The sequence below is a fragment of the Pedobacter agri genome, from assembly GCF_032678665.1.
GTDB classification, from domain to species: Bacteria; Bacteroidota; Bacteroidia; order Sphingobacteriales; family Sphingobacteriaceae; genus Pedobacter; species Pedobacter agri_A.
Genome location: NZ_JAVTSH010000010.1, coordinates 57672 through 115342, shown reverse-complemented (window position 1 = coordinate 115342; position 57671 = coordinate 57672). Strand labels below are relative to the sequence as shown.

General features: G+C 39.3%; 35 protein-coding genes (2 of these 35 cut by a window edge). 23 read left to right on the top strand and 12 right to left on the bottom strand.

Features of this window, described 5'->3' with window-relative positions:
- A protein-coding gene (locus R2Q70_RS19215) for a RagB/SusD family nutrient uptake outer membrane protein (protein WP_316809171.1) crosses the window boundary here: on the top strand, positions 1-26 show its 3' end. 1618 nt of this gene lie to the left of the window's left edge; only the last 26 of its 1644 coding nucleotides appear in the window; its start codon lies beyond the left edge, outside the window; the stop codon is at positions 24-26.
- 1176 nt (positions 27-1202) lie between these two features.
- On the opposite strand, the gene R2Q70_RS19210 is transcribed toward R2Q70_RS19215, so the two are convergent.
- The gene (locus tag R2Q70_RS19210) at positions 1203-3350 is read right to left on the bottom strand and encodes an alpha-galactosidase (RefSeq protein ID WP_316809170.1); all 2148 of its coding nucleotides are present in this window, start codon (positions 3348-3350) and stop codon (positions 1203-1205) included.
- Positions 3351-3543: 193 nt separating this feature from the next.
- Between R2Q70_RS19210 and R2Q70_RS19205 the strand changes: the two genes are divergently transcribed.
- The 5 genes from R2Q70_RS19205 (at position 3544) to R2Q70_RS19185 (ending at position 13358) form a co-directional block, all read left to right on the top strand.
- The gene (locus R2Q70_RS19205) at positions 3544-4839 is read left to right on the top strand and encodes a hypothetical protein (protein WP_316809169.1); all 1296 of its coding nucleotides are present in this window, start codon (positions 3544-3546) and stop codon (positions 4837-4839) included.
- A gap of 720 nt (positions 4840-5559) precedes the next feature.
- The gene (locus tag R2Q70_RS19200; RefSeq protein WP_316809168.1) at positions 5560-8673 is read left to right on the top strand and encodes a TonB-dependent receptor; all 3114 of its coding nucleotides are present in this window, start codon (positions 5560-5562) and stop codon (positions 8671-8673) included.
- Positions 8674-8682: 9 nt separating this feature from the next.
- Positions 8683-10497, top strand: a complete 1815-nt coding sequence (locus tag R2Q70_RS19195) for a RagB/SusD family nutrient uptake outer membrane protein (protein WP_316809167.1) — start codon at positions 8683-8685, stop codon at positions 10495-10497.
- 17 nt (positions 10498-10514) lie between these two features.
- Positions 10515-11492 (top strand): discoidin domain-containing protein, encoded by a 978-nt coding sequence (locus R2Q70_RS19190; protein WP_316809166.1) that lies wholly within the window; start codon positions 10515-10517, stop codon positions 11490-11492.
- 285 nt (positions 11493-11777) lie between these two features.
- Positions 11778-13358, top strand: coding sequence for a discoidin domain-containing protein (locus R2Q70_RS19185; protein WP_316809165.1), 1581 nt, complete (start codon positions 11778-11780; stop codon positions 13356-13358).
- An 837-nt stretch (positions 13359-14195) separates the two neighbouring features.
- On the opposite strand, the gene R2Q70_RS19180 is transcribed toward R2Q70_RS19185, so the two are convergent.
- The 4 genes from R2Q70_RS19180 to R2Q70_RS19165 form a co-directional block, all read right to left on the bottom strand.
- Positions 14196-14954, bottom strand: a complete 759-nt coding sequence (locus R2Q70_RS19180; protein ID WP_316809164.1) for an SDR family oxidoreductase — start codon at positions 14952-14954, stop codon at positions 14196-14198.
- Positions 14955-14995: 41 nt separating this feature from the next.
- Positions 14996-15814, bottom strand: coding sequence for a heparin lyase I family protein (locus R2Q70_RS19175; RefSeq protein WP_316809163.1), 819 nt, complete (start codon positions 15812-15814; stop codon positions 14996-14998).
- Positions 15815-15921: 107 nt separating this feature from the next.
- Positions 15922-17901, bottom strand: coding sequence for a heparin-sulfate lyase HepC (hepC, locus tag R2Q70_RS19170; protein ID WP_316809162.1), 1980 nt, complete (start codon positions 17899-17901; stop codon positions 15922-15924).
- 6 nt (positions 17902-17907) lie between these two features.
- Entirely contained in the window at positions 17908-19110 is a 1203-nt protein-coding gene (locus tag R2Q70_RS19165) for a glycoside hydrolase family 88 protein (protein WP_316809161.1), read from the bottom strand.
- Between the two features lie 325 nt (positions 19111-19435).
- Between R2Q70_RS19165 and R2Q70_RS19160 the strand changes: the two genes are divergently transcribed.
- The 14 genes from R2Q70_RS19160 (at position 19436) to R2Q70_RS19095 (ending at position 44960) form a co-directional block, all read left to right on the top strand.
- Positions 19436-20389 carry an ROK family protein gene (locus R2Q70_RS19160; RefSeq protein WP_316809160.1) on the top strand — a complete coding sequence of 318 codons (954 nt, stop codon included), beginning with the start codon at positions 19436-19438 and terminating at the stop codon, positions 20387-20389.
- A 178-nt stretch (positions 20390-20567) separates the two neighbouring features.
- Positions 20568-23735, top strand: coding sequence for a TonB-dependent receptor (locus R2Q70_RS19155; RefSeq protein ID WP_316809159.1), 3168 nt, complete (start codon positions 20568-20570; stop codon positions 23733-23735).
- Positions 23736-23746: 11 nt separating this feature from the next.
- Entirely contained in the window at positions 23747-25612 is a 1866-nt protein-coding gene (locus R2Q70_RS19150) for a RagB/SusD family nutrient uptake outer membrane protein (RefSeq protein WP_316809158.1), read from the top strand.
- 468 nt (positions 25613-26080) lie between these two features.
- Positions 26081-26656, top strand: coding sequence for an alpha-L-fucosidase (locus tag R2Q70_RS19145; protein WP_316809157.1), 576 nt, complete (start codon positions 26081-26083; stop codon positions 26654-26656).
- Positions 26625-27491: an alpha-L-fucosidase gene (locus R2Q70_RS19140; RefSeq protein ID WP_316809156.1), complete on the top strand. Its 867-nt coding sequence runs from the start codon at positions 26625-26627 to the stop codon at positions 27489-27491. Before R2Q70_RS19145 ends, R2Q70_RS19140 begins: the two co-directional genes overlap by 32 nt.
- On the top strand, positions 27472-28857 hold the full coding sequence (locus R2Q70_RS19135; RefSeq protein WP_316809155.1) for a sulfatase: 1386 nt from the start codon (positions 27472-27474) through the stop codon (positions 28855-28857). Before R2Q70_RS19140 ends, R2Q70_RS19135 begins: the two co-directional genes overlap by 20 nt.
- 22 nt (positions 28858-28879) lie before the next feature.
- The gene (locus R2Q70_RS19130; RefSeq protein WP_316809154.1) at positions 28880-31558 is read left to right on the top strand and encodes a DUF4962 domain-containing protein; all 2679 of its coding nucleotides are present in this window, start codon (positions 28880-28882) and stop codon (positions 31556-31558) included.
- A gap of 150 nt (positions 31559-31708) precedes the next feature.
- Entirely contained in the window at positions 31709-35812 is a 4104-nt protein-coding gene (locus tag R2Q70_RS19125; protein WP_316809153.1) for a two-component regulator propeller domain-containing protein, read from the top strand.
- 27 nt (positions 35813-35839) lie between these two features.
- Positions 35840-36637, top strand: coding sequence for a hypothetical protein (locus R2Q70_RS19120; RefSeq protein ID WP_316809152.1), 798 nt, complete (start codon positions 35840-35842; stop codon positions 36635-36637).
- 280 nt (positions 36638-36917) lie between these two features.
- Positions 36918-37844 (top strand): formylglycine-generating enzyme family protein, encoded by a 927-nt coding sequence (locus tag R2Q70_RS19115; RefSeq protein WP_316809151.1) that lies wholly within the window; start codon positions 36918-36920, stop codon positions 37842-37844.
- Between the two features lie 840 nt (positions 37845-38684).
- Positions 38685-39077, top strand: a complete 393-nt coding sequence (locus R2Q70_RS19110) for a hypothetical protein (protein WP_316809150.1) — start codon at positions 38685-38687, stop codon at positions 39075-39077.
- 111 nt (positions 39078-39188) lie between these two features.
- On the top strand, positions 39189-40307 hold the full coding sequence (locus tag R2Q70_RS19105) for an efflux RND transporter periplasmic adaptor subunit (RefSeq protein WP_316809149.1): 1119 nt from the start codon (positions 39189-39191) through the stop codon (positions 40305-40307).
- 71 nt (positions 40308-40378) lie between these two features.
- Positions 40379-43519, top strand: coding sequence for an efflux RND transporter permease subunit (locus tag R2Q70_RS19100; RefSeq protein ID WP_316809148.1), 3141 nt, complete (start codon positions 40379-40381; stop codon positions 43517-43519).
- Positions 43520-43523: 4 nt separating this feature from the next.
- Positions 43524-44960, top strand: coding sequence for an efflux transporter outer membrane subunit (locus R2Q70_RS19095; RefSeq protein WP_316809147.1), 1437 nt, complete (start codon positions 43524-43526; stop codon positions 44958-44960).
- Between the two features lie 806 nt (positions 44961-45766).
- Here R2Q70_RS19095 and R2Q70_RS19090 read toward each other — a convergent pair.
- The 4 genes from R2Q70_RS19090 to R2Q70_RS19075 form a co-directional block, all read right to left on the bottom strand.
- Complete coding sequence (locus tag R2Q70_RS19090) at positions 45767-47485, bottom strand: CocE/NonD family hydrolase (protein ID WP_316809146.1); 1719 nt, start codon at positions 47483-47485, stop codon at positions 45767-45769.
- Positions 47486-47564: 79 nt separating this feature from the next.
- On the bottom strand, positions 47565-48164 hold the full coding sequence (locus R2Q70_RS19085; RefSeq protein ID WP_316809145.1) for a hypothetical protein: 600 nt from the start codon (positions 48162-48164) through the stop codon (positions 47565-47567).
- A 2-nt stretch (positions 48165-48166) separates the two neighbouring features.
- A complete protein-coding gene (locus R2Q70_RS19080; protein WP_316809144.1) occupies positions 48167-48634 on the bottom strand; it encodes a sigma-70 family RNA polymerase sigma factor in 468 nt (155 codons plus the stop codon).
- 1000 nt (positions 48635-49634) lie between these two features.
- A complete protein-coding gene (locus R2Q70_RS19075; RefSeq protein WP_316809143.1) occupies positions 49635-51509 on the bottom strand; it encodes an ATP-binding protein in 1875 nt (624 codons plus the stop codon).
- A gap of 181 nt (positions 51510-51690) precedes the next feature.
- Here R2Q70_RS19075 and R2Q70_RS19070 point away from each other — a divergent pair, with 181 nt between their 5' ends.
- The gene (locus R2Q70_RS19070; RefSeq protein ID WP_316809142.1) at positions 51691-52776 is read left to right on the top strand and encodes a PAS domain-containing sensor histidine kinase; all 1086 of its coding nucleotides are present in this window, start codon (positions 51691-51693) and stop codon (positions 52774-52776) included.
- 57 nt (positions 52777-52833) lie between these two features.
- Here R2Q70_RS19070 and R2Q70_RS19065 read toward each other — a convergent pair whose 3' ends face one another.
- Positions 52834-54318 (bottom strand): alpha-amylase, encoded by a 1485-nt coding sequence (locus R2Q70_RS19065; RefSeq protein ID WP_316809141.1) that lies wholly within the window; start codon positions 54316-54318, stop codon positions 52834-52836.
- Between the two features lie 183 nt (positions 54319-54501).
- Between R2Q70_RS19065 and R2Q70_RS19060 the strand changes: the two genes are divergently transcribed.
- Both R2Q70_RS19060 and R2Q70_RS19055 read left to right on the top strand, forming a co-directional pair.
- A complete protein-coding gene (locus R2Q70_RS19060) occupies positions 54502-56247 on the top strand; it encodes an FAD/NAD(P)-binding protein (RefSeq protein ID WP_316809140.1) in 1746 nt (581 codons plus the stop codon).
- Complete coding sequence (locus R2Q70_RS19055; RefSeq protein ID WP_316809139.1) at positions 56244-56936, top strand: DUF421 domain-containing protein; 693 nt, start codon at positions 56244-56246, stop codon at positions 56934-56936. Before R2Q70_RS19060 ends, R2Q70_RS19055 begins: the two co-directional genes overlap by 4 nt.
- A gap of 44 nt (positions 56937-56980) precedes the next feature.
- Here R2Q70_RS19055 and R2Q70_RS19050 read toward each other — a convergent pair whose 3' ends face one another.
- Positions 56981-57340 (bottom strand): response regulator, encoded by a 360-nt coding sequence (locus tag R2Q70_RS19050; protein WP_316809138.1) that lies wholly within the window; start codon positions 57338-57340, stop codon positions 56981-56983.
- Positions 57333-57671 carry the final stretch of a PAS domain-containing protein gene (locus R2Q70_RS19045; RefSeq protein ID WP_316809137.1) on the bottom strand. Its footprint extends 1215 nt past the window's final position, so 339 of the gene's 1554 nt are visible here — the last part of the coding sequence; the start codon falls outside the window, past its right edge; its stop codon occupies positions 57333-57335. Before R2Q70_RS19045 ends, R2Q70_RS19050 begins: the two co-directional genes overlap by 8 nt.

The following is a 57671-nucleotide window of genomic DNA, read 5'->3' as shown; positions in this document are numbered from 1 at the left end:
CAGGGCTTGTTCAGAATCCGCTTTAGGTTTCAACTCGACTATCGAAATAATGTTCAATTAGCCATATCATTCAAGTGGTATGGCTTAATTCAGACTTTTGGTATGCAAAATTACTGCCTAGCTAATGATATGATTATTCACTACTCTACCACAGGATCTCAATTTTGTTTTTGTTTTGTGCTGCCAGTGCTTTTTCGACAAAGTGATATTGATTATCTTCATACCTCAAAATAATTCCATGTTTTTTATCAATCCTCTTCAATCTAACTGATTAAGATGTTTTCCATAGTATTTTGTTGACAGGGTAGGTAGAAATTTCACCGTAGCATACGAACAGTAAGACCGTATTGGACTGGAATGGAATTATGCCAGCGAGTAATATATTTTTGTCGCTGAAATCATTTATATTTAGGAAGGTCGCAATTGCAGCAAAATACCGTTTAAGCGCAACAGGGTGTGCGAGCGGATTGGTAATGCATTCAGATGAAAAAATTTATTATCTGTGGCTAGTAGGCGGTGGTGCTATTTATACCGTCGTACTCCACTTTCTACTTCTGAAGGTTGTTGGTTAGGCTCTCGCATCAGGTTTCAAACCGTTGGAAGTTAATTAAAAATACAACACCTGCCCCGTCTAACCTTAAATATGAAGACTATATGAGCTGCCAATCCTGTTTCCATACAATAAGAAGGCTTTTCTCCACGTTTTATTTGAGTACCATCATCAAGGATGAACATTGTAAAAAAAAATGTTTTGATATTTGGTATTGTTCCGGATGGGAGAGATCATCTGTTCTACGGTTGCAGATTTGAGCCGCTGCAACTAATTTTCCATTCCATCGACATGATGGTGTACCATAACCAATAGGATCAAAATTTTGATAAACACGTTGGCTATTATGATTAGGAAAACATAAATCATGGTTGAAATAAATGTATGGATATTGCCTATCAAAAAAATAACACATTTTATTTTACGACTTTTAATAGGCTAGGTCGATGTCATACGGTAATTAACAAATTTATCTTCAAGTACGTAAGTTTTTTTTAATCACTGCTTCAAAGATATCTGATATCAATGAAAAAAACAAAGAATTGTGCCCTGCAGTTTTATTTCTTCCTAATACCCCTGAGCCAAACTTTGCCTCTAAATCAAAATATCCAAATTTTGTCAGTATACTAATTTAATCATAGCAGCAGCAGTTTTATATTTGCTTTATCCTCAATACTACGCTGGATCTTTTAGCACTCACTTCCGGATTAAATCCAACTTCCATCAAAAAATTTCCGCTATATATCTGATCACTGCTGATAGGTGATTTTGCACCAGGATACAAATTGATTTCTTCAATCCTGTATTTTTTATGACTGCTCAATCCCTTAAGTCTAATTGGTAAATTAACATTTGTAGCAGAAGTGGTTGCCATGTAATAATTAAACACAATAGCTTCTTCCTGATTTGGATTTACATAGGCTATGGATGCAATTTTATGATGATATGGATCCTGCAGCCGATATTGCTGACCATGCCAGATAATATTCTTAAAGCTATCGTACTGCTTGATTGCATTTTGCGTAAATTTTAGCTCAGCCGCATCCATTTCTTTGACACGAATATCATAACCCAGCTTACCCATCATAGCCACATCTGTTTTGAATTTTAAACTTTGTTTGCCCATATCGGTTACATGATTGTCCATTGCGATAGCAGGAAAATAATAGGAGTATTCCCACTGAATGAATATCCTGTCGAAGGGATTGGTATTATCGCTTGGCCAAAATTCAGTGAAACTTTCCAATGCATTGTAATCCACTCTGGAACCTCCTCCTGCACATAGCATCATGGGTGTATTGGGATGTTTAGCCTTTACTTTTTTAAGTATGTTATTTAACCCTCTGACGTACTCAATGTAAAAATGATCTTGGTTCTTTAAAGTTGTTGAATGTGCATTGTATATCAATGAATTGCAATCCCATTTGATGAAAGCCAAATCTGGTACTTGCTTATAAATATTTTCAATAATCTGAAATATGAAGTCCTGAACTTTCGGATTAGTCAGATCAAGTACCAGTTGATTCCGCATGTAATATTCTTTCCTTCCAGGTTGTCGGATGATCCAGTCCGGGTGATTTTCATATAACTCACTTTTGGGGTTCACCATTTCCGGTTCAATCCATATGCCGAATTTTACACCATTTTTGGTTGCTTCCTGTCCGATTGAGCTGATTCCGTTTTTAAGCTTTTTTTTGTTATAATCCCAGTCCCCCAGCCCCGATGTTGAGCCGTTTCGTGGGTATTTGTTACCGAACCAGCCGTCATCAAGTAAAAAGACATCTACACCTAACTTCTTGGTGTCCATGGTTAATTCTTTTAACTTATCCTCATCAAAATCAAAATAAGTTGTCTCCCAATTGTTCAATAAGGTTGAACGCTCGCCACGACCGTTTGCCAACTTGTAATGTCGCGCCCAATTTTGCAGGTTTCTGCTGGCTTGCCCTTTCCCATTCGATGAATAGGTGTAGATAAAGGACGGTGTGGTAAACGTTTCCCCTGGTTTAAGCGTGTAATTTGAAGAGAAATTGTTGATGCCGGCAGTGATGCGTAAATAATATTCGTCAAAATTTTCGAAGTCCAGTCTGAAATTTCCTGACCAGGCTAAGGATCCTGCAATTACTTCCCCCTTATCCTCTGTTGCAGGTTGATTGACAGAAAGCATAAAAGAGGAGGAATTTAACAAATTTGCTCTTGTACCAAGTTTGGAATCTATTGTTTTAATGCCATGCAGCAGTTGTTGTTCCTCAGATCTCATTTCTCTAAGTCCCGCGCTATAATGATTTTTCAAAAAAAATGCATTTCCAGGAATGGTAATGTTTGCAGAAGCGTATTTGTTTAAGGTTACGGCCTTTTTCTGCTGATGCACGTACTCTGTCCACTGTTCAATTACATCTTCATTGAAATAGCTGAGGTATTTTAATACAACTTTAAATTTATATTGCCCGTCCTCTAGTGCAATCGTGGTCAACGTTCGGTTATTGTCTAATTTGTCCTGTTTTACAGAAGAAAATGTCAGCACTGTGGACTTATTTCCGTTGGCATGGGTAACGGATAAAGCTGGCTCTAAAAGGTTTAATGATCCCGAAGCAACATAAGCCTCGTGTTTGTTAAAAAGGTCATCAGAACCAGGTTTGTATTTGTCCAGATTTGGGATAATAGGATACTCATTTTCGTTTTCAAGTTTCTTTCCCAGATAGGAAGCTATTAAGCTTTTATCTGCATCAACTGTGAATGTTAAGGCGGTGTTTTTTGTGGTTACTATGATATTCTGCTGCGCATACCCGTTAACTATGGTCATGAGCAGACTGCATAATATAAAATTCTTTTTTTTTGTCATTTGCTTAACTTAAAATGTAATTTTAGGTTTATTAACTTTGCTTTGGAAATGTAAATATATTGGGACTTTGGATTATTCTTAATTTTTTATAACGACAAAGTTATAGCAATGTTATGAAGCCTTAAGTTGTTAAAAATTAGATATATATATATAAATGAGCTCTAATTCTGTTCATGTTGATAAGCAGGTTTTGTTTGACGCTTTGGATGATTGTTGTCAGAAGATTATCGTCAAAATGGGTGGAAAACCAATAAACGAATGGCGCAAGGATGACTATAATGCACTAAGTAGCAGACTTGGCAAACAGACCAAAGTTTACCTCAGCGATACCACCCTTAAGCGCATTTTCGGTCGCATAAAAACTCCACAAAGGTATTTTCCTCAAAAAGCAACCAGAGATGCTCTTGCTCAGTTTGTTGGTTTCAAAAGTTGGTATGAATTTGAATTGGTGTTTTTATCATTGAAAAAAGAAGAAACAGTTTCACCCCCGACGCCTCCACTGCCTCCCGTCTTGGCGCAGAATAGCAAACAATCGACCAAGCGAATCGTATTCTCCGTAATAGCTTTTTTTCTAGCGGTATTTGTCCTCCTTAGTTATCGTCTTTCCCAGGAAAACAGTCCACAAGTGACATTAATCTGCGAAAATCCTTATGGTACCGTGCCTCATAGTGCTGTATTCACAGTGAAGTCCAATCATTCAATTGATAATTCGCAAGGATATTATATCGATTCCAAAGAAGAGGCATTACCCGCACCAATTAGTTCAGGGAAAACAGTGACCCGTTTTTTCAAAAATCCAGGCGTAGTTTACGTTACACTTTTTAAAAAAAATATTCCGATTGACACCGTATCTGTCTGTCTACAAACCAAAGGCTGGGTGGCCAACTCTGGTAATGACACTTCTAGGGCTTTTCCTATTGCTAAGTTAAAGCCCATCGATCCGGCAAATATTTATGTTCCAGAAACACAACTGGACTCTGCCGGTTTGGATCTTAAAAAACCCTTTTTACTTGGCTTTAGTAACATCCACCGGTCAAATGTTAATGGCGATAATTTTATTTTCTCAACCAAAGTCTTTGTTGAACAGAGTCGTCCAGGGGTACAGTGTGTAGAGACAACATTAATTATTCTTGGAGAAAAGGATAGGCACCTTATAACACTTTTTAGAAAAAGCTGTGTTGCACTATCCCGGTACAGTTTTTCTGAAGCTAAAGCTACAGGTACGGACCAGGTCTTGGACAAACTTGCATTTGATCCGGAAAATGGAGGGGATGTTAAACTCGAAGTGCGAAATAAAAGGGTTTGGTTAACTCTTAACGGAAAGAGAATATTCATAACCAGCTATCAAAAGTCCATAGGAAAAATTCTTGGAATCAAAATTGTCTATAGTGGCATAGGGAAAGCTGTTAACCCAAAAATCGTGGACCTCACTACCGGTAAATTATTTTAATTCTCATTTTTTATTTATAGTATCCTGCTATTTGGATTGGATTTTTGTTCAATCCTAATTTTTGTTGTTTATAATTATCTGTTAAATAGATAGTTATGCGTTCATTATTTTGCGTTTGTTTTGGTAACATCCCTTTAGCTTTTATTTTTTGTACTGAGGTAATTTAGTGTCAGGCTTTTGGACTAAAAAAATTTTTATTCCAAGATTTAAGGATAGCTGACTTAATCGTACTTGAATCAATAGCCAACAACCAAGTATAATGTAACATAACAAACTATTGACTGAATGAACAATTCATCTTCCTCGACGGTCAAGGAAACCAGGCGTTTTCGATTGGCCACTTACAGCTGTACCATTTACTGTCCTCCGTACCCAACAATGGGTTTATTGCCACCTGACACCATTGATACAGGAGTTTTACCATTTAGCAAAAACACGTTCCCAAATTTATCTAGCATTCAATGGCCAATAGAGACAATTGGGAATGCTGATAATGGGTGCCAAAAGTAAGTGCAATCAACAATGGGCTATTACAAATAAAGTAGGAAAATTTGCATAGGAAAAAATGCAGTTGGGAACTTGGTAATCGAATTCATGGTAACTGGTGGATGAGGTTTTCAATCACATATTCTTACCACGCATAACCTATCATAAATGATAGATGGTTTAATTAATGAACCATTTAAGTAAAACAAACAATCAACTAATCAAAAACAAACTATGAGAATTTATTACTTACTACTTGGCATTATCATGCTTATCGGGCATGGAGATATTTATGCCCATGATTTAAGCTCCTGTAAAGGGCCGACATCGTTTATTAAACTCACTCCCATATTACTTAAGGTCTCAGGATATGTCAGAGACGAGCTTGGGAGTGCCATGCCAGGCGTGTCCGTAAAGATTAAAGGTACAAGTAAGGGGGTTGTTACTGATGAAAAAGGGCGATATTCAATCGACGTTCAGCCATCAGACGAACTGGAATTTATTTTTGTGGGATATAAAATATTTACTACATCGGTAATAAATAAGATAGATATCGACGTTACCCTTGAGCCTGAAGAGGGCAACCTCAATGAAGTGGCCGTGGTAGGATATGGAAAGCAAAAAAAAGCAAGCTTGGTAGGATCTCAAGCAACAATAAAATCAGAGGAGCTAAAACTGCCGGTCCGAGATCTGACTAATGCTATAGCAGGAAGACTTGCTGGCGTTGTGGCTTACCAAAGGGGTGGTGCACCTGGAAGCGATGGTTCGGACATATTTATTAGAGGAATAGCAACTTTCGGTTCTAGTCCTAGAACACCGCTCTTAGTTGTTGATGGGGTGCCTGATAGAAGTATTAACAATATTGACCCTGAAGATGTAGAGAGCTTTACCGTTCTGAAAGACGCTTCTGCCACAGCAGTTTATGGTACTCGTGGAGCTAATGGGGTTATTATAATTATTACTAAAAAAGGTAAAGCAGGAAAACCAACTGTGAATGCTGAGTTTAATCAAGCAATAAATAGATTTACCGCACTGCCTGAGTTCATTGATGGGCCGACGTTTATGAATTTATATAACGAAGGGCTTACCATGAGAGGAAGGTCTCCAATTTATACTCCAGATGCTATTAATAAAACCGCAAACGGAATCGACCCCGATTTGAATCCTAATACAAATTGGTATAAGGAGCTTTTTAATGATTATGGTCAGAATCGACGTTTAACCCTTAATGTGAATGGTGGATCTGAAAATGCTACCTATTACCTTTCAGCTGGATATTTTGGTGAAAAAGGCATCTTCAAAACAGATGATGTTCAGTCCTTCAACTCAACTTTAAAACTTGATCGCTTTAATTTCACGAGTAACCTTAATTTGAATGTTACCAGAACTACCAAATTGGATTTTGGAGTGAATGGTTATATTACTAATTACAACGCTCCCAATTATGGGGTTAATGAGATTTTTAATCTCGCAACTTCAACACCGCCCCATACAATTCCTATACAGTACAGCAATGGACAGTTTCCCCAATTAATAGGCTCCGGAATAAGTCCTTATATGGCACTAACCCAATCCGGTGTCAACACTTCATTTAATAATGTGATCCGATCAAATATAAAGGTTACACAAGACCTAAATGCGCTGACCGAAGGCCTGAATGTTACTGCTATGTTTGCCTACGATGTAAATAGTTCAACCAATAACAGCAGAGGCAGAACGTTACAGACATATTATGCAACTGGTCGGGATGCGCAGGGAAACTTGCTTACTCAAATCACCACTCCTGGAACCAATGACTTGTCTTTCGGTATTACGCGGTTCGGCGACAGACGCTTCTACATTGAAAGTGCACTAAATTATTCAAGAAAGTTCGGCAAAAGCGATCTCGGTGGTTTAATTCTCTTCAACCAGTCCGACTTCAGCGATGCACAATCTAGGGTCGATGCAGCAGGTTACAAGGGTGCAATTCCTTATAGACAAAGAAATTTTGTGGGGCGGGCAACTTATGGTTACAATGATCGGTATTTCTTTGAGGGAAATTTTTCTTACTCAGGGTCAGACAACTTCGTAGCCAATAAACGTTATGGCTTTTTTCCATCAATTGGCGCTGGTTGGATTGTCTCGAATGAAAAGTTTTTTGAGCCATTGAAGAGGATTATAAGCCATTTCAAGGTCCGGTACACATACGGAATATCTGGCAATGCTGCCTTACTGGATCCAAGTTTGAGGTTTTTATACCTTACTACGATAGGAGCGGGTGGCAGCTATTCGTTTGGTGAAAATCCCGGGTCGGGTTCTGTACTGGGCTATAGCGAAACTAGGATTGGCGGAAATGTTCAATGGGAAAGCTCATACCGTCAGAATTTAGGTTTGGAAATGAACTTTCTGAACAATGACTTGGAATTAATCGTGGAACTCTTTAGCGAAAGAAGGAGGGATATTTTAGTTACCAATGCCTCTCTACCTTACAATTCAGGTTTCTTGTTTGCTAATCTACCTTATAATAATATTGGTCAGGTAGATAATAAAGGTCTGGATGCGACTTTAAATTATACCAAAAATTTTGGTGCCGGCGCCTTTGTAAGCTTTAGAGGGGTATTCAACTACAACATCAATAAAAATATTGTAGATGGATTCGCACCATGGAAATATTCCTATTTGGATCGGGTAGGCAAACCAATTGGCCAGCGTTTTGGATATATTGCCACAGGACTTTTTCAATCTCAAACAGAGATTGATAATGCACCTAATCAAGCGGGAGACATAAGGGTAGGAGACATTAGATATAAGGATCTGGATGGAAATGGTGTGATTAATGGAGATGATCAAACTGCGATCGGTTATGGTGCAGTCCCTAGAATTGTGTACGGCTTAAATTTTGGTGGCGGATATAAAGGATTTGACCTGGCCTTATTTTTTCAGGGCGCAGGGCAGGTAGATTTTAATTACTCTGGAGGCTTTGGGACAACTCCATTCTCAAACGGTGCCACCAGCGGCAATATGTATACACAAGTCCTTGATAGGTGGACACCGGAGAATACGAATCCACGCCCTTTTTATCCTCGATTGTCAACTAATCAAGATGTTACCACAAACTACCTTACTAGCACATGGTGGATTCAACGCGCAGACTATTTGCGACTTAAAAGCGCAGAATTTGGCTATACTTTCAGTCCAAAAGCATTCGAAAAGGTCGGTATCCGAAAAGTCAGAATATATACTAATGGAACTAACCTCCTGACCTTCTCGAAGTGGAAACTTTGGGACCCGGAATTGGGCGACGGGAGAGGAGCATCCTATCCAAATATCAGTACCTATAATATTGGCTTACGTGTTAATTTTCAATAAAATAAAATCATGAAATTCAACAAAATTATCATCTTAATAATGGGGATCGCTTTTGGGCTTTCTTCAGGTTGTAAAAAAGGATTCTTCGATACTATCCCTGATAATATTGTCACGATAGATGGAGTATTTACAAATAGAGGCCAATCTGAAAGATGGCTTGGCGGTCTGTATAGCTCCCTTTATGACCCTTGGGACATACGGACAGGTTTCCAATTTTCGGTTATGACCGATGAGCTTGACTTTAGTAATTGGGAAAATCCGGGAATGAATAGTGGCTCTTTGGCTGCAACATCTGTAAATATGGGCGCTCTGGGTTACTACGAGAAAATTAGACTCGCCACAATATTTCTGGAGAATATTGATAAGAATCAAGAAATATTAGCACTCAACAATGGAGGTGAAATTATTAAACAATATAAAGGTGAAGCCCAATTTTTAAGGGCATATTATTATTGGTTGCTTATGCGACAGTACGGTCCTGTAGAAATCATGCCACTCACTTCTGGAAAACCCGAAGATAATTACCAGATCCCACGCAGCTCATGGGACGAATGCGTCACTTTTGTACTAAAGGAGATTGCTGAGGCTAAGCAGAAACTGCCAGTGAATAATTTCACAGTCGGGACCTCAGATTTTGATCCTACTAAAACTGGTCGTATTAATCAAATGATAGCTAGCGCGGTGGAATCCCAGATTACACTCTACCACGCAAGCCCACTATTTAACGGGAACTTGGAGTTATCTGATTTTAAGAATCTAAATGGAAAGCAACTGTTCAATCAGAGCTACGATCCTGCTCGCTGGACAAAAGCTGCTACTGCTGCAAAACTTGCTATCGAATTAGCGGAAGCAAATGGTAAAGCGCTTTATAAGGTCGTAGACGCTGATCCCTTCCGTGCAGCATTTCTTTCCTGCCGAAATTTATATTGGGATGGGTGGAGGACCGAAGGAATTTGGATCAGAACAGCTAACAATTCAGGCATTTGGGAATATCATGCTGCTCCGCGAACGGTACAGGGTTCTCCATACAACGGGATGGCTGTTGTACAGTCATTGGTAGACGATTTTCGGATGAGCAATGGCGCTACCATTGGTTCATCTGGATACAATGAAAATACCTATACTTCCACGGGAAATTCTTATTACGCTGCAGGTACGAATATGATGTATGTCAATCGTGAACCTAGATTTTATGTTGATATCAGCTTCAATGGGGCTGTCATCCCCGGGGTACCCAAGGCAGGACAGAATCGAGTGGAATACTATTATACTGGGAATTCGGGCAAGGCAGGTGAAACCAGAAACTGGCCAAAAACTGGATATACTGCCAGAAAGAATATTCATCCAACATTTAGTTTTAGTCCCTATGTTTTCGTTCAGCGTCCCGCAATGCTTATTCGTCTAGCCGAATTGTATCTTAATTATGCCGAAGCATTAAACGAAAGCGATCCAGGCAATCCTGAGATATTGAAGTACCTGAACTTGGTTAGACTAAGAGGAGGTATTCCTGCGATCAGTGGTACCACTCAAGCAGAATTAAGAAGCCAGATTAGGCTGGAAAGAAGAGTGGAGCTTTGTTTTGAAAATGGTTCGAGGTATTTTGACGTCCGTAGATGGAAAGTCCCGGAGCAAATTGGTTTTAAACAAGGTGGACAAATGTTTGGTATGAATGTCGATGCCGGTTCATCACTTTCTGATCCGAATTTCCATAAAAGGACAGTTGCGTTTACACGAGCTCCATGGCAAAGAAAGTACTATTTTTATCCATATGGTCAAGATGAGATGGATAGGAACAAACAACTCGTTCAATTTCCAGGGTATTAATTTAACATAATATAATCATGATAGAAAAAATATTCAAGCTGAGCAATTATGTAGTCCTAATCGTAATTGCGCTCTCAGCATGTAAAAAAATAGAGACGCCCTATTCTCTTCAAACAGAGAGTAAGTCTGGCGCTAAAGTTTATATTGCACGATCTACTGGCAATATCCAGAATCTTACCATCTTTCCATACCAGGATGAAGCACGTACCTTTGAGTTCAACGCATCTTTCGGTGCCCTAGGGCTTCCTTCTAAAGCAATCAACGTGAAGTTAGCGATTGATGATAAAGCATTTGATAGCCTAAATGTTGTTAGAGTAGCACAGGGCCTAACCCCATACCAAAAGTTTCCCGTTGATGCTTTTTCGCTTAACACATTATCGGCAACGATCATGGCAGGACAACTGAACTCCGAACTCGTAAAGCTTAGTTATTTTCCTAAAAAGTTCAGTGATAAAATAGATTATGTGCTGCCAATAAGCATCACAAGCGCTGATGGATATCCCATTGGTGGTAACAAAACGATTTTTATCGTGGCCCCAAAACTTACAGAGGTTCAAGCAGTGAAAACAGGTTGGGTAGCCGCATCGAGCAGTCAGGAACTGGTTGGAGAGGGCTCTGGAAATGGTAAGGCGGATTTTGCCATTGACGGAAATAATACCACCTACTGGCATTCTAAATGGCAATCGCCCGCACCTGTATTTCCACATTGGCTTAGTGTTGACATGAAAAACGAAATTTTCGTGACCAAAGTCGAACTAATCCCAAGGCAAAATAACAATAACGGCTTTACTCTATTCAATCTAGAAGCCAGTAAAGATGGAAATACCTGGACAACCTTGGGCACAAATCTTCCATTCGATCCATCAATAAAAACGGGACAGTCTTACACGATTACACCCGCATACTGGCGATATATAAAGGTAACGGCAACTCAATCGGCAAGTGCCTCTATAACATCTACCCACTTAGCAGAAATAAACGTGTACAAATATTAACCACGGGGACATGAAATTTAAGTTGAATAACGTATGGGTTATTCTGCTTGGGTCTGAATTTCACCATTTTGATTATACTTTGATACCAATATATTGGACCGAATAGCGAAATATTCTGGTGCAAATGGAATAATAGATTATCCATTGTCCGGAAAAAATAAGGCGCTGGATAAAAGAAGTTTATACTTGAATCTCCTTAAAGCCTGGGAACAACTTATTGTATTGTATTAGTAAAAACAAGAGAATATTATACATACCAAATGATGTACTATTAATTTAACTAAAATGAAAAAGACAGTAAAATTATTTTTATTAATTACTATTATCACACTCCATGCCTTCTCCTGCAAAAAAGCGCCTGCTATAGGGGAACTAAAATTCGATCCGCTACAGAAAAATGTCAGTATAGCCTCGAACCCTGTTCAATCTAATAACCGAAATATGACGGTTGTTTATCTGATTCCCACAGATTTAGACACCATACCCAATTTTAGAAAACGATTTGACGGCGTACTGAAATGGGTGCAGGGATTCTACGCTCAGGAAATGGATAGAAACGGCTATGGTCCTAAAACTTTTGGTCTGGCAAAAGATCCAGCAACGCAGTTGGTTCAAGTCAATGTAATTAAGAGTTCGCAATCTAAAGCTAATTTCGATGGAAATCTGGGCGTAACCGAAGTGAATAATTTCTATGCTGCTAACCCATCCATGAAACAAAGTCAGCATGTCTTAATCATTATGCCATCATTTAGTGGGGGGAGCAATCCTGACAACAGCAATCCATTTTATGGGACAGGAAGATATTGTTATGTAATGGATTATATTGGATTCAACATCAGCAATATCGGAACCGACCCCTTTACAAAATGGCTTGGTGGTCTTGCTCATGAAATGGGCCATGCCTTCAACGCTGCCCATGATAAAGAATGGGTTACAGAAAAAAACATCCTTGGCACCGCGTTAATGGGTGGCGGAAATTATACGCTAGGGAAAACGCCAACCTTTATCGCAGCTGCTGATGCAGCAGTTTTTAACAACAACGAGGTTTTTAACAATAATACCAACACGTATTATAGTAATGTCGTGACAACTATTCCACGAATCTACGCAAGTTATTCTACTACACAAGATGCCATTATTTGCTCAGGTAAATTTACCTCAACTGGCAATGTAGCGAAAATCTTGTATTATAATGATCCTAATGTAAATAATGAAGGCACTGGTACAAATAAGGATTATAATGCAGTTACATGGGTAAGCCCTGTAATAGGTACCGATAGTTTTAACGTAGTCATGCCAGTCAATGAATTTTGGGAGAAATCAAATGGAATGCCGTATGAATTAAAAGTCAAGTTTGTGCACAATAATGGTACAATAACGCAGCACATTTATAATTATACGTTTCAAAATGGCGTTCCTGCAATTAAATTTGATTACCATGCAGAACTCAACAAAACCGGATGGACAATTCAAGGGTTCAGTTCCCAGGAAACCGGGGAAAACGGATTTGCAGCAAATGTGATAGATAATAGTACAGTTACCTTTTGGCATAGCAGATGGTCAACATCACCAACTGGAACGCTTCCACATTTTATAACAATAAATTTGGGTGGCAACAAAACAGCCAACGGTGTGGCACTTCAAAATCGTCAAGGATCAAATAGAGCGATAAAAGATTTCCAAATATTAACCAGCACAGATGGTATAAACTTTATCTCTCAAGGAAATTTTACTGCTGTAAAAACAGATGGAACGCAATATTTTAAATTTGCTAGCCCACAAACCATCAGATATTTTAAGCTCATCGCCAATACATCTTGGGATGGTACACAGAATGCTGCAATAGCTGAGTTAGGGCTTTATTAATTCTATTAAAGGTATTTTATTTATTGATTTTGAAAAATTAGATGAGTACAAAACACAATTATTGTTTGCGCAACACTCATAAGAAACTATCACAAGCCTTCTATAGATATTGCATAATTGTACTCATCTGATTGCAACCTGGACTCCTTTATAGCAAAAGCCAAGATTCCTCTGGAAAGCGAGTAATAGATTGTATTAGAGTGTATGCTGCAAAATTTCGCTTGGTGAAAATGTACGGGTTCAGAGAAGTCATTCTCGGAGCAAATGATAATGTAACGCATGGTTGCAATAGATTACAAATAGGTTCCTAAAGCGTTTAGCATTTCTGAGCGCTTTAGGAAGCTCGTTCGCTAAATAATTTTAATGATATTAGGCCGTCGCAGACTTTCAATTAGAAATTATGGGCCATCTCATACTTTTTGTTTTCAAAAAGAGGGTAGCTAACACACTGGTCAGGATCATAAGTGCTGATGAATTCTGATCAAGATAACAATCAATTAGTGAAGTGATAGTCACATTTGCTCCTGTTTGAATGCCATCCACCTTACAGCCTGAACCTAGTTCAAATGTTAACAATAGTTTATCTGGTTCAGAGGTTTTTAGGGTAAGCCGGCGGAATTTTTTATAGTATTACTCGCTATTGTTATACCCTACGAAGGGTCCTGATGAATAGAGAAATTCCTAAGCATTTGCTCCATATTAACCTGAAATAAATTATAATTGGATTTGACTATTGTAAGTTAGCTCTTATAGGTGCCCAGATATATAGATTGCCTTACGGGTAGTTCGAACCTTACTTTTGTTCAACGCTGATTGTAATGGGATTTAGATGGGAAGTTACCTGCCCATCCAACCTCCATCAACAACTAAAGTTGTTCCATGAACATAATCACTGGCTGGCGAGGCCAAAAAAAGAATCGGGCCTTTGAGGTCTTCGGGTTTTCCCCATCTTCCAATGGGGATTCTTTTTAAAATATCGCTATTCCGCTCTTCATCTTGTCTAATCGCATTAGTGTTGTCTGTAGCAATATAACCAGGTGCAATCGCATTGACATTTACTCCCTTTGCGGCCCATTCATTGGCAAACGCCTTCGTCAATGATGCAACTGCGCCTTTACTTGCGGCATAACTCGATACATTAATTCCACCTTGAAAGGATAGTAGAGAGGCAATAAAAATGATCTTTCCTTCGCCTCTTACAACCATTTTCTTGCCAAATTCCCTACTTAAAATAAACGGAGCAGTTTGGTTGATAGCAATGACCTCATCCCATATTTCATCTGAGTGTTCTGTGATAGCCTTTCTTAATATCGTTCCAGCGTTATTGACCAGGATGTCAACGCGATCATGGTTATTCTTGACCTTATTGATAATCTCATACATTTTATCACGATCCCCAAAATCACACTGATAGGGATAAAACTTTTTACCCAATCCATGGATTGCATTTTCAACCTCGCTACCAGCTAATTCCAAATTCGCTGATATGCCGATAACATCCGCACCGGCTTCCGCCAAAGCAATAGCCATCGCTTTTCCAATACCTCTGTTACAACCGGTAACTAATGCTGTTTTACCATAAAGGTTAATTTCCATTATATTTTTCCTATGGCTTTGTTAATTTCTTCTAGATTTTATTATAGTGGCAACTTGATAATTCTGAGGTTGTCATGGTAAGCAATACGAGTCAAGGGAGATTGAGTGACATATACTCCCCATTTGATATAGCCTACATTTCCAACACTGACATTTCCAGCAAACGTTCGAAAGTTCGTTTTCTCATCCACTAAAGTATAGCTTGATTGTCCGGGTAGTTTCATGTAGGTTTTCATGTAGCCAGTATTATCATCTGCCCATAGTACATCCACCCTGAAATTTAACCACTGGTTTATATATGGTCGTAAGTCTGAAAGAATATCTTTAAGGGTATTGGAGCCCTCATATCTCAGGCGCATTGCATTTCTGGCCGTTCGGAATTGCAATGGAACGCCAGATCCGGATGTAGAATTGCCTGATACTTTAAGTTGGTAGATGGTTGTTTCGTAGGTAGATCCGGAAACCCAAGGTGTCCAGTCTTTTAATAGAACACTGAATTCATAACGACGTTCGTCTCCAGGGAAAAACCTCGCACTTTGTATAGCAACTGCGTCACTTTCACTTCGTATGTTTCCATCAGAATTATATGCGGTATCGCCATATACGATTTTATGAGCTATAGCATAATTGCTGCCATTATTTGCGGGATTTACCATATAAGCGGCATCTGCAGCACTAGCATGCGTGGCTGTAACGCCTGAAATTCCTGAGTCAAAAGTTCCAGTTTCGTAATTTACATTAAGAATTGTATCACCATTATTAAATGTATCACTCACTTTCTCAATATTGTTTTTACTTCTGAAGGATAGTGTTGAAGCACTATCCTGACTTTTAATAGTATTTTCTTTACTGCATGACATCGCTATGAGTGTAATAAATATCAAAAGTTTGTGCGATATAAGATTTATGTTTTTCATTATTCCCTTCGGTTAAATTGTGTTTAACAATAGTATGAGACAAATATCCATCACTTATCAATGTTGGATTTAATATTTTGGCTTTTTCCGTTGATCATCAACTCGAAATCTATTTTACCTTGAACAGAGTCATTTCCAGTATTTTCTTTTATCGTAATCTCCGGAGCTTTTTTGCCTGTAAAAGGGTAAATTACGCTGATAAAATATGGTGTTCTTGCATCGGTCTTCTGTTTCTGGAAGGCTACTGCTGGTCGGGGCATTTCTTTTCTATATTCGTAAGAAACTTTACTTTGCTCTTCTAAGAGTGTTGTTTTATCGGGGTTAAGCAATTGTATCAATAAGTTGTTTCCATCGCCATAGGTTGTGTATAATAGGCGTTTTGATTCATCGTAGACAGGATTGGCATCCTCTTTTAAATGAAATCGGATATCTAGTTTTCCTGTTGCTGCTCCGATTGCTCGATCAATAATAACAAAGTATTTTTGATCAATGAAAAAAACAGTTCGCTGATGATCTAAGTTTTTATAACTCGGGTTGGTAAATGTTAATACATCCATCATTTTACCCGTTTTCCATTTATTTCGTTTAGCATTTGTGATCAACATATTCTGATCATCCAAGGTTAGTGTATTATGCATTTTGGTTTGTCGATATTGTTCACGAAGCTTATTAATTTCCGCATCGCCGCTATAAACAAAAGCTCCTGCATCAGGCATAAAATTTCTACCCCGCACATAAAGCTCAAACGTACCGTTGTCGGGTTGCGCATGGAATTCTCCTGGAGGGCTAGCCTTTAAAACCATCACTGTCGATTTGTCGTTCCAGCCGTTCCTGAAAGTATAAAAACCCGCGTTGCTAGATGCATGAGAGAGGTGATCTGGGAGTTCTCCTTCTTTACCTTCAGTTGCAAAGTATCGGATCACTTCATTTTCCGGAAAACTTTTGGCCCAATTTTGATATTGTTTGATTCTCCCTGATTTATCAGCAATCCATGAATCGCCGAACATCGGCGCATTATAATCAGGAAAGGAAAAATCAATGTTGGCCATGATCATATGTTCAATGGTTTTGCTAAAAGTTTCAGGAAATTCACTTTCCACACCAGCCATCTTAGCCGCATTGTAGCCTTTCAGAAAGATATCGATGGATGCGATATGATAAACAGGGGATAATTCATATTGAATCCCATCGGCGTAAACCTGCTTTGTAATTTCGGTATTTAATATATCTATTCCGCTCTTTCTCCAGAATGGCGATGCTTTAAATTCAGGAAAAAATGACCCTGCAAATAATACTCGCTGGGCTTCAAACAATAGATGGTTGCCCTCTTTAGAATAATGTTGTGGGATATAATCAGCCTGCTGATGGAAAGATTTTAAAAACTCCATTAAAAATGCTGGAGTAAAATGAGTTGAAGACAGAAATAAGTTGAAGGTTCCTGGCAAGCTTTGCACTCTTTCTGAAACTTCCAATGGCCTCCAGGCATAAGCATCGTTATCTGCAGAAAGGCCTAGTGGGTTTTTCTTCACCCAATCCCGGAACTGATAAACCCATTCCGCCGCATATCTTTCCGCTCCCGAGCTTCTATAGGCTAATCCCATAGATTGCCACCAATATACGCGATGAAGCTGCCACCTTACCTCATTATCTTTTACTGGCCAAAGCTGCCAGTTGATTTCTTTTCCGTAATCGAAAAATCCATAACCTTTATGTGGCTGGAATTTATGAAGCAATGCATTATCTGCTTTCTCTTGGTTTGCTGCCCCAATGGATTTTCCTTTGAAACGCTGCTCATCTCCTATATTAAATTCAGGATGGCGAATTTTTTTTCGATTACGATAATAAACTAATAGCTCTTGGGCAGCTTGATCGTACTTCGCTAATTGAAAACTTTGATTTACTTTTTCCAGTCCAGGATAGGTCAAATTAATATTGTCGAAGTCTTCCTTTGAAATCGGACTTTGCTGCGCTTTCAAACTTAGACTAGAAATTGCAAGGGCAATCAGGGATGTTAATACTTTTAATTTCATGTTGTATTAATTTTTTTTCATTGATTTTAAATCAATTTTTTTGATTTCATTATAACGTTTCAGGGCTTCCAGGTAGTAGTAATCTGCATAGTCAAGTGGAGTGTCAATTTCTGAATTATAAAGGAAAGCACCAACACTGTGTTTCAAAATAAAATATTTGTTATCACCAGGTTTCGCCAGATAATCATCAGATGAAAGGGATTTTAGAATATCTTCTGCATAGGTGAAATATTTCTTGCCATCCTTAACCTGTGTACTCAGTTTTAATAATGCTGATGCAATAACTGCTGCGGCTGAAGCATCTCTGGGCGCTCGCTCGGCTGTATCAAGGGCGTTATGAACATCAAAATCCCAGGCGGGTACTTTATCTTTTGGCATTTTGGAATGGTTCATAATGAAAGCCGCGATGTGTTCAGCCTGTTGTAAAAACCTCTCGTCTTCAGAATTGGCATAACACATGGCATATCCATAAAGTCCCCATGCCTGACCGCGGGCCCAGGCCGACTCATCAGTCAAACCTTGGTGTGTTGCTCTACGGATGACCTTGCCTGTTTTCGGATCGTAATCTACAACGTGATAAGAGCTGAAATCTTTTCTAAAATGGTTTTTGAGCGTTGTTAATGCATGAGCATTTGCAGCTTTGGCGTAGCTGGGCTGCTGTAGAAAGTTTGAAGCCCAATATAAATATTCCAGATTCATCATATTATCGATAATAACCGGATAGTTCCACCAGGCAAAGTCCCATGATCTGATCACTCCGATTTTTGGATCAAAACGGTTTAATAAATGCTTTGCCCCATCTTTCAGTGCTGGTAGATATTCATTGTTTCCAGTAATGCGGTAGGCATTTCCATAAGAACAGTAGAGCATAAAACCAACATCATGTGTATTGGTAATATATCTTGCCGAATCTAAGGCTAAAGTAAAGCGTTTAGCATCAGCAGCAAGGGTTTTATCCCCTGTAAGTTCATAGCCATACCATAATGAACCTGGAAAAAATCCAGTTGTCCAGTCTTTGTACGGTGCCAACCTGACTGTCCCATCAGGATTAACCGAACGCGGGTTTTTCCCCGGGCTATATGCGCTTGCGGCTCTCTTCAGTTGAAACGCTGCTACACGGGTTGCTTTGGTGAACCATTGCGTGTCTTGTTGTGCATAACTTTTAAATGTTAGAACGCTAATGAAGAATATGGTTAGGATGTTTTTCATTTGATAGCTTTATCTTTTTGCTGGTTGAATAATCTGCTGAATAAGCAATTGTGAAATTAAGTTGAACACTGCATTTTTAATTTTGATTTTAGTTAAAATGCTTTTGATTTTGATTAAGATTTTTCTTGATGGAAACCTTTTTTAAATGCCTTTCCACAGAATATTTGCCAGATATTCGAATGATTAGCATTAGCCAAAACTTAAATATTTTAGGCTAAAATTGAAAGTATAAGTTTAGATATGAGTGTACTTTAGGGTTTGATTAGGTTCCACATCCAAGCGGATCTTGATCTTAATTTATCTCAACCTAAATAACTGTTTTAATATGAACCAATTAAATGCAATAGGTATCGACGTTGGCGGATCTTCCATAAAATGTGGGGTTGTAGATCCGCGTGGTGAAATTCTGTACTCAACCAATATTTCTCTGAAAAACGTAAAGACGCATGGGGCCGTAATCGGCCATATGACTGAAGCCATTAATGATTGTACCAAAAGATATGCCGATTCGATTCTTGGTGTCGGTGTAGGATTTCCCGGCATCATTGAGAATAATATCGTAATTGCAGGTGGAATTAATTTGCCGGGGTTTAAAAATGTAGAGCTTGGCAATATTTTAAAATTGATTACCCGAAAAAATATCATTATTGATAATGATGCAAACCTGATGGGCCTGGGTGAGCTGACTTATGGTGCGGCCAAAAACTGTAGTGACGCAGTATTTCTAACTGTGGGTACTGGAATAGGTGGTGCGGTATTGATTGATGGTAAACTTTATGGCGGGTTCAAAAACAGGGGAACTGAATTGGGCCACATGATCATCAACCACAAAGGTAAGGCTTGTGCATGTGGCGCCCGGGGATGTTTGGAAGCCTATGCTTCGATCACGGCAATGGTCAACCACTATCAGTCTATCTGTATAGATGCTCCTGAGCACGTTGATGCACGATATATCGTCAATAGGTATATGTTAAGGGAGAGCGAGGCGATAGAGGTAATGGAATCTCATTTCGAGTATATGGCCACAGGTATTGTAAGTCTTATCAACCTGTTCAATCCACAAAGAGTAATTATTGGTGGAGGCATCAGTGAATCGGGCTCATTTTACATTAGGGAGATCGAAAAAAGAGTATTGGCATTAGCCGTACCCACTGGGCCAGGATATTCCCAAATTGTTGCCGCGGGATTGGGTAACAGAGCAGGATTATTGGGCTGTGCCGCAAACATATTTCAAAGATACGGTGCAATCGAACCTGTTAAACAAACGATGATCGTTTGACAGCAGTATTAATCAATATTGAGAATGATTTAATCAAATTTAAAACCCGGAATGAATTTTATAACATAGATTCGTTGTTGAAAATACCCAGATTTTTGCAATCAGGTTTTAGCAGATAAAATATCAAAATAAACTAACCAACATATTCTAGAAAAATTACCAAACTAACCAAACTGAAATGAAACAGATCGTATTTACATTATGTCTGCTATGCTTAGTCGCGGTATCACAAGCTCAAAATGTGATTACAATAAAAGGCGTGGTTCGAGATGGAACCAACCAACCAATCCCAGGCGCGACAATTCTCGAAAAAGGCACCAAGAATGCTGTAGTATCTTCCCAAAATGGATCCTATCAGATAAAAGTTCCTTCAAATGCAATACTCATTTACAGGTACGTGGGATCAAAAGTGACAGAAATCAGTGTGAATAACCGAACAACTATAGATGCTAAACTACAAGATGAATCCAATACACTTAATGAAGTGGTTGTTACAGGATATGGCCAAGAAACTACCCGTGGTAGTCTAACGGGGTCTGTCTCATCCATCAGTGGTACTGAAATAGCGAAAGTGCCTGTTCAAAACGTTGCCCAGGCATTGCAGGGAAGGATTGCCGGGATGCAGGTTACTGTGGGCAGCGGGGATCCAGGTGCTGAACCATCGATTAAAATTAGAGGTGGAACATCTATAACCCAAAGTAATGAACCTTTATATGTCGTGGATGGTGTACCACAAACCGAAGGGTTGGCTTTTTTAGATCCGATGGATATTGAATCTATTGATGTATTAAAAGACGCTTCTGCCACTGCTATTTATGGCGCTCGGGGTGCCAATGGAGTGGTTTTAGTAACCACCAAGAAAGTTAAAGGCGGAAAGACTACTATAAATTATGATGGATACGTAGGTGCCAGAATTACCAGCAAATATTTGCCTGTATTGAGCCCGCTTCAATATGCACAGTATGCTTACGAAAATTCCATTCGCGATGCCACAAGACTTCAGCGCTTCATTACTACTTATGGTTCTTTTGATTCTTTGCAGCTCAATTATGGTGACAGGCCGGGAATTAACTGGCAAGATGAAGTTTTAGGTAAAACAGTGATGAATCAATACCATAAAGTAAGCATTAACGGTGGTAACAGCGAAATCAGATACAATCTTTTTTATTCTAAAAATATTAATGATGGACTATTGTTGAATAGTGGTGCAAATAAGGATATTGCTAAACTTACCGTTACCAACAATATCGGGAAAAAAGGTGTGGTGACCGGTATCGTAAATTATTCCAATCAAGCAATCTATGGAACAGGAGGGACGCAAACCGGAGGGAATGCCAGACTGAGTTTTCTGCAAACATTACTTCAATACCGCCCGATAAACGGGAAAAACAATAATGATCTCGATTTACTGGATGATGCTATAGACCCTTTGGATAACCAAGGCAGTCCAGCTTTTCAAAGTCCTCTGATTGCGCTGAACTCACGTCAAATCAAACAATCCATAAAGAGTTTAAACGCCAGCGCTACTGCTAGATATAATATTATTGATCATCTGACCTATAATGGATTGATTAGTTATACCAGTCAAACCAACAAGATCAAAACATTCATCGATGCCACCAATATTCAGGCGATTCGTGGTGGTGGACCAAGTGGAAGCATTAGTGATGCACTAGCGCAGCGTATATCATTTAATAACGTACTTACCTATGCCAACACCTTTGCGAAAGACCATAAAATGGATATATCCTTGGGACAGGAATACATCTACAACTATTTAGAAAACTTTTCAGCCTCAGCGACTGGTTTTCCAGTGGTGAACAATGGCTTTGATAACCTAGGTGCTGGTACTGTAGCTGGTTTTCCATCGTCTTATGCCGAGGATGATAAACTATTATCATTCTTCGCCAGAGGCAATTATGCCTATAAAGGTAGATATTTATTGAGCGCATCTTTAAGGAGAGATGGATCTTCTAAATTTGGAAGTGAAAATGTATTTGGTTATTTTCCATCAGCAGCGGTGGCTTGGCGCATAATACAAGAACCTTTTATGGAAGGCAACAAAATTTTCTCTGATTTAAAGTTGCGTCTGAGCTATGGCAGTTCTGGTAACAACCGGATTGCCAATTACGCATCACTAAGTACATTCGTTACTGGTAATTATCCTTTAAACAATCAAATTATCAGCACTGCTTACCAGTCTAATTTATCTAATCCATTTTTAAAGTGGGAAACGGTGGTGCAACGTAATTTAGGTTTAGATTTAGGTTTACTGAAGCAAAGAATAACGCTTACTACAGATATTTACGATAACCGCTCTAAAGATTTACTTTATAATACGCGTATTCCTGCCAGCTCTGGTTTCACCACGCAGCTCCAAAATATTGGTGAAACTTCTAGTAAGGGAATCGAATTTACATTAAACACTATCAATATTAAAAATAGCGCCTTTCAATGGAATACCAATTTCAATATTGCATTCAGTAGGACAAAAGTTTTAAAATTGAGCAATGAAGAAAATTCCTTGTTGGTAAGCAGTTATAATACAGCTTTTAATGATTATATCTTACAGGTGGGACAACCTGTTGGTATTATGTATGGTTATATCAGTGATGGATTGTATCAAGTGAATGATTTTAATTTCAATGCCACTACAAACACTTATACATTAAAAACTGGTGTAGTGAATAATGGTACAGTTGTGCAACCAGGGTATGCTAAATACGCAGATTTAAGTGGTCCGAATGGTACTCCGGATGGCTTGATTAATGATTTTGACCGTACGGTTATCGGAAATGCAAATCCTAAGTTTACAGGTGGTATAAACAATAACTTTAGCTATAAAGGCATTGATTTAAGTGTGTTTTTTGATTTTACCTATGGAAATGATATTTACAACGCCAATATTCAGAATAATCTAGGTATATCAGGTGATTTTAATAGTAACCTTGCTTTTCAGGTTGAACGATGGACCAATATAAATGCAGCTGGCCAACTGGTAACCAACCCAGCTGAACTGGAAGCATTGAACAGTGGAAAAAATACAGTAGCATCTATTGGAGGGGTTACTGGAGGCAGATTAACCCATTACGCGATAGAAGATGGTTCATTTCTACGAATAAACAATGTGAGCCTAGGATATACATTCCCAAAAAAATGGCTCGAGAAAGTAAAAATCAAAAATGCCCGGGTGTATTTTACTGCATATAATCTTCATGTATTTACCAATTATTCTGGTTATGATCCGGAAGTTAGTGTAATTAATAACCCGCTTACTCCAGGCGTTGATTTTAGTGCCTATCCTAGGGGCAGATCGTTTGTAGCTGGTTTAAGTTTATCCCTTTAATATTGATTGAAATGAAAAATAGAAATACTCATATAACAAAGGCTTTAGTATTTGGATTGATTGGGCTAATGCCAATGATTTCCTGCAAAAAAATAGTAGAAACCACTCCATATTCGTCTTTTACCTCATCAAATTATTTTCAATCTGTTAGTGAAGCCTACTCAGCAACACTTGGTGTTTACGAAGCCATGAAAAGTCCAAATACCTACGCATGGAATATTCCTTTGGTATATGATGCCGACACAGATGTCGAGTTTTTGAGCCCAGGAACTACGGTAAATGATTGGCGGGAGGTTTCACACTATTACTATCTTGCCGGAAACTCTTTGTTTTACAATACATGGTCGACCCTTTATGCTGGAATTGACCGTGCCAATGTGGTGATTGAACGTATTCCGAAAATGAATTTATACACAAATGGATCGGTTGCTGAAAAAGCAGATCTAAATAGAATGCTAGGAGAAGCCAAGTTTTTGAGGGGATTTTATTATTCAGAATTGGTGAGATTCTGGGGTGATGTGCCTTTCAAGACAAAAAGTTCGGTTACGGGAGATGATTTAAGATTACCCCTTACTGATCGTTTTATCATTTACGAGCAGGTAATTAAGGACATGCAAGAAGCTATCATAGTGTTACCTGCTTCTCTACCTACCGATGAACGGATTAATAAATTTGGTGCAAAGGCAATGTTGGCTCGTGTTGCACTTTTTGCAGGGGGATATTCACTGAGACCCAATGGAACCATGCAAAGGGCAAATGACTATACAAAATATTATCAGATCGCTCAAACACAGGTAAACGAGGTAATTGCGTCTGGTCTTTATCAATTGAACAATAGTTATAGCCAGGTTTTTAAAAACCAATCACAACAGGTTTTCGAACCAAAAGAAAGTCTTTTTGAAACTTCATTTTATACTCCAGCGGTGACTAACACTAACAGCTCAAGCTTTGGACATTTCAATGCACCGCTTACAGTGAATGGTCTGTATGGTAGTACACTAAACAGGGTTTTTGTTCCGGCATCCTTTTACACCAGTTTTGATAGTGGAGATTTACGTCGTGATTTCTCAATTGCCAGATATAGTCTGGATATAAACGGTAATAGGGTTCCACTGTTAACTGCCAGACAAGATGAGACCTGGACGCCAGGAAAGTGGAGCCGCGAGTATCAAAAAAACTCAGCTTTGGAAAGAAGTTACACGAACATCAACTATGTTGCGATGCGGTACGCAGATGTTTTACTGATGAAAGCAGAAATAGATAATGAGTTGAATAATGGGCCAACTATGGAAGCTTATGACGCCATCAATTCGGTAAGGAGAAGAGCTTATGCAACCAGTACTCCAGGAAGTGGCATTACCATTACATTGGGTGCGGGAGGAACTGGCTATACAGCCGCTACAACCATCAGCATTACAGGTTCGGGGGTGGATGCATCTGCAGTCCCAGTGATTACCTCAGGAAGAATTTCAGCCATTACTATTTTAAATGCAGGTAGTGGCTATACAACAGCGCCCACCATAACAATTAACGGTGTAGGTACTGGAGCTGTGTTAACCCCTGGATTGCAGACCAAGCGAACAAATGCAACTGTAGATTTACCAGCAGGATTATCAAAAGATGCCTTTTTACTAAGAATTCAAAATGAAAGAGCATGGGAACTGTGCTTCGAAGGTATGCGCCGATCTGACCTGATTAGATGGAATTTACTTGGCGATAAGATAAAATCAACACAGGATGCGGTAAAAGCCATTCGTTCGCAATATAACTATGTAGCAAGTACCAACTTTGTAAAAGGCAAGCATGAGCTTTATCCGCTTCCGCAAAACGAGTTGGATGTGAATAAGAGCATTTCAAGACAGAATCCAGGTTTTTAATCACGCTATCAAAATCATGCTATACTATGCTATAGGTTGCTCTTATGGTAGATGCTTTATAAGATGATCGCTCAGCAGCGGTACCAGACATGACTGATTCCTATTGAATGGGGACGTATAACAGCGAAGGATAATAAAAACTCTACTACGCTTTATTTATCAGTTTTTAACGGGCCTACGGATGGGAAATTGACACTGAAAGGTTTAAAAAATGAAATACTTGCCGCCAGTTTATTAGGCAAAAAAGTGAACTAAAGACAAAGAAAGTTGATGATGCTACACGAGAAATTACTGGTTTGCCCAATAGTCCACCAGATAAGATTGCCACTGTGATTGTTGTAAAATTAGATGGCTTATCTAAAAGAAAAATGATTAAGCCAGCAATAAAAATGACATTGGGTTTGATTGATTAATATCGCTTAAACTAAGACTTCTAGCTTACAACCCAATTATATTACATGACATAATATGTTAAAAATCTATTTAGCTTCATTCACCCTCACATTCTTTTTAGTCATTGGTATAGCATCTGCACAATGCATAAACACCGATAAATTGGATTGGTGGAAAGATGGCAAATTTGGCCTTTTTCTTCATTGGGGGTTATATTCAGTTGGTCATTGGAATAATGCACCGCAGAAAGGCAATGAGCATTTTATGTATTTTGAGCGTATTCCGATAAAAGACTATGCAAAAATAGCAGAAACATTTTATCCAACGCAGTTTAATGCCGAGTTATGGGTGCTAAGGGCAAAAAAAGCTGGCATGAAATACATCGTTATTACGGCCAAACATCATGATGGTTTCGCGATGTACAATTCACCCAGTAATAATTTTAACATTGTTAATCTTTCACCATGGCATAAAGATCCAATGGTTGATCTGGCCAAGGCATGTAAGAAGTACGGTTTGAAATTTTGCTTTTATTATTCCCTCGGTAGAGATTGGGAAAGTCCCAATACGGTTTGGAATAAGATTGGAGCAAAATCAGGCAATACTTGGGATTACCCGAATGAAAGTAAGAAATTACCAAAAATATATTGACGAAAAGGTAAAACCACAGTTAAAAGAACTTTTAAGCCAATATGGTCCAATAGGAATGATTTGGTTTGACACACCAGAGGGAACAACTCCATCACAGAGCGAAGATTTACGTAATTATATCCTGGATATACAACCGAATTGTATCATCAACAATCGTATAGGTAATGGGTTCGGAGATTACACAGTTTCCGAGCAGAAAATAAGTGCTGGTAAAGAAGTTCAGGCTTGGGAGGCCTGCATCACTATGAGCAGGAAATGGGGATATAGTAAGTTTGATAATGAATGGAAATCCTCCGAACTGTTAGTTCGTCAGCTGGTTGAAGTTGTGTGTAAGGGCGGTAATCTTTTGTTGAATATTGGTCCAAGTGACCTGGGTGAGTTCCCCCCAACCAGCGTTGCTAATTTAAAGGTTATTGAGCAATGGATGAAAGTAAACGGTGAGGCTATTTATGGAACGAAACCCTGGTTTGTGCTTAATGAACAAAGCATATCCTTCAATGGTAGTCAGGAAGACGTGATGGGGAAGTCGGATGCAGATTTAACCTCCAAAGATATTTTTCCTGACTATTATTATAATCAAAAAGGAGATAACGTTATCTATCTATTTGCTCGCAGTGTACTAGAGAAAAAATTGGAGGTAGAGAGTTTAGTCAAACAAGGCATAAAAATTAAAGCGATTAAGTTACTTGGCAATGCTGGTAGAATATCGTGGGAGAACAAAAAGGATAAAACTACTATCGAGATACCAGAAGATTTTAAAGCAGTTTTACCGGTTTATGTATTTAAAATAGAATTTTCTTCAAAACAATCTAAAAATGAACAGACAAGATCTTAAACATTCCTTACTGTTGTTCTTAATGTTTTGCAAACTAAATAATGCAATTGCTCAGAATAAACAGCGTCCAAACATTCTAATCATCATGACTGATCAGCAGACTGCTGAAGCCATGAGTGCTGCGGGGAATAAATATATGAAAACCCCTGCTATGGATAAGCTTGCGAAAAACGGTGTTCGCTTTAAAAGAGCCTATTGCGCACAGCCACTTTGTACGCCATCACGTTCTTCAATCTTTAGCGGTAAAATGCCACACGAGACGGGTTTTGTTGGCAATGCGCCTGAGAAAGATGGACAATGGCCAGATAGCTTATTGATGATGGGTAAAATATTCCAGAATGAGGGTTACCAAACTGGATATGTTGGTAAGTGGCACTTACCTGTACCTGCAACCAAAGTTAGCCAACATGGATTCAACTACATAGAAAATACCAATTTCTTGGATTATAACGATGCCGCAACGCCATCCTTTAGCGCCAGGTTTATTATGGAAAATAAAGATAAGCCATTTTTATTGGTTGCTTCCTTTTTAAATCCCCATGATATTTGCGAGTGGGCAAGGGGTGAAACATTAAAGATGGATGTTTTAGCAAATGCCCCACCTGTAGCGGAGTGCCCACCTTTACCTTCAAACTGGCGAATTCCCGAACTGGAACCAAAAATTGTACGGGATCAGCAAAAAACGGTGGGTTTGCGCACTTACCCATCAGTAGGCTGGACTGGAGATCAGTGGCGGCAATATCGATGGGCTTACAACCGTTTGGTCGAAAAAGTGGATGGTTATATTGGAATGCTCTTAGGATCGCTTCAAAAATATGGCGTGGAAAAGAATACGATCATTATTTTTACCGCAGACCATGGCGATGGATACGCCGGCCATAGCTGGAATCAAAAGCAGATTTTATACGAGGAATCAACAAAAGTCCCTTTTATCATCTCCAAAATGGATGGTTCAATAAAACCCCGTATTGATGATATGTTGGTTTGCAATGGTACTGATATTATTCCAACAATTTGTGGCCTTGCCGCTGTAGACAAGCCAGGTTATTTGAAAGGAGTAAATTTAAGTAAAAGATTGATTAACCCGAACGTTTCACTTCGCGATACTATGGTTATAGAGACTGAATTCGCCGATAACGAAGAGTTGCTGGGTATCAGCGGAAGAGCGGTAATCACAAAGGATTTTAAGTATATTGTTTACGATAAAGGACTACTTCGTGAGCAACTTTTCGATCTGAAAAAAGATCCTGGAGAGATGCATAATCTGGCAAAGGAAAATGCAAGCAAAAACAAGTTATTAAAAATGAGAAATTACCTTAAGCAATGGGGCACAAAAAATGGCGATAAATTTAATTCAGGTTTGTAGAAAAGTATCTTAATATATGATAATGAAAATTTTTATAGCACTTTTTACTTCCTTGCTCTCGATTAAGTCCTTAGCACAGGAGCCAGGTGTAAAACAAGTTAATGAAGCAAAACTTCATGCCCGGGTACGCGAATGGCCATATCCTGCTAATGGAATAACGGTTCCCACAAATGCACCAGCTTTATTGTGGCCAGGTACAAATGGTAAGAATAAGGTTTTACCAATGGAAAGTGGTAGTGAGATTCCGGAAGATCCAAATATTGAAAATGTAAAATATAAAGTAATGTTGGCCACAGATCCAAAATTTATAAGCAATGTGATATCGGGCAAGGAACAGCGATGGGCAGTATATCCACTGCATCAGGCTTTAAAACCTGGTAAATGGTATTGGAAATATGGTTACACACTAAAAAATAGCAATAATTGGATTTGGTCTGAAACCTACGACTTCTTAATAGATCCCAAGTACGCTAATTTACAAGTTTCGCCATCAATAGAAACCGTGCTAAAACGGAATGAAGGATCGCACCCATTATTGTGGAATATGAACCAGATTGGGGAAGATTTTTACAATAGAAATCTCCAAAATCCTGAAGCTAAAAAGTTTATTGCTTTTGCTGAAAAATTGATGTTGGAGCCGCTTCCTGTTGAAAAACCTCAAAGAATTATTGATACTACAAGTAAAACACCTTTAGAAAAAAAGATTATTATTGAGCGGATGTATCACGGCTTTGGTGATGCGGTAGGCACACCAGTTAGAAATCTTTGCATTGCATTCCAGTTAACCAAAGACAAACGTTTTATTCTGGATGCAAAAAGAAGAGCGTTGAATATTGCCAACATGGATCCGAATGGTTTGGCTACCGGTGATGATTTTACAAGTGGCGCAGTATTGGAAGCTTTAGGCTGGTTTTATGATGCAGGTTACGATTACTTAAATCATGAAGAAAGGCTCCGCTTTAAAAATATGATTACGCTGCGGGCGAAGAGGGTTTATGATCATCTTCCCAACCGTTTTGAGCTTCATGTCAGCGATAATCATGTTTGGCAAATCACTTTAAGAAACCTGGCTATTGCAACAGTATCAGTAATCAACGAAGTACCGGAAGCAAAAGAATGGTTAGCCTATATGTATGAAGTGTGGTCGGCGAGGTTTCCGGTTTTGGGTGCAACTGATGGCGGTTGGCATGAAGGAAATGGCTATTTTAGGGTTAACTTTAAATCGATTATCTACCTCTCTCAAATGTTCGGTGATTTTAGTGGAGTAGATTATTTTAAGCTTCCCTGGATGCAAAACTTACCCTATTATCTCATCTATACGCATCCTAACGGTTCTGCCTCGACCGCAACGGGTGATATGTGGGAAAATATTCCATACATCGTAAAAGGAGAAGCCTGGTTTGCAGATGCACTAGCTCTTAAAGTAAATAACCCCTATCTAAACAATTATGTGGCGAAGATAAAAATCGATAACCCTGAATATTTCAGAGGAACGGATGATTATCTGCTTTTTAGATTGCTTAATTACAAGCCAGACCGAAAGATCGCAACAAAATCTTTTGATGATTTACCCAAAAGCAGGGCTTTCAACGATGTAGGCGTTGTGGCCATGCATGAAAACCTCAACGATGCCAGAAATAACCTAAACAGTTATTTATTAAGCAGTCCTTTTGGTGCATCAGGTCACGGACATGCTTCACAAAATGCTTTTACCGTAAATTATAAAGGTAAAGTACTTTTTGGTGGAAGCGGGTATTATAGCAATTTTAGCGATAAGCATAACCTTTTTTATTACAGAAGTTCAAGGGCATATTCAACAATTTTAGCGGATAGCATTAGTCAAAAGATTGGCGAAGAAGGATTTGGTTGGATACCAAGATCAATCAGTGGTAAAAACATTCAATATGCTTTGGGAGATGCAAGTAATGCCTACGGAAAGATCCAAAGTGAGTTTTGGTTAAACCGTTTTGATCAGATCAAAGTTGCGCCAACAGCAGGGAATGTGTACGGAGAATCGGGCGTAACCTTATATCGCCGGCACATGCTTCAGCTTGCTGGAGAATATATTGTGCTTTACGATGAACTATCAGCCAGCAAACCTGTAAAATGGACTACCCTGTTTCATGCACCATATAGCAAGATTCAAGCAGAAAATTCGAATGCAACAATTCGAAAAGATTTCACTACTGAAAATGATTCTGTACGCAGCGTGGCAACAGTTTTTGCCAACAGTCCGATTAACTTGGTGGTACATAATCAATTTTCTGAACTTGCCGAAAATTGGAATAAGGTAACGGATGATGAGGGTAAAATCAAAGATTTCAAAAACCAATGGCATGCGGGCATCACGTCTCTGCCAGCTAAAAACTTCAGATTTTTAACGATTATACAAATTAAAACCGGTAAGGTGGAAGTGATTAAAATGCCTGATAGCGATGAAGGGATTTGTGAGGTAAGGATAGGAGAGTGGCGTATTAGGGCACAGTTGAATGGCGATAAAAAGGCTGCATTAACAATAGACGGAGCGCAAAGCGAATCGTTATTTACTTATGGAAATATGCCGGTAAAATTTCAGGGGAAGGCCTTGGTTCGAGATCTAAAGGGAAGTTCTGTTTTGCTTGAGATGATCGATGGTAAGTTAGTCAAAAAAGAAGTGGTAGATCAGTTTCCTGATGTTTTGAAATATGATAGCGCTAACTAACATGTTAAAATTGATCACTATTAAAAGATTTTTAATCAAATTTAAAAGTGGCTTACATGATGCATCGCTAACTTCGTAATGTTGAGTGTGATTATGTAAACTTATAAATGCTTATCTTGAATATTTAATCATCAGGTTATCATAAATTCTATGCTTCTACAGAAGTTATCAATCATACAAAAAGCAAATTGGTTACGATTCAGGTGGCTGAATGCCATTTTTGTATTATGCTTTATTGTGATAACTGGCGATTCGGAAGCGCAGGTTTCTGATCGTAATTTTAGAAATATTTCAGTAAGCAAGGGACTTTCCCAGAGCACCGTTTTCTCGATAAAGCAGGATACGCTGGGATTTATCTGGATGGCGACGCAGGATGGACTCAACCGCTATGATAGCAAAGGTTTTAAAGTCTACCGTCCTGTTAAGGCTCATCCAAATAGCCTTCAATCTTATTACATCCGCACATTATTTGTCGATCATGTCGGTAATTTATGGATAGGAGGTAATCAAGGCGTTAGCCGATACGATTATGCCAAAGATGAGTTTATCAACTATAAATTACCTCGGAGCTTAGGGGAGTGGTATGTTTCTTCGATTACTGAAGATGAGCACCATAATCTTTGGGCAACTTCAGTGGTGGGTGGTATTTTTCAGTTGTCACCAAAATCAAAGACTTTTGAGGAAGTAAATTTAAATTTATTCGATTATGGAATTAGGAAAATAGCTTATATCGGCAACTGGAAAAAAGATCTTTTGATCGGAACCGATGTTGGGCTTTTCAAAAGGTCGGGAAACAAGGGCCAATTATCAAAAATTGATCTGGGTTCGGAGAAAGCAGCGATAAATGAGGTTTATCTGGATGGTGACCTTTTATGGGTGGCCACAGAAGGAGCTGGATTAATTCGCTACAATCCGGAAACGAATCAAAATAAAACTTTTTTACATCAAGCGGATGCGAACAGTATTGCCGACAATAACATTAGGAGTGTAGGGAAAGATACACAGGGGGATATCTGGCTTGGAACGTTCAAAGGTTTGTCTATTCTTAGTGCTGCTTCTGGGCTGTTTGATAATTATTTTCATCAGGTTTCTCAACCCTACACCATTAGCCAGAATTCAGTTCGGTGCTTTTTCAGGGATAAGCAAGATGGTATCTGGTTGGGTACATTTTATGGAGGGGTAAATTATTATCATCGCAATGATATCAAGTTTAACCTGCTGAGTCAAAACACGGGCAAATTATCGTTAAATGATGAGGTGGTTAGTGCCATCAGTCAGGATAAAAAAGGTAATTTTTGGATCGGTACCAATGATAAGGGGCTGAATTATTGGGATAGAAAGAACAACACGATTATCTATTATACGAGCAGTGAGCGCAACGCCAGCACATTGGCATCAAACAACATAAAAGCTATCGCTTTTGATGATCGCGAGCAAGTACTGATCGGAACGCATAATGGCGGTTTAAATATATTAAACCCGGCTACAGGATCAGTTAAGCGTTTTTTACACAATGAAAATGATCCAAATTCAATTGCCGGTAATTTGGTATACGGCGTACTAAAAGATTATAAGGGCAGAATTTGGGTGGGAACCCGGTCTGGATTAGACCAATTTGATTCCGAAAAGGGGTTATTTTCTCACATTCATTTGGATAAGGCTGGCAAAAGGCTGAGCTCTGATGATATCACTTACCTTTTTGAGGATAGCAGGCGTAGGATATGGATCGGTACAACCAATGGAGTTACTCTGCTTTATCCGGATAATATGCTTTTCGGGAATACCGCTAAATCTCAAATTAGTGATGATGTAGTTACCTGTATAACTGAAGATAGCAATCAGCGAATATGGGTTGGCTCAAGGGAAGGCTTGAGTTTGTTCGATGAACCAAGCCAAACATTCATCACACATCGAAACCGAAAAGATTTTATAACAGGTACCATTTATGGAATTGAATCCGATCAGGAAGGAAACCTGTGGATTTCTACCAACAAAGGGCTTGTTCGCTACAATCCAGCGACCAAATCAGTCCAAACTTTTGATGAAAGCGACGGCTTGCAGAATAATCAGTTTAATGATTATGCTTTTTGCAAAGCCAGGGATGGGATGTTACTCTACGGGGGCATTAATGGCGTTTCTTATTTTTATCCCTCAAATATCAAACAACAATCCTTATCATTAAAAGTATCCTTTACTGCACTTGAGGTTTTCGGCCGAATGGTGAATATGGGCGATGAAACCGAAATACTCGAAAACCCACTGGATCAAACCAATAAAATTTCGATTGCTTCTGAATATAAGCAGTTTACCATCCGTTTCAATGCCTTCAATTATATTTCACCAAACCGAACCCACTACCTCTATATGTTGGATGGTGTGGATGAAAACTGGCAGCGAACAGATGATTTGAAGGTGGTTTATAATAATTTAAAAGCAGGCAACTACCATTTTAAAATTAAGGCTGTAGGCCCGAATGGAGAGACTAGTGCAGTGCGGAGTTTGCAAATCAATGTACTTCCACCCTGGTATAATACCTGGTGGTTTTACACTTTGGTATTCGCTTTTGCTATAGTTGGGGCTTATGTTGCTTACAGGATTATTGCAGAGCGTGTTAGAGCACTGCATCAGTTAAAGCTTGAACGTGTGGATAAAGAAAAAGTTCGCTACATCAATCAGATGAAAATGGATTTTTTTACGAACGTTTCACACGAATTGAGAACCCCACTAACCTTAATTCTTGCTCCACTGGAAGAAATGATCAATAAGCCACTGGCGCAAAAGGCGATTACAAAGCGTCATGAAATGATGCTCACGAATGCAAAGCGGTTGTATAATCTGGTCGATCAGCTTTTCGAGTTCAGGAAAACAGAAACGGGAACAAGGCGTTTAAAAGTAGAAAGGGGTGATATTGTAAGTTTTATACATGAGATATACGAATCTTTCAAGCCTTTATCAGATCAAAAAAATATCAAATATACTTATCGGTCTACCCAGGCAAAGCTTGCCTTTTTCTTTGACCATGATGCAATGGAGAAAATATTGTTCAACTTGCTTTCCAATGCATTTAAATACACTAGAAACCAAGATCAAATCAGTCTCGATTTATCTATCTCAAAAGATTATGCCATTATCAAAATAAGCGATACCGGTGTGGGGATTGGCAAGGATGATCTTGCCAAAATCTTTGACCGTTTTTACCAGGTCAACAACCAGGAAATGAACCTGGGTTCAGGTGTCGGTCTGGCTTTCACCAAACGACTGGTTGAATTGCATCACGGATTTATCCTTGCCGAAAGTGAAATTGGTAAAGGAAGTGTTTTCACGGTTTCGATCCCAACTTCAGATATTGCCTATGGAGATTTAGGTAAAAAAGACAGTGCGATTTATGAACTCTCTACTGTATCTGAAGTATTAACCAGCCAAGCGGATCAAAATGTTGAAGAGGTTCTGGAAGATTCCAATGTTGTTGAAGCAGACGGCATACACAAAAGCCATTTGTTATTAGTGGATGACAACCAGGAAATACTAGATTATTTGCGGGAATATTTTGAAACAGACTACCGGATTACCGTTGCGTTTGACGGACTTATGGCACTCAAAATACTTGAAGAACAGGCTTTTGATCTGATTGTGAGCGATGTGATGATGCCAGAGCTTGACGGTCTGCATTTTTGTAGACGTGTGAAACAGAATATCAATACGTCTCATATTCCTGTGATGTTACTCACGGCGAAATCAGAAATCGATCAGCAGATTAAGGGATTGGAAATGGGGGCTGACGATTATATCACAAAACCTTTTTCCATTGAGATGCTTGCAGCCAAAATTTCCAACCTGTTGAAAGCTAGAAAACGTTTGATAGATTATTACAGCGGCAGTAGGGAGGTGGTTCCTCAAAATCTGGCCTTCAATACCCTTGATGAAGAGTTTCTTAAAAAAGCAATAGATGTGGTAGAGAAGCATTTATCGGATTCAGATTTTTCGGTAGAAAAATTTAGTCAGGAGATTGGCATGAGCCGATCTAACCTCTATTTAAAATTTAAGGCAATAACAGGAGAATCAGCAACTGATTTCGTCAAAACCATCAGATTTAAAAAGGCAGTTGAACTGATGCAAAGCAAGCGATATACAATGGCACAGGTTACTTATATGTGCGGGTTCAACTCCCCATCTTATTTCTCAACAGCTTTTAAGCAATACTATGGTTGTATGCCGACCGAATACCTGATCAAGTTAGATTCAGAAAAAGGCTAGACCAAATTATCCACACATAATCAAATCATGACAAAAACCTATTTAAAATTCATCTTCACAGCAGCATTAATTAGTATAAGTAGCTACGTTCAAAGTCAAGTTGTTACGCTGGATCATTACTTTAACAGTGAAACCAAGCCAAGCGCAGACGGACAGAGTCACCCTTTTCATTATTTGTGGAACGATACGGAAATGACCGGCTTCTCTATTTTAGGTGCATCTTTTAAGGGTAATGGCGCAAAAGAACTTAGCGTGCTTTTTAAAAAACCAACAGCGAAAACGCTGGCAGGGAGTGATGTTTACATCATTGTAGATCCTGATCACCTGAAAGATAATCCTAAACCAAACTACATGAACTCTGAGGATGCAAATGCAATAGCGGGCTGGGTAAAGAGGGGAGGGGTTCTATTGCTTTTAGGAAATGATAAAGCGAATGCAGATCTGGAGCACTTTAATATTTTAGCGGAGAAATTTGGGTTCAGATTTAACAATGATTTAATCCTTCATGTTACAGATGATGCCCATTTCGAAGATGGAGCAATAAATATAAGCAATAACCAGATTTTCAAAACTTCCAGAAAGATTTTTATCAAAGATGCTTCTTCTATTTCCATAAGCCATACAGCAACGCCAGTCTTAAAAACCAGCAAAGGTGAGGTTGCAATGGTGATTTCTAAATATGGAAAGGGAATTGTTTTAGCTCTTGGTGACCCATGGTTGTATAATGAATATACAAATGGCAGGTTACCGCAAGGTTTCGAAAACGATAAAGCAGCAGATGATCTATCGAAGTTTATGCTTAAATCAATAAAATTGAAACGTTAATAAACATCAGCTAATCAACGGTGAGTTAGTAAATTCGGATGTATTAGTATTATTTATGCGCTATTTAAAATTTTCTTGATTCCATTATATGAGGGAAACTAAAACTTTAATCTTTACAATACTGCCTCTCTTTTGGTTAACATGCTCCGATTCAAAAAATAGTATCGGAATAAAACAACGGCAAGATTCTCTTGCTTCTTGCGGGCAAAATCTTCCTGATAGGTTTGGGGTATTAAGGGATTCCTCAAGTTTTGCTACCAATAAAGTTAGTCATCGCTGCATGGTGCTCATTCCTGCGGGAACGTTTAATATGGGCGCCAAGGATAAAGAAGGACGAGAGGATGAATATCCTCAACACAAAGTCAAACTATCTTCTTTTTGGATGGATGCTAATGAAGTAACGAATGCAGAATTCAGAATGTTTGTGGATGCGACTGGGTATCTGACAACTGCTGAGCGAAAACCGGTTTGGGAGGAAATGAAAAAACAACTGCCTGCAGGAACTTCAAAGCCGCCAGATAGTATTTTTGTTGCCGCATCGCTAGTGTTTTATCAACCTCAAACGATTGATGGTTTGGATAATGCTGCTCAATGGTGGCGCTGGATGAAAGGAGCTGACTGGAAACATCCCCATGGACCGAAAACCAATATCAATGGAAAAGATCATTATCCTGTAGTTCACATTTCTTGGGATGATGCGATGGCTTATTGTAAATGGTCTGGAAAGCGTTTGCCTACCGAAGCGGAATGGGAATATGCAGCAAGAGGTGGTTTGAAAGAGAACTTATATCCCTGGGGAAATGAGGATGTTGAAAAAGGTATTGCCAAAGCCAATACGTGGCAGGGCAGTTTTCCGATTAGCAATACAAATTGGGATAAATTTGGAGGCCTTGCGCCTATAAAACAATTTAAGCCCAACGGTTATGGTCTGTTTGATATGGCCGGAAATGTTTGGGAATGGTGCAGTGATTGGTATCGTTCAGATTACTATAAATCGGTCGGTCAATTAGCTACAAATCCAATTGGCCCCACAGATAGTTTTGACCCAATTGAACCAGGCATACCAAAAAAGGTTGTTCGCGGTGGTTCATTTATGTGCAACGTATCCTATTGTGAGGGTTATAAGGTTACTTCACGAATGAAAACCTCGACTGATACAGGTCTTGAACATACTGGATTTCGGTGCGTAATCTCTAATGGATTTTAACTAATAATAGTACTTCTGATTTGTGACTGCGACCTTTCTGGATGTCGCATAGCGCTGATTTTATCCTGGCTTACAAATTTATTTTTTCGTTCTGTTGCGAGATTTTATAAACTAACATACTTTATCACGCACTATCATCTTCGTGTCTGATTCGCGGTTCAAAATTTATTATTATTCAAACCACTGTCTATACCTATTGCGTGGTGGTGTGAAAAACCATCATTTAAGCATTGGTTAGAATAACTATTATAATTGATTTTTAGTTGGATAATGTATGTGCCATTCAATCCAAAATCTGTATCCGTTATCAAGTGAGAATTTGAACTATCAATCATCAAAAAATTAATGACGAGATTTGTGTGTATAGACCTAACCTCATTCATAAAAATAACATCATGAATCCATAAAGAAATATTTAGCATGGGAATCTAGGTCGCCTAAAAGTATATTTATATTTGTATCAAAAGATTTGACATTCAACGTTCATTTTTTAAAACAAAACTATCGTGAATATTTTTTCTATTAAAATCTACCATCTCTTGATAATTAATTAAAAATATCGTGTGCTATCGGTTATTGAGTGTATACACCTTAATACTTCAGTGTAGTGGTCTGAAGTTAATCATTTAATGATCAATCTTTCTCAAGCCAATGGGACTAACTTTCGCATGAATAGTATTTCACGGATCTCACTATTGAGCGATAATCTTACCAGAATGTTAACAGAACATCTCAAAGTTATTTCAATCAATAAACCACGCCTAAGTTTCAATTCTGTTACATTACTCCTGGATTGTTTTATATCGCTTTTTCTATCTTTGCCGGGATCCGTTTTTTAAAATGTCAAGAAACCACACGTCTATAACCCGTACAATACAGGCTTTACGTTACACCGTTTTCACGCTGGTGCTGGTGCTTTTTGCGCTTTTAAATTCATTAATTCCCAGTATAGGGCAGGAGGTTGGTTCTCATTTGGAGGATATCGGAGAACAGGTAACGGAATTTGTGGGTCTGGACAATCAGCAGATCGATCATCATTTTAGCTTTGTCAAAACCAAGGCAAACAAATACCGTAAAAAATACAAACACCTTAATGATTCCGGGCTTAATATACAGCCTTTCGCTAAAAGGATCACCCAGAATTATACAATTCCTCATTCATTAACCGGCTATCAACAGCCGCAGATTTCTTGCGGCCAACATGGTTTTCTTTACCGTTTAACTTATTTCTAAAAGCATTATTTAATTTTTCTATTCGCCTATTCAATAGGTATTAATGTATCTTAAATAATTTTCAACTGAAGCTGTAATGCTATGCTTCATTTTCAGAAATAACACACAACAATGAAACTAAGACGGATGGTAATTCCTATGCTTGCATTGGCTTTCGGCGCCTGCAAAAATGGCAATACCAATAATAATACAAAGGATATAGTAGAGATACCTGTACTCAAACTAGAAGCACAGGACACCTCGTTAACGAATGATTATGTTGCCGATATGCAGGCAATCAAAAATGTGGAAGTGCGTTCTCGGATGCACGGATTTATTGACCGGGTGATGGTAGACGAAGGTCAGCAGGTGAAGCAGGGACAGTTGCTATTTCAGTTGAACGACAGGGAATATTCCATTGCATTAAATAGGGCTAAGGCTAATTTGGCAAGTGCGCTCTCAGCGGCCAGTATTGCCGAGGTTGAGCTAGAACGAATCAAAACTTTAGTGGATAAAAAGGTAATATCCCCATCGGAACTATCATTGGGTGAAGCCAAATTATCCGAGGCAGCATCGAGAATCAAAACTGCCAAAGCAATGATTGACGATGCGAATCAAAAACTGACCTATGCAAAAGTTAGGGCTCCATTTTCGGGCAGGATAGACCGATTACCGCTTAAAGCGGGGAGTTTAGTCGAAGAAGGTGCATTGCTTACTACAGTTTCCGACACCAGACAGATGTATGCCTATTTTGACGTTTCGGAAAATGAATATCTGCAATTCGTTCGAAATGGTAAAGGCCGTTTCGACCATGATAAAGAAACCACGCTGATTCTGTCAGATGGAAGCATTTACCCTGTAAAAGGTAAAATCCAGACACATGAAAACGCTTTTTCGGACAATACGGGATCGATTGCATTCAGGGCTATGTTCAATAATCCAGGCCACATTCTTAAACATGGTGTATCGGGAAAAATCCGTTTAAACTCCCGGTTGACAGGTAGTGTCCTGGTTCCTCAAAAATCAGTTTTTGAAATCCAGGATAAGAGCTATGTTTTTGTGCTCGATAAAAACAATATAGTCAAGATGAGGAGTTTTGTTCCAAAACTAAGCTTGTCAGGCTATTATGTAGTTGGTTCAGGCTTGAAGCCAGGGGAAGTCATTGTCTATGAAGGCGTTCAGGAACTTCGTGATGGAAAGGTGATCAAACCGGTTTATACAACCATGAAAAAACTTTTAGCCAGCAAATAATCAATTTTATCTTTCTTGATCAATGCTGCCTGTGCTTTGCGCATGGCGATGCATTTCAATTGTAAATACAAATGGTAGAGACATTTATCAGACGGCCTGTGCTTTCACTGGTCATCTCTTTAGTTTTAATATTACTGGGCGTGCTTGCTCTTTTCAAGCTGCCCATTACACAGTTTCCAGACATCGTTCCACCCTCTGTAGTGGTAACCGCTAGTTACAATGGCGCCAATGCCGAGGTTTGTGCAAAAGCAGTAGCCACACCTTTGGAACGGGCGATAAACGGCGTTCCCGGCATGACTTATATGAACTCAGTCAGCAGCAACAACGGGGTGACGCTGGTACAGGTTTTTTTTAATGTAGGTACGGATCCCGATCAGGCTGCAGTGAACGTGCAAAATCGCGTCACTACGGTATTAGATGAGTTACCCGAAGAAGTAATTAAAGCGGGGGTTACCACTGAAAAAGAGGTCAACAGCATGCTGCTTTACTTAAATGTAACCAGTACCGATAAAGAAATGAACGAAGAGTTCATCTACAATTTTGCTGATATCAATGTATTGCAGGAACTCAAACGTATTGATGGCGTTGGTTTCGTGGAAATTATGGGGGCCCGTGATTATTCGATGCGGGTATGGCTCAAACCTGACCGAATGAAGTCTTACAATTTATCAGTTGATGATATTGTAGGTATGATGCGCAAGCAAAATATTGAAGCAGCCCCTGGTGTTGCAGGTGAAAATTCGGGTACGGGCCGCGAAGTTAAGCAATATGTACTGAAATATGGGGGTAAGTTTAACAGCATGGAGGCCTATGAAAGAATGGTGATCAAAGCGGACCGTAACGGTGCGCTGATTCGTTTGAAAGATGTTGCAGACCTGGAATTTGGAACGGTGAGTTATGATATGGTTTCCAAAACCGATGGGAGCCCATCGGCTTCGATCATGATCAAGCAACGCCCTGGTTCAAATGCCAGCGAGGTGATTGATAACATCAAAGCCAAAATGGCCGAACTGAAGGAAACAAGTTTTCCTCCGGGAATGCAGTATAACTATGCATATGATGTTTCGCGTTTTCTTGATGCCAGTATTCATGAAGTTTTGCGGACGCTCATCGAAGCTTTCATTTTGGTGTTTATTGTGGTGTTTATATTTCTGCAGGATTTTCGAAGCACGCTTATACCCGCTTTGGCTGTTCCGGTTGCTTTGATCAGCACTTTGGCCTTTTTACAGATCATGGGTTTTTCGATCAACATCTTAACGCTTTTCGCGCTGGTGTTGGCCATCGGAATTGTAGTTGATAATGCAATTGTTGTGGTCGAGGCCGTGCATGTAAAGATGTCTGAGGATCATCTCTCCCCAATGGATGCTACAATCGCAGCGATGAGGGAAATTAGTGGGGCTATCGTGGCCATTACCTTGGTGATGTCTGCAGTATTCATTCCAGTTGCATTTCTGTCAGGGCCTGTCGGTGTATTTTACAGGCAGTTTTCTTTGACGCTAGCCATATCCATTGTTATTTCTGGTGTTAATGCCCTAACCCTAACCCCGGCGCTGTGTGCTTTGATGTTGAAACATGATCCTGCACACCAGAAGAAAAAAAGCTTGTTGCAAAGATTTTTTACTTTATTTAATAAAGGTTATGATAAAACCGAACGTAAATTCGGAAGTCTGATCGGAAGCATTACCGGAAGAAAGCCGGTGACCTTGATCATGCTGGTTTTCTTTATCCTCGCCACCTGGTTAGGGATCAGCATCCTGCCATCGGGATTTATTCCCACAGAAGATCAGGGAATGATTTATATCAATGTCACTACCCCTCCCGGATCCACTGTAGAGCGGACCGAGAAGGTATTGGATCAGGTTCAAAAAGTTACCCAATCATTTGGTGCAGTAGAAAACGTAAGTACTTTGGCTGGATACAGTCTGATGAGTGAAATTACAGGCGCTTCTTACGGGATGGGCATGATCAATCTCTCTCCCTGGGACAAGAGAAAAGAAAGTGTGGATGAATTGATTGCTGAACTGAAGGAGAAAACACGCCACATATCAGATGCATCGATCGAGTTTTTTTCTCCTCCTACGGTTCCTGGTTTTGGGAATGCAAGTGGATTTGAACTCCGTTTGCTGGATAAGAACAAGGGAGAAGATATGGGCCGAACGGCAGGGGTCACCCAGGCATTTTTGAAGGAACTCAATGAGAGCGAAAGTATTTCAGGTGCTTTCACCAGTTTCGATCCGAATTTTCCCCAATATCTAATCAATGTGGATCAGGATATGGCCGCCCAGAAAGGGGTGACCATCGACAATGCGATGAACACCTTACAAACGCTTATTGGAAGTTATTATGCTACTAACTTTATTCGCTTTGGACAAATGTATAAGGTGATGGTGCAGGCTTATCCGCAATACCGGGGCAAACCTGAAGATCTGCTGAAGCTTTATGTAAAGAATGATCGGGGAGAAATGGTACCCTATTCCACTTTTATCTCTTTGCAACGAGTTTACGGGCCGGAGCAGATTAACCGGTATAATATGTATCCTTCTGCGATGATCACCGGTGAGGCCGCTATTGGTCATAGCAGCAGTGAGGCCATTGCCCGGGTAGAAGCCACCGCAAAAGAAAAACTGCCAAGGGGATATACCATCGAATGGTCAGGGATGACACGCGAACAGATATTGTCTGGAAATCAGGCCGTCTATATTTTTATCATCTGTTTGATATTTGTGTATTTGCTTTTAGCTGCGCAATATGAAAGTTTTCTGCTTCCGCTGCCAGTGCTTTTATCTTTGCCCGCTGGAATTGCTGGCGCATTCTTTACGCTGAAAATAGCGGGATTGGAAAATAATATTTATGCTCAGGTAGCCCTGGTAATGTTGATTGGCCTTTTAGGTAAAAATGCAATTCTGATCATCGAGTTTGCAGAACAGAAAAGAAAAGAAGGAGCAACTGTGATCGAAGCGGCCAGGGTAGGTGCGGTATCAAGGTTACGCCCGATCTTAATGACTTCTTTCGCTTTTGTTGCCGGTTTGATTCCGTTATGTATCGCCTCTGGCGCCGGGGCTATCGGGAACAGATCTATTGGCATGACTGCGGTAGGCGGTATGCTTATAGGTACGCTTTTCGGCGTTTTAATCATCCCTGGTTTATATGCCTTATTGGCGCCCAAAACACGCGAGCAGGACAAAGCAATTGTTCCATCCGAAAATTCTTAATATTATGAAAAGAAATCAATTTAAAACGATACAACAATATATTTTTCCTGCAGTCCTTATCTTATTGTCAGCATGCAATACTGTAAAACAGGTTGCCCTGCCGGAAGCCGCGAAAATGCCTGAGAAATTTAATGCAGTCGAGGCTGCACCGGAAGAAGCGCTGGGATGGAAATCAATATTCACCCAAAGTGAGCTCGATACCCTTATCGCTACGGCTTTAAAAGAAAACCTGGATATGAAATCAGGCATTCAACGGGTATTGATTGCGGGCGCAAATCTCCGTTTGAGCAAGGCTGCACTTTTACCTACACTTCGTGCAAGTGTTTCCGGAGGGTTAGATCATTTTGGGAAATATACGATGAATGGTGTAGGTAATTATGATACCAATTTCTCGGAAAATATTGATGCCAACCAGAAAATTCCCAGCCCGACACCTGATTACTTCGCTGGATTCAGAAGTTCGTGGGAAATAGATGTCTGGGGTAAGCTCTCTAACAGAAAAGAGGCGGCCTTCCACCGCTATCTGTCCACTACGAAAGGACTGAGATGGTATCAAACCCAATTGACCTGTCAGGTGGCGTCATTGTACTATGAACTTATAGCTTTGGATAAACGGTTGAAGATTTTAAAAGAAAATATTAAGTTGCAGAATAAGGGACTTGAAGTGGTAGAAGCACAAATGACCGGAGGCAGGGCTACTGCCTTAGCGGTGAGCCAGTTTAAAGCGCAGCGGACGGCTACGCAGGGAAAACAGTTTGAGATCAGGCAGGCCATTACCCGAGTTGAAAACCAACTGAATTTACTGCTTGGCCGTTATCCAAAAAAAATTCGCCGAGATACTTCAGCCATAAACTTACCGCTTCCGAAACAGGTTTACGCGGGCCTGCCATCGGCAATCATATTAAATCGTCCCGATGTGCAACAGGCAGAAGAAGAACTGAAAGCCGCTAAAGCTGATGTTTCTGCTGCAAGAAAAGCTTTTTTGCCAACCTTAACGCTAGATGCATATGCGGGCTATAATGGTTTTAGACTTCCTTTATTATTTTCGCCGGGATCACTGGCTGCGGGTTTTTTGGGCGGCTTAACGGCTCCTATTTTAAATCGAGCAAGTTTGAAAAATACCAATCTGGTTGCTAACGCTACTCAGCTAACAGCATTTTACCAATATCAGCAAAGCTTAATTAATGGATACCAGGAAGTAACCATGCAGCTTTCTGCACTGGAAAATTATAAACAGGCATATGATTATAAAACGACGGAAGTTGCAGAATTAAAGAATGCAGTCTCCACTGCAAATGATCTATACCTGGCAGGTTATGCCAGCTACCTGGAAGTTATCGTTGCGCAGGGCAGTGTGTTAAATGCTGAAATGGAGCAGATAGATCTTAAACAGGCATCTTATGCTGCCTTGATCGGTCTATACCGGTCCTTGGGTGGATAAGCGCGACTGGGAAGCAAGCCGCAAAGCGATTTTTCTACCGAACGATGATAACGATTCTAAGGTCGCTATTTTTCGATTAATGATTCCAAACACAAACCGCGGCTTGCTTCTTTTTATTAAGCAAATATTTTTTTGTTAAAAAACTGTTTGATGAATTGGACGAGGCAGTTAATTTTAAGATATACAGTCCCCACGACTACCAGACAATTTTTCAGAAACAGATCAAATAATGTTGCTTTATGCGTATTGATAAATTTACTTCTCAAAGCAGTCTGGAATGCATTAAAATAGGCGATTATATCCGAACTGGATCCAAATCAGCCAAAGTTTCGGATATTGAAAAAATCAATTATATAAATGAAACTCATGATTATTTTAAATTTCCCGGCAATATGAAAGCATTGTCAGTCATCAGATAACTTTAGAGAATTATGGTTGGTTTTTAGTTAAACATAGTCACCATTCGAGAATTGTATTAGCATAAGGAATGTCCATATAAGTTCTTTTTCAAAATCAGTTTCATAGCGTATGGTAGTATTTTCCAATTGTCTAGGGATCATTATGTAAAACGATTTTGCTCTTTGCCGTAACTGGTGCGAATAAAGTTACGGCTGAAAGAAAGATATAGTAGGCAGGAATACTATTGTTTGGTAAGACAATTTACCCTTTTCTTGAATTGAAGCATGTGAGCTAAAAGCATTTTATGGTTGACTATTAAAATAATTACAAATGATATAGCGAGGTTAGGTTGATATAGATCATCTAATATATATCCGTATCTGATGATGAGAAGCTCATAAATTTCATTAGCCTGGCAACACTGAAAGGCTTATATGGCTATCTGGATGCCACTCAAGCTGAAGGTCATCAACTGCATCAGCGATGGTTTCCTGACTCACAATTTTCCCTGTCCCATAATTAATTTCCATACCGGGGTCCAATGGAACGCCTAAAATAAAAATCAATTTTGATCCTTTAGCTATCTTGCGACTAGCGAAAAAGGTATTACCTGTAAGTTTTATTTTACCTGTTTTTCCAGGTATGAAGAGCTGACGCTTGCTGTGGTTTTTAGCATAGCTCGCCCTTAACATGTCATTATATAATCGTAAGTAACTGCCATTCGCCAATTTTTCATAGAGTTGCACGGTAATATCAAGGTCTTTTTTATTTAAACTCAAACTCAATTCCCCATCAAGCGAGCCCGCAATAGACATCGGTTGTTCAAACGCATCGCTTTCAAAGACAAGACTGTTTTTATCTGTATGCAATAAAGTATCCAAAACAAGCGCATTCCCAGCTGAAATGGTGCTGCTTCTATCTTTGAAGTTAATGCGCTGGCGAATAATTTCATTTTTGTTCCCAGATGATTTGCTAAGCTTATAGATATCACTCTCCTTTACTGCACTCAGAAAATAGTTTAATTTTTTTATGGTAATTTTCTCAAGGCTTTCGGCATGTTCCCATCTATTTGCACCCATTACCTGAAAGTTAACCTTTTCTTTTAGCAGAGATGGTTTAGGGCCGCTTTTAAGTATATGGTCAAACCAGTCGAACGTGAGTTTGTAAACCTTAAAAATTGCTGCGGAATCAATTTTGTAGCCACCAACCGAAGCTGGCATCGTCATTTGCTGAAGGCTAAAGTGATCATAGGGCCCCAGGACCAGATAATGGTTTGCATATTTATTGTTTTTATTATGTTCTCTGAAATAATGCATTGCCCCGGATTGGTCAACATCATAGTACCCGGCTATTGTTAATACAGGTATATTTAGCTTTGCGTATTCCTCTGCGGTCGGGGTCAATTTTTTCCAGTAATCATCATAAGAAGGATGACTTAACCACTGCTGAAACTGCTCATTTGGCCTGCCTTCTATACTATCCAGCGAAGCAAAAGATTTACCGCTTACAAACCATTCGTTAAATACATTAGACCATTTCTTTCGATCAGCAAATTCCTGTACGCTTTTACTATCCAGTACCTTGCTGTCAGTTGCATAATGAATCCAGTTTAAATTATAACCTAAGTTAATGTTGTTGTGGAATGGAAAGTCAACACCAATACCAACTGCAGACTGGGGGACTATTGTTTTTAATGCTGGATGAAGGTTTTTAACGGATGCCCATTGGCTAAATCCCAGATAACTGGCACCATACATACCCACTTTTCCATCGCACCAGGATTGTTTGCTAACCCAGTCAATCATTTCGTAAGCATCTTCAGCATCATGGGCAAAAGGTTCAGCTTTTTGACTGCTCAAATATTTGCCCCTTAAATAAACTGTCACGCCTACATATCCCCTGAGACAGGCAATAGAATTGAAGAATTTATCAGCCTCCAGGTTTGTATAAATGGAATACCGCACGATTGCTGGCAGCGGTTTGCTTATGGCTTTATTTTGCGTTACAATTGCGGTTAATTCACTGCCGCCTTTAAGCTTTATAACAATGCTATCAGTGATTTTAAATTCCTGAGCTGATGCCCGGTAAGTGGCCAGCAATAACAATAAAAGAATTATTTTTTTCATAATGTTTGGTTTTAAAAGGCATAGCAATAGCCTTAATGTATTTTATACAAGAGTATTTTAAATGTGATATATTATTTGTTTAGGTAGTCTGCTCAGAAAGGGCTTGAAGATTTTTTATGTACTTTCCAAAATGATGATCGAAAAAATATTTTGTAATGTAGGGCTGTAAAAATCCTGCGACTCCGTAAATGATCAGTCTTAACGGTAGCGCTACGGTTTTCCAGAATGCAAAATCTTTATCCGGTTGAAAATACATTGTTGCTTCGAGGATGATGATGAATGCTGCCAGGAATATTCTAGCGAAAACAAGGTGATGCCTGGCATTTTGTTGCAAAAGATGCATGTTTTTTTGTATGCTGCTTTTCACTGATTCTGTATTGGCATCTTCCATTTTTTCTACCAGTTTGTAATCACGGTAATACATTAATGCAAGCATCAAAGCAATGGGTATAATAAACCAGATAAATGCACTTTGCTGTAAAACTGGCTTAACGATCATGGCTACCGTTAGAAATGCTGCTACAAGTGGAAGTAAAACCATCTGTTTTTTATACTTTGCTTTCAGTTTGCCCAGCGAATCATTACCTTTTTTGCTAAGTAGTTCATCAAGTTTGTGAACTGGGGCTTTGTATTTTTGGCTGGAAAGCGTCCAGTCCTGTTTTAAGTCGTCGAGTTCCATTATTATATATTTTTGGTCAGTTGGCGTAATTTTTCTTTAATGCGGTTCATTTTTACCCTGAGTGTCCCATTGCTTATTCCAAGGATATCTTCCATTTCCTCATAAGATTTATCCTCTAGATAAAGCATAACTATTGCTTTTTCAATATCATTTAATTGTTCAATTGCGGCGTACATGCTTTGAAACTTTGCCTCTTCCGAGTCACCGTATGCGTGCTCGGCTAACTCTATGTTTAATGTCTCGATATCAGTGGTGTATATTTTCTTCTTACCTTTCCTGTACTGTGTGATCGCTACATTGAGACCGATCCGGTAAAGCCATGTTCCAAATTGGGATTCACCACGGAATTTTGGATAGGCATTCCAAAGTTGAATAACGATTTCTTGAAAAAGATCTTGCCGGTCATCTTCAGTATTGCGATATAATCTGCAGATTTTAAAAACCATTCTTTCATGATCTTTAATCAGCATTTCGAATGTTTGATGTAGGTTACTATTCTTCAATTTTTGAATGTTTGGACAGTAGGTCGCAAATAGTAAAAAAAAGTTACAGGTTATTTAAATTATTTTTTGGAAAAACTTTTTTAGAAAAAAATTAATTGATCCTTTTGAAGGTAAAAACCTATAATAGCAATTGATTATTATATTGCACTCTGTTCGCATGTTTTAAGTTTCCATTTTGTGTTCTATAGATCTATAATTTAGTGATTTGTATAAATCCTTCCGGCTAAGCCAAAAAGCGTTATCAATAAGAAACTGTGCGTACTATGTTGAGTTTAAAATGCTGGATGGAAACTAAAAGGTATTAGTTATTATGGATTTATATTGTTTTCGTAAGTCGGTCCAAGATTCATCAGTAATATATATTAGAAATTAAGTTTTGCCAATAAAAAATAATTGACCATTCCTTCGCACAGCGTATGGCTCATGAAGATTGTTAAATTTTTCGTTTTAAGAAACAATTTTTCTTGGCCTTAATTGATGTTATTAAACTTACAGCTTAAAGAAAAATATTCAGTCGGGGATAAATACTTTCGTGTTTTGCGATGAGGTTTCACTAATATAATATTCACACATCTAGGTTGTACCCAAAAGGAAAGCTTGTTAGTTTTGGTAGTATTCAAAAAAATCTAAACTATTAATAGGCAAACTTAATTCTCAATGTGGGTAAAGAAGTTTGGAGCGCAGCTAAGATAATATTAAATAGAAGGGGCCTCATTAAGGTACTTTGATATAACAGGGTAATGCTTAACACCAAAATTTGAATATCATTGAATAGAATGAGTTATTGAAAATCAAAATCTAATCTACTATTCAATCAAATATATGCTTTAATAATCTAGCCTGAGCTAACCAGTTGTGTTCAACCATACCACAAATTATCCGTTTTAATAAATTAGAAACCCTGGAAGGTTACGAGATGTTATGAGATTCTAACCAGTTAGATTTAACATATTATATAGATTTGATATCAGTTGTCCAATGATTGTGGTATGGAGAAACTAAACTTGCTGCCAATTTCATCCGCAACACGCTCTGCCCATATCCTCCCGCCATGTAATTTTATGATCTGAGCACAGATATAAAGTCCTATACCGAAACCTGCTATTGTATAAAGTCGTTGGTTTTTGCTTCTGAAATAGCGCCCGAATAGCTTTTCTTCTTCCCCTGGTACGATGCCGATACCCTGATCTCTCACACTGAATACCAGATTATGTTTTTCAGCACGGAATTCAATCTGTATTTCAGATCCGGATGCAGAATACTTTATCGCATTGCTGATAAGATTATGTATTACCATACCAATTCTATCCTTATCCCCATTTACTATTAGACTTTCACACTTTGGAGCAGTAATAGTATGAGTTGAGATATCATTGATAAACTCCTCGTTCAGTTCATTTATGAGCGCACAGAAATTAAATTCTTTCTTTTCAATCTTCATTTCAGCAGACTCTATCCTGGAAATATTCAGAAACCCTTCAATCAGCCTGCCCATTTTTGACAGCTGGTGCTGGATTTTTTTTGAAATGTTGACCGTATCAATTTGCTTGCCATGATCATATTTATGGGTTAAGAGCTGTACAAATCCACCTATTGAAGTTAGCGGCGTTTTGAGCTCATGACTGACCATTTCAATAAACTTATTTTTCCTATCGTCTTCTTCCATCTTGCTGGTAACATCCATTACCACTGCATACACGGTTTGAGGTATTCCCGTATTGGCCCTGTTTACTTTCCCAACTACCCGCATCCATTTTCTCTCGCCAGATACAAGGTGACGGATAGGATAGGTGCTATCCACAGGGGTACCATGTTCAGCTGCCTCATAAAGTACCCGGTTTACTTCTTCTCGGTATTCCGGCTCTACAGCCTGGGTAACCATTTGCCAGTCAATATCCCCATGCAGTGGCAGGCCATAATGGTTTCGATATTCTTTGGACATTTCTGCTTTCAATGTTCCAATATCCAGACTGCAGCTACCCATTTCCGCTGCATCAAAGGCAGACTGCAGTTCTTCTTTTCGAGCAACTATTTGGGCATTAGAAAATAGGAGCGCCTCATTGAGCCTGGTAAGTTCTGTCAACTGGTTTTTTATCTCGCTGATTTCTATGCCGGTGCAGATGTATCCCAAAAACCTTTGGTGGGCATTTATCCTCGGTGAACCTTTAATCTTTAACCACCGGTATAGGTTATCACAATCTTTCATCCTAAGCTCCGCTGAAAATGAAGCCCTCGTTGAAATCGCTTCATAAAGCTTATCATGAAATGGCTCCAGATCATCTTCATGAACCAGATCTTCCCATTTGAACCTTCCTTCTGAAGGCATTCTATCTCCCATAAACTTTTCCCAGGCAAGGTTACGGAATTCAAGATTACCGTATTCATCGACTATGCTGATCAATACTTCTGAATCATCGGTCATATTTTGAAGGGTCATCTCCCGCTCAGAAATGCTTTGCCTGTTGCAAACGCTGACGCCGATTCCGAAGTTTATAATGATTGCTTCCAACCCTTTATCCCCCGATATGATGTTATAGGACATTCCCTCAAACTTTGCTTTGAAAGTGTTTTGGGTAGCGCGTAACGAAAGCGTATTGTTATTCGTTTTAAGCCACTGTTCCAGGTCAAGTGTATTCGCCTGGATGAGCTCCGGCGAGCTATTGAAGATTAGGTTCAGAGCGGATGCTAAATCCATATTGATTATGATGTCTCTATCAATCTTTAAACAATCCGCAAAATAATGATTGACCAAAGTAATTGATAAGCTGGGAGAAATGACCATTAAACAGCTGGGCACTAAATTAAATGATTGTTTAATCTCAGGTAATATATTATCATCCATCGTAAAGCAAATTAAATTTTTTAAGTAAAATTTCTGATATATATTATTAACCTCTATCAAATGAGTATTTATTTAACCACTCATCACCATTAATGTTTGCATTCATTTGAGATTTTCAAGACGGCTTATTTTGCAGATTATCAGGTAAAGCTTAACTTTGCTAAAATCAATAGTAAAACAATTGCCAAAGAACTTTTTTAACTCTGCCAGGATTTCTGAGGAACATCTGGCCATAGCCCTTGCCCAGGTCAAGCTTGGCTTTTGGGAACTTGACCTAGAAACCAAACTGATTGAATGTACCGACCAGAACAGGGTAAACTTCCATTTATCACCAAATGAAATCATTACTGAGCAAACGATAATTGATTCCATATTACCAGAAGACCGGTGGCGCAGGGAGGAAGGGTTAAAGCAGGCTATGAATCCTGAAACACCCACATATGATTTTGAAGTGCGTGTCAGACATTATGATAATAAGATTCATTGGCTACAGGTCAGGGGTACAGTCATTTTTGAGCAAACCAAGCCAGTTCGAATAATTGGCACCACCATCGATATATCAGATAAAAAAGGTGTAGAGATTCTGCGAGACGAGCTGCTAAACATTACTACCCATGAGCTTAAGTCGCCTTTGTCGGTTGTGAAGGGCTATTTACAATTGCTACAAAAATTCATTACCAAAACGGGCGATTCCAAGCATCAGCTTATTGCTGAGCGAGCAATCACTGCCAGCGGAAAAGTGGAAAGGCTAATGGAAGAAATGACCATTGGGCGGTTGCACGATCAGTCAGAAATGATCCTTAAAAAAGAGGAAGTAAATCTGGAGGAACTGGCTTTAGAAGTTATTTCCAACACAAATCTTACCAGCCATGATTTTGAACTTACACTATCTGTTAATACCGAAAATCTAACCGTAATTGCTGATAGATACCGAATTGCCCAGGTGCTGACAAACCTTGTTAATAACGCGATCAAGTATTCGCCTGGAGAATCTAAGGTTGAAATTGAAATTGCTCGGGAAAATAGAAATATAAAAGTTTCGGTAATTGACAATGGCATTGGCATATCCGAAACCGAGCAAACAAAAGTTTTTGAAAAGTTCTATAGAGTCGAAGATACGAGTAGAATCGCACAGGGAAGTGGAATAGGCCTGTTTCTTTGTTCGGAGATTATTGCCCACCATGGTGGAGAAATCAAAATAGAAGCTAATCCCAAAGGCAAGGGAACTGTTGCTCATTTCAGTTTGCCACTCCAGATTGAAGGGTGATGTTGTGGTATAAGATAGCGGTGATTTAACCCACCGCCATCAGAATTAATTCTTCAATTAAGCTTTTGCCCAGACTGAAACTGAACCAGCCTCGCAGTAAAAGTCACCCCAGCCATCTTCGCCGATAATAACCTCTCCTTCATGATGCGAAAGGTGATCTCTAAATACGCTACCTGCAAAGTGAGTACCCACTTCCATTCTTTTACTTCCTGCAGAGCCGTTTGATAAGACCACCGCGATTCCTGAATGCTCACGTTCATTATCCCCTGATCTTGTCCATCCAATGCAGCTTGGGTGATCTAAATAATCTTTTTGCTCACCGTAAGCCTTGTCTTTTCTCAAACTTAGCAACGCCTCTAGTTGGGGCAATCGTTCCATTGTAACTTCGTGGTCAAAACCATCTTTACCTTTATCAGTATAACTTGAACCATACACATCGGAATAGAAAACGCAGGGGTATCCAGCTTCTCTAAGCAGGATAATTGCGTAGGCATGCGCCCTGAACCATGGCTCTACCGTCTGCTCCAGGGATTGAAGGGGCTGGGTGTCATGATTTTCCACAAGGGTGACAGCAAGTTCGGGTATGGCTTCAACAAGTGTGCCCTGCAGTATGGTCGTCAGATCAAAGTTTTCTCCTTCCTTTGAGGCGCGTGAGAAATTCGCCTGAAGGCAGGCGTCAAATAAGGACATCCGTTTTCCGGTCGCGTTAATATAATCCAACATGGATTGAAGATCACCTGGTGACCAGTATTCGCCAACAGTAAATAATTCCTTGCCCGTCACTGAACGCATGTGATCCAGCCACTCATTGAAAAATTCAGCAGGCATGTGTTTGATTGCATCTAAACGGAATCCATCCATTTCAGCAGTATTATGAAACCATTCTCCCCATTTTTTAAGTTCCTCCCTCACGTGTGGATTTCTGAAATCGATGTCAGTGAGCATCAGGTAATCATAATTCCCGTTTTCAGTGTCCAGTACATGCTCCCAGCCGCTGCCATATTCATTTTGAATACTATAAATTGCAGATTCTTCTGTTCTGGCATCATAATCTACGCCGGTAAAACACTGGAAATCCCATTTAAACTGGGAATATTTACCTTTTCGTCCGGAGTAGTTGAAAACAGTGTATGCATCGATTTCGAATGGTTCGGAAATGAATTCATTGCGATTGTCAGGATTGACTTTTCGCACGGTAACGGGTTCATGATCATCCGCGCCACCCAGGTGGTTAAGCACAATGTCTGAATAAACCTGAATACCCGCCGCTCGGGCTGCAAGCACCGCATCAATGTACTCCTGCTTGGTTCCATACTTTGTGCGAACGCCGCCTTTTTGATCAAACTCACCTAAATCATATAGATCATAGGAATCATAACCCGTTGAAGATTCTCCTTCCATCCCCTTGTGCGCCGGCGGAAGCCAGACTGCATCAATGCCTATGGCATTAAGCCTGCCGGCATCATCTTTTATTTTTTTCCATAAACTTCCGTCTTTAGGATAGTACCATTCAAAGTACTGCAGCATCGTATGGTTTTCCATATATTATCTAGGGGTTAAAGTTTTTGTCAAGCATATCAACTCTGAAGCATCCATAATTGTTTGATGGTTTTTCTGGTTAGTTGTGAGAATTTTTATTTAAGATTATCATAGTCAAAAAGATATCAAAAACTTTTAGTAGCATATTAGGGTTAACTTGAAGACGTTCAACAGGACGCTTACTTTATGGAGAAAACTCAAAAACAACTTAATATAGCCCTCATCGGTGGTGGGCCTACTGCACTGCTGACATTTAAATCTCTTCTAGACCAAAATGAAACTAATCTTTCAATAACCGTGTATGAGAGAAAGCAACTTTTAGGAGCCGGTATGCCCTATAGCCGGGATGGGGCTCTGGATGAACATATCACCAATGTATCGGGAAATGAAATTCCTGATTTGCTGGAGCCTGTATCCAATTGGATAAATTCAGAACACAAACATACGCTGAATAGGTTTGACCTGAATGCAGATAAGTTCAATGAGTATAAGGTTATGCCCAGATTGCTTTTTGGAAGATATCTTGCTGACCAGTTTACTGGATTGATAAAAAAAGCAAAGGATAAGCAAATTCAAGTAAATATAAGATACGGCTGTGAGGTGACCGATATCATCGATGTGCCGGAGCTTAACATGAGCAAAGTTGTTTGTGGGGATAGCGAGGATCTATTCGATAAGGTGATCATTTGCAGTGGGCACCATTGGCCAACCAAAAATGAAGGCATGGTGGAAGGTTACTTTGATTCGCCTTACCCACCTGAGAAATTGGCGCATCGCACCAATCATAAAGTAGCCATCAGGGGATCCTCACTTACTGCTATCGATGCCATCCGGACGCTGGCCAGGGCAAACGGTAAGTTTATTAAAAAACCGGACGGGGGCATTTATTATCTTTTGGATGAAGATAGCCCGGATTTTAAAATGCTAATGCATTCACGCAGTGGCTTACTACCTGCCGTGAGATTTCATCTCGGGGATTCTCATCTTTCCAAAGATGCTGTTTTATCGAACGATGAAGTAAAGACTGTAATGGAAAAAAATGGAGGTTTTCTGCCTTTGGATTACGTATTAAAACGAAACTTTCTGGAACCGCTTGAAGAATCAGACCCGGGATTCTATAATCAAATAAAAAACCTATCGATAGAAGAGTTTGTAGAGAAAATGATGCATACGCGTCATGAGCATTCAGCCTTTGAGCTTCTGGCGATGGAAATGGTTGAGGCAGAGCGGTCAATAAGAAAAAGGGAATCGGTGAACTGGAAAGAGATGCTCGCGGTTTTGAGTTTTGCAATGAATTATCCTGCAAAACACTTTTCCGCTGAAGATATGGCGCGGCTAAAAAAACATTTAATGCCGCTAATTTCTGTAGTTATTGCTTTTGCGCCCCAAAGCTCCGTCCATGAATTAATGGCATTACACCAAGCTGGTATTCTTGACATTGTAAGTGTTGGCGAAAAGGCAGATGTATCAATTAGCGACGAAAATAAAATATTATATATTCATGAGGATGAGAAGGGTGAAGAAGTTAGCGTGCAATATGAGACCTTTGTTGATGCCATCGGGCAACCACATTTGGAGTTAAAAGATTTACCGTATCCAGGATTAATTGAATCAGGATCTGTAGCATCTGCTATGCTGATGTTTCAGGATCAAAAGACTGCTGAGGCGCTTCACAAAAACGGTGATAATAAAGTAATTAGGTTCGCTGACGGGCAATATTACCAGCTTGTTCCAGGAATTGCCATTAATGATAGCTTCCAGGTATTGGATATATATGGAGCGGCAAATGAGCGTATTTTCATGCTGGCTGTTCCTTATATCGGTGGGTATAATCCGGATTTCTCAGGGTTGGATTTTGGTGAGGCAGCATCTAAGAGGGTGGTGGAAGCAATATTTAATTTACACCCTTTTACCACACCTGAGGCCGCATGATAAACCTCTCTATAGATTTTAAGGAAGTGTTTTTAAAAGACCTTGATTGGTCTTTAGTCGTAGAAATTGCAATAAGAACAGTAATCATGTTTGTGTTTGTACTTATATTTCTGCGCTCCTCCGGAAAAAAGGGTGTCCGGCAGTTAAGTATTTTTGAAGTTGCCATTATCATTGCGCTGGGCTCGGCAGCAGGAGATCCGATGCTAAATAGTGAATCAGCAATACTGCCATCGCTTTTAGTGTTTCTGGTAATACTTGTCATTTACAGAATAATCACTTTTCTGGCCTCAAAGAATCAGCGGATTGAAAACTTACTGGAAGGTAAACCAATCTACATCATTGAAGATGGCATGTTTACGCTCCAAGAGGAAGGAGATGCAAACTTTGCTCAGGATGAATTCTTTGCTGAAATGCGTGTTCAAAGTATTGAGCATTTGGGGCAGGTAAGAACTGCCGTTTTAGAATCAAATGGACAGGTGAGTTTTTTATTTTATAGTCCAGAAGAAACTAAACCCGGGATGCCGATTTATCCTAAGCCGTTTTCTGCTAAATCTAAAACGATTGCGACCAGCGGGCTATATGCATGTACACATTGCGCAAAAGTTGCCGACCTCTTTAAATCCAGTCAATGTGAAAGGTGCCATAAAAATGAATGGGTCTGTGCCATAAACACACCAAGGAACGCCTAACAGCTAAGCTTAACAATAAGTTATAAGTTGCGTATCAAAAATATTTAACTCATAAATTCATTAACCTTTTGCATTAGCTTATCGATATCAAAAGGCTTTGAAATATATCCATTTGCACCTGCCTTGGAGGCAATTTGTTTACCATCCTGCGCAGCCGACATGATCACCACTGGGATTGAGGCCAGATTTTCATCTTCCCGCATACGCGTTAATATCTGATCGCCAGATATCACTGGCATCCATAAATCCATTAGAACGAGTTGTGGTCTTATGCTGGAAATTAATTCCAAAACTTTTTTGCTGTCGGCTTCAGTGATAATGTCAAAGCCGCTATCATCCAGTACGATTTCCAGCATTTCTATGATATCAACATCATCATCACAAATCAGAAGTGTCTTATTCATGACCAGATTCCTTTCCATGTATTGGTAAGGTAAAGCTAAAAGTTGCTCCTTTACCTGGCTCACTATCTACCCATAGCGTTCCACCGTGTTGCTTGATAATCTGGGCACAGATATATAAGCCTATGCCCATGCCAGGAAAATGCTTCTGAATATTTGAAACCCTGAAAAAACGTTCGAAAATCATTTTCTGATCCTCCTGACTGATGCCGAATCCAAAGTCGGTAATGGAAACTTTTATATAATTACTTACTTCAGAAAGCATCACCTTGATTTCCCTGGCATCAGGAGAATATTTAATGGCGTTGGTTATTAGATTTTGTAATACTTGAGA

Bases quoted from the DNA above. Each gene is read 5' to 3' on its own strand.
- R2Q70_RS19135 (WP_316809155.1), top strand. From the start codon at position 27,472: ATGAACAGACAAGATCTTAAACATTCCTTACTGTTGTTCTTAATGTTT.
- R2Q70_RS19060 (WP_316809140.1), top strand. From the start codon at position 54,502: ATGGAGAAAACTCAAAAACAACTTAATATAGCCCTCATCGGTGGTGGG.
- R2Q70_RS19130 (WP_316809154.1), top strand. From the start codon at position 28,880: ATGAAAATTTTTATAGCACTTTTTACTTCCTTGCTCTCGATTAAGTCC.
- R2Q70_RS19120 (WP_316809152.1), top strand. From the start codon at position 35,840: ATGACAAAAACCTATTTAAAATTCATCTTCACAGCAGCATTAATTAGT.
- R2Q70_RS19125 (WP_316809153.1), top strand. From the start codon at position 31,709: ATGCTTCTACAGAAGTTATCAATCATACAAAAAGCAAATTGGTTACGA.
- R2Q70_RS19180 (WP_316809164.1), bottom strand. From the start codon at position 14,954: ATGGAAATTAACCTTTATGGTAAAACAGCATTAGTTACCGGTTGTAAC.
- R2Q70_RS19115 (WP_316809151.1), top strand. From the start codon at position 36,918: ATGGTGCTCATTCCTGCGGGAACGTTTAATATGGGCGCCAAGGATAAA.
- R2Q70_RS19095 (WP_316809147.1), top strand. From the start codon at position 43,524: ATGAAAAGAAATCAATTTAAAACGATACAACAATATATTTTTCCTGCA.
- R2Q70_RS19085 (WP_316809145.1), bottom strand. From the start codon at position 48,164: ATGGAACTCGACGACTTAAAACAGGACTGGACGCTTTCCAGCCAAAAA.
- R2Q70_RS19105 (WP_316809149.1), top strand. From the start codon at position 39,189: ATGAAACTAAGACGGATGGTAATTCCTATGCTTGCATTGGCTTTCGGC.
- hepC (WP_316809162.1), bottom strand. From the start codon at position 17,901: ATGAAATTAAAAGTATTAACATCCCTGATTGCCCTTGCAATTTCTAGT.
- R2Q70_RS19090 (WP_316809146.1), bottom strand. From the start codon at position 47,485: ATGAAAAAAATAATTCTTTTATTGTTATTGCTGGCCACTTACCGGGCA.
- R2Q70_RS19055 (WP_316809139.1), top strand. From the start codon at position 56,244: ATGATAAACCTCTCTATAGATTTTAAGGAAGTGTTTTTAAAAGACCTT.
- R2Q70_RS19150 (WP_316809158.1), top strand. From the start codon at position 23,747: ATGAAAAATAGAAATACTCATATAACAAAGGCTTTAGTATTTGGATTG.
- R2Q70_RS19175 (WP_316809163.1), bottom strand. From the start codon at position 15,814: ATGTCATGCAGTAAAGAAAATACTATTAAAAGTCAGGATAGTGCTTCA.
- R2Q70_RS19185 (WP_316809165.1), top strand. From the start codon at position 11,778: ATGAAAAAGACAGTAAAATTATTTTTATTAATTACTATTATCACACTC.
- R2Q70_RS19205 (WP_316809169.1), top strand. From the start codon at position 3,544: ATGAGCTCTAATTCTGTTCATGTTGATAAGCAGGTTTTGTTTGACGCT.
- R2Q70_RS19190 (WP_316809166.1), top strand. From the start codon at position 10,515: ATGATAGAAAAAATATTCAAGCTGAGCAATTATGTAGTCCTAATCGTA.
- R2Q70_RS19165 (WP_316809161.1), bottom strand. From the start codon at position 19,110: ATGAAAAACATCCTAACCATATTCTTCATTAGCGTTCTAACATTTAAA.
- R2Q70_RS19075 (WP_316809143.1), bottom strand. From the start codon at position 51,509: ATGGATGATAATATATTACCTGAGATTAAACAATCATTTAATTTAGTG.
- R2Q70_RS19080 (WP_316809144.1), bottom strand. From the start codon at position 48,634: ATGCTGATTAAAGATCATGAAAGAATGGTTTTTAAAATCTGCAGATTA.
- R2Q70_RS19160 (WP_316809160.1), top strand. From the start codon at position 19,436: ATGAACCAATTAAATGCAATAGGTATCGACGTTGGCGGATCTTCCATA.
- R2Q70_RS19100 (WP_316809148.1), top strand. From the start codon at position 40,379: ATGGTAGAGACATTTATCAGACGGCCTGTGCTTTCACTGGTCATCTCT.
- R2Q70_RS19155 (WP_316809159.1), top strand. From the start codon at position 20,568: ATGAAACAGATCGTATTTACATTATGTCTGCTATGCTTAGTCGCGGTA.
- R2Q70_RS19200 (WP_316809168.1), top strand. From the start codon at position 5,560: ATGAGAATTTATTACTTACTACTTGGCATTATCATGCTTATCGGGCAT.
- R2Q70_RS19145 (WP_316809157.1), top strand. From the start codon at position 26,081: ATGTTAAAAATCTATTTAGCTTCATTCACCCTCACATTCTTTTTAGTC.
- R2Q70_RS19210 (WP_316809170.1), bottom strand. From the start codon at position 3,350: ATGACCATAGTTAACGGGTATGCGCAGCAGAATATCATAGTAACCACA.
- R2Q70_RS19065 (WP_316809141.1), bottom strand. From the start codon at position 54,318: ATGGAAAACCATACGATGCTGCAGTACTTTGAATGGTACTATCCTAAA.
- R2Q70_RS19195 (WP_316809167.1), top strand. From the start codon at position 8,683: ATGAAATTCAACAAAATTATCATCTTAATAATGGGGATCGCTTTTGGG.
- R2Q70_RS19050 (WP_316809138.1), bottom strand. From the start codon at position 57,340: ATGAATAAGACACTTCTGATTTGTGATGATGATGTTGATATCATAGAA.
- R2Q70_RS19110 (WP_316809150.1), top strand. From the start codon at position 38,685: ATGTCAAGAAACCACACGTCTATAACCCGTACAATACAGGCTTTACGT.
- R2Q70_RS19140 (WP_316809156.1), top strand. From the start codon at position 26,625: ATGAAAGTAAGAAATTACCAAAAATATATTGACGAAAAGGTAAAACCA.